At 69.9% G+C, this 57,083-nt stretch carries 48 protein-coding genes (2 of these 48 running past the window's edge); 23 read left to right on the forward strand and 25 right to left on the reverse strand.

Annotation, left to right across the window (positions count from 1 at the left end; all coding sequences use genetic code 11):
- Together A176_RS04315 and A176_RS04320 are read left to right on the forward strand one after the other, a co-directional pair.
- Positions 1–554, forward strand: partial view of a M20/M25/M40 family metallo-hydrolase gene (locus A176_RS04315; protein WP_044889793.1) — the final stretch only. Its footprint begins 847 nt before the window's first position; only the last 554 of its 1,401 coding nucleotides appear in the window; the start codon falls outside the window, past its left edge; it ends in the stop codon at positions 552–554.
- A 93-nt stretch (positions 555–647) separates the two neighbouring features.
- Entirely contained in the window at positions 648–1,478 is an 831-nt protein-coding gene (locus A176_RS04320) for a YhfC family intramembrane metalloprotease (protein ID WP_002635840.1), read from the forward strand.
- 86 nt (positions 1,479–1,564) lie between these two features.
- Here the strand turns inward: A176_RS04320 and pip are convergent, their stop codons facing one another.
- Positions 1,565–2,533: a prolyl aminopeptidase gene (pip, locus tag A176_RS04325; RefSeq protein WP_002635839.1), complete on the reverse strand. Its 969-nt coding sequence runs from the start codon at positions 2,531–2,533 to the stop codon at positions 1,565–1,567.
- Between the two features lie 231 nt (positions 2,534–2,764).
- On the opposite strand from pip, the gene A176_RS04330 reads away from it, so the two are divergent.
- A complete protein-coding gene (locus tag A176_RS04330) occupies positions 2,765–2,956 on the forward strand; it encodes a hypothetical protein (protein ID WP_002635838.1) in 192 nt (63 codons plus the stop codon).
- A 50-nt stretch (positions 2,957–3,006) separates the two neighbouring features.
- Here A176_RS04330 and A176_RS04335 read toward each other — a convergent pair whose 3' ends face one another.
- A complete protein-coding gene (locus tag A176_RS04335) occupies positions 3,007–4,224 on the reverse strand; it encodes a small ribosomal subunit Rsm22 family protein (protein WP_002635837.1) in 1,218 nt (405 codons plus the stop codon).
- A 124-nt stretch (positions 4,225–4,348) separates the two neighbouring features.
- Here A176_RS04335 and A176_RS04340 point away from each other — a divergent pair, with 124 nt between their 5' ends.
- From A176_RS04340 to A176_RS04350, 3 genes are read left to right on the forward strand one after another with little or no spacing between them, the layout of a single operon-like run.
- A complete protein-coding gene (locus A176_RS04340; protein WP_044889707.1) occupies positions 4,349–5,356 on the forward strand; it encodes an ABC transporter ATP-binding protein in 1,008 nt (335 codons plus the stop codon).
- Positions 5,353–6,156, forward strand: a complete 804-nt coding sequence (locus tag A176_RS04345) for an ABC transporter permease (RefSeq protein WP_002635835.1) — start codon at positions 5,353–5,355, stop codon at positions 6,154–6,156. The genes A176_RS04340 and A176_RS04345 overlap by 4 nt, the downstream gene beginning before the upstream one ends.
- A 4-nt stretch (positions 6,157–6,160) precedes the next feature.
- On the forward strand, positions 6,161–6,964 hold the full coding sequence (locus tag A176_RS04350; RefSeq protein ID WP_002635834.1) for an ABC transporter permease: 804 nt from the start codon (positions 6,161–6,163) through the stop codon (positions 6,962–6,964).
- A 79-nt stretch (positions 6,965–7,043) separates the two neighbouring features.
- Here the strand turns inward: A176_RS04350 and A176_RS04355 are convergent, their stop codons facing one another.
- On the reverse strand, positions 7,044–8,000 hold the full coding sequence (locus A176_RS04355; protein ID WP_002635833.1) for a siderophore ABC transporter substrate-binding protein: 957 nt from the start codon (positions 7,998–8,000) through the stop codon (positions 7,044–7,046).
- A 248-nt stretch (positions 8,001–8,248) separates the two neighbouring features.
- On the opposite strand from A176_RS04355, the gene A176_RS04360 reads away from it, so the two are divergent.
- Both A176_RS04360 and A176_RS04365 read left to right on the forward strand, forming a co-directional pair.
- Positions 8,249–10,429 carry a Kelch repeat-containing protein gene (locus tag A176_RS04360; RefSeq protein WP_002635832.1) on the forward strand — a complete coding sequence of 727 codons (2,181 nt, stop codon included), beginning with the start codon at positions 8,249–8,251 and terminating at the stop codon, positions 10,427–10,429.
- Between the two features lie 174 nt (positions 10,430–10,603).
- Positions 10,604–11,722, forward strand: coding sequence for an esterase/lipase family protein (locus A176_RS04365; protein WP_002635831.1), 1,119 nt, complete (start codon positions 10,604–10,606; stop codon positions 11,720–11,722).
- Positions 11,723–11,733: 11 nt separating this feature from the next.
- Here the strand turns inward: A176_RS04365 and A176_RS04370 are convergent, their stop codons facing one another.
- The 5 genes from A176_RS04370 to A176_RS04390 form a co-directional block, all read right to left on the reverse strand.
- A complete protein-coding gene (locus A176_RS04370; protein WP_002635830.1) occupies positions 11,734–12,636 on the reverse strand; it encodes a helix-hairpin-helix domain-containing protein in 903 nt (300 codons plus the stop codon).
- Between the two features lie 105 nt (positions 12,637–12,741).
- Positions 12,742–14,133 (reverse strand): sensor histidine kinase, encoded by a 1,392-nt coding sequence (locus tag A176_RS04375; RefSeq protein ID WP_002635829.1) that lies wholly within the window; start codon positions 14,131–14,133, stop codon positions 12,742–12,744.
- Complete coding sequence (locus tag A176_RS04380; protein WP_044889706.1) at positions 14,130–14,819, reverse strand: response regulator transcription factor; 690 nt, start codon at positions 14,817–14,819, stop codon at positions 14,130–14,132. The genes A176_RS04375 and A176_RS04380 overlap by 4 nt, the downstream gene beginning before the upstream one ends.
- Before the next feature lie 43 nt (positions 14,820–14,862).
- Positions 14,863–15,825 (reverse strand): hypothetical protein, encoded by a 963-nt coding sequence (locus A176_RS04385; protein ID WP_002635827.1) that lies wholly within the window; start codon positions 15,823–15,825, stop codon positions 14,863–14,865.
- Between the two features lie 74 nt (positions 15,826–15,899).
- Positions 15,900–16,295, reverse strand: coding sequence for a RidA family protein (locus A176_RS04390; protein ID WP_044889705.1), 396 nt, complete (start codon positions 16,293–16,295; stop codon positions 15,900–15,902).
- A gap of 113 nt (positions 16,296–16,408) precedes the next feature.
- Between A176_RS04390 and A176_RS04395 the strand changes: the two genes are divergently transcribed.
- From A176_RS04395 to A176_RS40850, 3 genes are all read left to right on the forward strand, one after another.
- Positions 16,409–18,034, forward strand: a complete 1,626-nt coding sequence (locus A176_RS04395) for a peptide chain release factor 3 (protein ID WP_002635824.1) — start codon at positions 16,409–16,411, stop codon at positions 18,032–18,034.
- Between the two features lie 106 nt (positions 18,035–18,140).
- The gene (locus A176_RS04400) at positions 18,141–18,587 is read left to right on the forward strand and encodes a hypothetical protein (protein WP_044889704.1); all 447 of its coding nucleotides are present in this window, start codon (positions 18,141–18,143) and stop codon (positions 18,585–18,587) included.
- Positions 18,584–19,879: a sensor histidine kinase gene (locus A176_RS40850; RefSeq protein WP_002635822.1), complete on the forward strand. Its 1,296-nt coding sequence runs from the start codon at positions 18,584–18,586 to the stop codon at positions 19,877–19,879. Before A176_RS04400 ends, A176_RS40850 begins: the two co-directional genes overlap by 4 nt.
- A gap of 9 nt (positions 19,880–19,888) precedes the next feature.
- Here A176_RS40850 and A176_RS04410 read toward each other — a convergent pair whose 3' ends face one another.
- Complete coding sequence (locus A176_RS04410) at positions 19,889–20,431, reverse strand: hypothetical protein (RefSeq protein WP_002635821.1); 543 nt, start codon at positions 20,429–20,431, stop codon at positions 19,889–19,891.
- A gap of 70 nt (positions 20,432–20,501) precedes the next feature.
- Between A176_RS04410 and A176_RS04415 the strand changes: the two genes are divergently transcribed.
- From A176_RS04415 to A176_RS04425, 3 genes are all read left to right on the forward strand, one after another.
- Positions 20,502–21,995, forward strand: a complete 1,494-nt coding sequence (locus tag A176_RS04415) for a carboxypeptidase M32 (RefSeq protein WP_002635820.1) — start codon at positions 20,502–20,504, stop codon at positions 21,993–21,995.
- A gap of 172 nt (positions 21,996–22,167) precedes the next feature.
- The gene (locus A176_RS04420; RefSeq protein WP_002635819.1) at positions 22,168–22,776 is read left to right on the forward strand and encodes a hypothetical protein; all 609 of its coding nucleotides are present in this window, start codon (positions 22,168–22,170) and stop codon (positions 22,774–22,776) included.
- Between the two features lie 223 nt (positions 22,777–22,999).
- Positions 23,000–23,356 carry a GatB/YqeY domain-containing protein gene (locus A176_RS04425; RefSeq protein WP_044889788.1) on the forward strand — a complete coding sequence of 119 codons (357 nt, stop codon included), beginning with the start codon at positions 23,000–23,002 and terminating at the stop codon, positions 23,354–23,356.
- A gap of 186 nt (positions 23,357–23,542) precedes the next feature.
- Here A176_RS04425 and A176_RS04430 read toward each other — a convergent pair whose 3' ends face one another.
- Positions 23,543–23,830, reverse strand: coding sequence for a hypothetical protein (locus tag A176_RS04430; RefSeq protein ID WP_002635817.1), 288 nt, complete (start codon positions 23,828–23,830; stop codon positions 23,543–23,545).
- 117 nt (positions 23,831–23,947) lie between these two features.
- Here A176_RS04430 and A176_RS04435 point away from each other — a divergent pair, with 117 nt between their 5' ends.
- The gene (locus A176_RS04435) at positions 23,948–25,150 is read left to right on the forward strand and encodes a single stranded DNA-binding domain-containing protein (RefSeq protein ID WP_226994193.1); all 1,203 of its coding nucleotides are present in this window, start codon (positions 23,948–23,950) and stop codon (positions 25,148–25,150) included.
- 13 nt (positions 25,151–25,163) lie between these two features.
- On the opposite strand, the gene A176_RS04440 is transcribed toward A176_RS04435, so the two are convergent.
- Positions 25,164–25,520, reverse strand: coding sequence for a four-helix bundle copper-binding protein (locus A176_RS04440; protein ID WP_021781119.1), 357 nt, complete (start codon positions 25,518–25,520; stop codon positions 25,164–25,166).
- A gap of 99 nt (positions 25,521–25,619) precedes the next feature.
- On the opposite strand from A176_RS04440, the gene A176_RS04445 reads away from it, so the two are divergent.
- The gene (locus A176_RS04445; RefSeq protein WP_002635814.1) at positions 25,620–26,261 is read left to right on the forward strand and encodes an O-methyltransferase; all 642 of its coding nucleotides are present in this window, start codon (positions 25,620–25,622) and stop codon (positions 26,259–26,261) included.
- 1 nt (position 26,262) lies between these two features.
- Here A176_RS04445 and A176_RS04450 read toward each other — a convergent pair whose 3' ends face one another.
- The 3 genes from A176_RS04450 to A176_RS04455 form a co-directional block, all read right to left on the reverse strand.
- Positions 26,263–28,863: a M1 family metallopeptidase gene (locus A176_RS04450; protein WP_226994194.1), complete on the reverse strand. Its 2,601-nt coding sequence runs from the start codon at positions 28,861–28,863 to the stop codon at positions 26,263–26,265.
- The gene (locus tag A176_RS39620; protein WP_226994195.1) at positions 28,818–29,132 is read right to left on the reverse strand and encodes a hypothetical protein; all 315 of its coding nucleotides are present in this window, start codon (positions 29,130–29,132) and stop codon (positions 28,818–28,820) included. Before A176_RS39620 ends, A176_RS04450 begins: the two co-directional genes overlap by 46 nt.
- Before the next feature lie 239 nt (positions 29,133–29,371).
- Positions 29,372–30,541 carry a ribonuclease D gene (locus A176_RS04455; protein WP_044889701.1) on the reverse strand — a complete coding sequence of 390 codons (1,170 nt, stop codon included), beginning with the start codon at positions 30,539–30,541 and terminating at the stop codon, positions 29,372–29,374.
- 65 nt (positions 30,542–30,606) lie between these two features.
- Between A176_RS04455 and ttcA the strand changes: the two genes are divergently transcribed.
- Genes ttcA through A176_RS04470 form a run of 3 tightly spaced genes read left to right on the forward strand, consistent with a single transcriptional unit; the run spans position 30,607 to position 33,100 of the window.
- Positions 30,607–31,461 (forward strand): tRNA 2-thiocytidine(32) synthetase TtcA, encoded by an 855-nt coding sequence (gene ttcA / locus A176_RS04460; protein ID WP_044889700.1) that lies wholly within the window; start codon positions 30,607–30,609, stop codon positions 31,459–31,461.
- Positions 31,440–32,264 carry a tellurite resistance TerB family protein gene (locus A176_RS04465; RefSeq protein ID WP_002635810.1) on the forward strand — a complete coding sequence of 275 codons (825 nt, stop codon included), beginning with the start codon at positions 31,440–31,442 and terminating at the stop codon, positions 32,262–32,264. The genes ttcA and A176_RS04465 overlap by 22 nt, the downstream gene beginning before the upstream one ends.
- An 11-nt stretch (positions 32,265–32,275) precedes the next feature.
- Positions 32,276–33,100 carry a phosphate/phosphite/phosphonate ABC transporter substrate-binding protein gene (locus A176_RS04470; protein ID WP_002635809.1) on the forward strand — a complete coding sequence of 275 codons (825 nt, stop codon included), beginning with the start codon at positions 32,276–32,278 and terminating at the stop codon, positions 33,098–33,100.
- Between the two features lie 3 nt (positions 33,101–33,103).
- Here the strand turns inward: A176_RS04470 and A176_RS04475 are convergent, their stop codons facing one another.
- The 4 genes from A176_RS04475 to A176_RS04490 are packed head-to-tail and all read right to left on the reverse strand — an operon-like array spanning position 33,104 to position 41,679.
- Entirely contained in the window at positions 33,104–36,157 is a 3,054-nt protein-coding gene (locus tag A176_RS04475) for a multidrug efflux RND transporter permease subunit (protein WP_002635808.1), read from the reverse strand.
- The gene (locus A176_RS04480; RefSeq protein WP_002635807.1) at positions 36,154–39,249 is read right to left on the reverse strand and encodes a multidrug efflux RND transporter permease subunit; all 3,096 of its coding nucleotides are present in this window, start codon (positions 39,247–39,249) and stop codon (positions 36,154–36,156) included. Before A176_RS04480 ends, A176_RS04475 begins: the two co-directional genes overlap by 4 nt.
- Entirely contained in the window at positions 39,246–40,367 is a 1,122-nt protein-coding gene (locus A176_RS04485; protein WP_002635806.1) for an efflux RND transporter periplasmic adaptor subunit, read from the reverse strand. Before A176_RS04485 ends, A176_RS04480 begins: the two co-directional genes overlap by 4 nt.
- 7 nt (positions 40,368–40,374) lie before the next feature.
- Complete coding sequence (locus A176_RS04490) at positions 40,375–41,679, reverse strand: TolC family protein (protein ID WP_002635805.1); 1,305 nt, start codon at positions 41,677–41,679, stop codon at positions 40,375–40,377.
- Positions 41,680–41,964: 285 nt separating this feature from the next.
- Here A176_RS04490 and A176_RS04495 point away from each other — a divergent pair, with 285 nt between their 5' ends.
- Positions 41,965–43,227: a DUF6600 domain-containing protein gene (locus A176_RS04495; protein WP_002635804.1), complete on the forward strand. Its 1,263-nt coding sequence runs from the start codon at positions 41,965–41,967 to the stop codon at positions 43,225–43,227.
- A gap of 106 nt (positions 43,228–43,333) precedes the next feature.
- The gene (locus A176_RS04500) at positions 43,334–43,696 is read left to right on the forward strand and encodes a GFA family protein (protein WP_002635803.1); all 363 of its coding nucleotides are present in this window, start codon (positions 43,334–43,336) and stop codon (positions 43,694–43,696) included.
- Positions 43,697–43,709: 13 nt separating this feature from the next.
- Here A176_RS04500 and A176_RS04505 read toward each other — a convergent pair whose 3' ends face one another.
- The 5 genes from A176_RS04505 to A176_RS04520 form a co-directional block, all read right to left on the reverse strand.
- Positions 43,710–44,954 carry a serine/threonine protein kinase gene (locus A176_RS04505; protein ID WP_044889699.1) on the reverse strand — a complete coding sequence of 415 codons (1,245 nt, stop codon included), beginning with the start codon at positions 44,952–44,954 and terminating at the stop codon, positions 43,710–43,712.
- Between the two features lie 81 nt (positions 44,955–45,035).
- Complete coding sequence (locus A176_RS04510; protein WP_044889698.1) at positions 45,036–48,032, reverse strand: choice-of-anchor D domain-containing protein; 2,997 nt, start codon at positions 48,030–48,032, stop codon at positions 45,036–45,038.
- 229 nt (positions 48,033–48,261) lie between these two features.
- Positions 48,262–49,116, reverse strand: coding sequence for an alpha/beta hydrolase (locus tag A176_RS04515; protein WP_002635799.1), 855 nt, complete (start codon positions 49,114–49,116; stop codon positions 48,262–48,264).
- Between the two features lie 76 nt (positions 49,117–49,192).
- A complete protein-coding gene (locus A176_RS37785) occupies positions 49,193–49,411 on the reverse strand; it encodes a hypothetical protein (protein ID WP_002635798.1) in 219 nt (72 codons plus the stop codon).
- A gap of 173 nt (positions 49,412–49,584) precedes the next feature.
- Positions 49,585–51,504: an AAA domain-containing protein gene (locus A176_RS04520; protein ID WP_002635797.1), complete on the reverse strand. Its 1,920-nt coding sequence runs from the start codon at positions 51,502–51,504 to the stop codon at positions 49,585–49,587.
- 92 nt (positions 51,505–51,596) lie between these two features.
- Here A176_RS04520 and A176_RS04525 point away from each other — a divergent pair, with 92 nt between their 5' ends.
- Positions 51,597–52,682, forward strand: a complete 1,086-nt coding sequence (locus A176_RS04525; RefSeq protein ID WP_002635796.1) for a DNA topoisomerase subunit B — start codon at positions 51,597–51,599, stop codon at positions 52,680–52,682.
- Positions 52,683–52,749: 67 nt separating this feature from the next.
- Here A176_RS04525 and A176_RS04530 read toward each other — a convergent pair whose 3' ends face one another.
- The gene (locus A176_RS04530; protein ID WP_021781117.1) at positions 52,750–55,062 is read right to left on the reverse strand and encodes a S8 family serine peptidase; all 2,313 of its coding nucleotides are present in this window, start codon (positions 55,060–55,062) and stop codon (positions 52,750–52,752) included.
- Positions 55,063–55,642: 580 nt separating this feature from the next.
- Between A176_RS04530 and A176_RS04535 the strand changes: the two genes are divergently transcribed.
- A complete protein-coding gene (locus tag A176_RS04535) occupies positions 55,643–56,410 on the forward strand; it encodes a tRNA(His) guanylyltransferase Thg1 family protein (RefSeq protein WP_002635793.1) in 768 nt (255 codons plus the stop codon).
- A gap of 12 nt (positions 56,411–56,422) precedes the next feature.
- On the opposite strand, the gene A176_RS04540 is transcribed toward A176_RS04535, so the two are convergent.
- On the reverse strand, positions 56,423–57,083 hold the 3' portion of the coding sequence (locus A176_RS04540) for a hypothetical protein (RefSeq protein WP_002635792.1). 200 nt of this gene lie beyond the right edge of the window; 661 of the gene's 861 nt are visible here — the last part of the coding sequence; its start codon lies beyond the right edge, outside the window — the gene reads right to left on this strand; the stop codon is at positions 56,423–56,425.

Below are 57,083 nucleotides of genomic sequence, written 5' to 3' on the forward strand. Positions count from 1 at the left end.
CGGGCGTGCAGGTGCTGGGCAATGGCACGCACCCGTGGGAGATGAACTGGCGTCAGCCGAGCATCGCCATCAACGCCATCCAGGCCAGCAGCAAGAAGGACGCGCGCAACATCATCTGTGATTCGGCGTGGGCGCGGGTGGGCATCCGCATCGTCCCGGACCTGGACGCGCGTGACGTGGAGCAGCGGCTGAAGGCGCACCTGCGCAAGGCGTGCCCCTGGGGCCTGGAGCTGCACTTCGAAACGGAGGGCGCGTCCGGCTGGTGGTACACGGACCCGTCGCACCCCGCGTTCCAGGCGGCCTTCCGCGCGCTGGAGAAGGGCTACGGGACGAAAGCGGTGGCCATGGGCTGCGGCGCGTCCATTCCCTTCGTGGAGCCCTTCGCCAAGGAGCTGGGCGGCGTGCCCGCGCTGCTCATCGGCGTGGAGGACCCGTACACGTATGCCCATTCGGAGAACGAGAGCCTCCACCTGGGTGACTGGGAGAAGTCCATTCGCAGCGCCATCCACCTGTACGCGGAGCTGGCCGAGGCCCTGAGCCCGAAGGCGCCGTGAGCCGCGGCCAGGGCACCACACTTTGCCCTGGCCTTGGAGGTCCCTTCGCTGATGTCCTCCGGGGCGCGCGCGGACAGCAACGGGAGGGGCCACGTGGAATCAAGCTTGGACTGGAAGCTGGTCGCCAGCTACGCGGTGACCATCGCCTTCGATGTGTTGATGCCGGTGGCGGTGGTGCTCTGGGTCCGCCGGCGGTTGGGGGCGTCGTGGAAGGTGGTGGGCTGGGGCGCGGCGGCCTTCGCGGTGTCGCAACTGCTCACCCGGGTGCCGCTGGTGCAGGTGGCGCAGTACTTCCTGCGTGACGCGCTCAAGGCGTCCCCGACGTTCATGTGGACGTGGGTGGTGGTGCTGTCCCTCACGGCGGGCCTCTTCGAGGAGACGGCGCGCCTGTGGGTCTTCCACAAGCCCTTGAAGGACTTCCGGCGCTGGCGCGACGCGGTGGGCTTCGGCGCGGGCCACGGCGGGCTGGAGTCCGCGCTGCTGGTGGGCGGGCTGGCGGCGCTGGGGCTCGTCAACGTCATCGTGCTGTCGGGGATGGACCCGTCCACCCTGCCACTGAAGCCGGAGCAGGTGGCGCAAGTCACCGAGGCCAAGGCCACCATCGCTCAAACGGCGTGGTGGATGCCGCTGCTGGGCGCCTACGAGCGGCTGGGCGCCATGGCGGTGCACATCGCGCTGTCGGTGGTGGTGCTCCAGCGGTTCATCCGCGGCCAGGTGCGCTGGTACTGGCTCGCGGTGGGCACCCACTGCGTCTTCAACGCGATGACGGTGGTGGTGGGCAAGCAGGTGGAAGGCGCGTTGGGGCAGCGGGCCGGCGCGCTGGCGGGGGAGGGCATGGTGACGCTGGGCGCGCTGCTGAGCCTGGGCATCATCCTGTACTTCCGCCGTGACGAGGCCCGGCGCGACGCGGCGGCGAGCCCCTGATGGGGGGGCGCGGTGGCCCCGGATGCGGTCGGCAGCCTCCGCCCGCGCGGAGGGGTGCCCGGCACGTTGGAATACCTGACGTGGACTCAGTGGCCGCGGAAGCGGTCCGTGGCCTCCACCAGCGCGGAGGTGTTGCCCGGCTCGTTGGCGGAGTGGCCCGCGTCGGGGACCAGGACGAACTGCGCCTCGGGCCAGGCCTTGTGCAGGGCCCAGGCGCTCTCGGGCGGGCACACCACGTCATAACGCCCCTGGACGATGACGGTGGGGATGTGCCGGATGCGGGGCACGTCGTCGAGCAGTTGCGTGTCGTTGCGCAGGAAGCCCCGGTTGACGAAGTAGTGGCATTCGATGCGGGCGAAGGCGAGCGCGAAGGCATCCCCGCTGTTGCGCGCCACCAGCTCCGCGCTGGGGTACAGGCAGCTCGTGCGGCCCTCCCACACGCTCCACGCGCGCGCGGCCTCCTGCTGCGCCCTCACGTCCGCGCCCATCAGCCGGCGGTGGTACGCGCCCAGCAGGTCGCCCCGTTCCTCGGGGGGAATCGGCTCCAGGTAGTACTCCCAGGCGTCCGGGAAGAGTGCGCTGGCGCCGCGCTGGTAGAACCAATCAATCTCCTGTTTGCGCAGGAGGAAGATGCCCCGCAGCACCAGCTCCGTGACGCGCTCGGGGTGCGCTTGTGAATACGCCAGCGCGAGCGTGCTGCCCCAGGAGCCGCCGAAGAGCTGCCACCGCGCGATGCCCAGGTGTTCGCGCAGCCGCTCCATGTCGGCCACCAAATCCCAGGTGGTGTTCTGCTCCAGGCCCGCATGGGGCGTGCTTCGCCCGCAGCCGCGCTGGTCGAAGAGGATGATGCGGTACGCCGTGGGGTCGAAGAAGCGGCGCTGGCGCGGGTCCGTCCCGCCGCCGGGACCGCCGTGGATGAAGAGCACCGGTTTGCCCCCCGGATTGCCACTCTCCTCGAAGTACAGCTCATGGCCCCCGGTGACGGGCAGTCGCCCCGCACGGTAGGGCTCCAGGGGTGGGTAGAGGGAACGCAGGGGCCGGTGGGGAACGGACACGGGGCAGGCCTTCCGTAACGAAGAGGGCTGTGGACCCTAGCAGGCCCGCCTGCCAGCGCCCGTTGCCCGCAGGTGGCAGTGGGGCTTGGAATGTGAGACGGCCTCCCTGCCCGCCGCACAGTCTGTCAGGCAGGACACGGACGATGTGACGGCGAGTTCACCGCGCCGCAACGCGGAGTTCTCCGGCACGGTGGACACTCAGGCTGTCTCCCACACCCCCAGGAGCACGCCATGAACATCGCTTCGCTCATCCGCCCCCAGTCCGCTCGTCCCCAGGCGCCCGCGCCGCGCCGGCTGCGTCTGATGCGTGTGCAGGCCACGGTCCTCGTCCAGGGCTCCGTGGGCGCGATGAAGGACAGCGTGAAGGCCTTCCGCCACATGTGTGACGTCCTGACGGGAAGCTACTCCCACCTGCGGAACTGACCCGCTGGTGGGGAGGCCGGCCCCGAGGCGTCAGGGGCCGGGTGCATCACTCAGGAGGGCGCGCCCGGGCTTGGGCCGGTTCCCGGGCCTGATGGCGCGTCCTCCTTCGGCGGCGGGGGCACGCCCTTGCCCGCGGCGGCCACCACCCGCACCTCGGTGCGCTCGTCGAGCGCGAGTCCGTCGCCCTTGGGCTCGGTCTCCGTCACCGAGATGACGTCGCCCCGGTTCAGCTTGAGGAAGCGCTCATTGCGCTCGTTGCGGTGGCGCTCCTGCATCGCCAGGCCCACGCGCCCCTCGGGGCCGCAGCCGATGTAGCGGTGCCGTCCCTTGCCCTCCAGGGGCTCGGAGACGATGCGGAACAGGCGCCCCGGCGTGAGGGCGGGCCAGTCCTCGCCCTGCGGTGCCAGCACCAGGTAGCTCATCTTGAGCGACTCCTTGTGCAGGCTCGCCGCGCGCGCCAGCTCCTCCACCACGCGCGGCATGGGCCAGGCGCGTTCGGCGTGGCACCAGTCCGTCTCCTTCACCAGGGCGGGGCAGGGGCCGCGGTACATGCACGGCGCGCGGACGGCGTAGCCCTTGGCCACCATGGCGTCGCGCACGTGGAGCAGGCCGCGGCTCGTCTCGCGCAGCGCCGGCTCCATCACGAGCAGGCTGCCGCCGCGCTTCACCTTCGCCAGAATCGTCTCCAGCAGCGCCGCGCGAGGCGCCGTGGCCTGCTCGCCGGTGCCGTACAGCTCGTTGACGACGTGGCCCATCGTAATCAGGTCGAACTGGCCCTCCGGCAGCGCGGCGCCCTTCTTCGTCGGGTCCCAGTCGCGGGTGGCCAGGGCCTCGCCGGCCTCGGCGGCCAGGCTGCGGGCCAGGGTGAGGGCGGGCTTGCTGCGGTCCGCGGCGGTGACCTCACCCCCGCCCGCGTCCAGCGCAGCGAAGGCCACCGGGCCCGGACCGCTGCCCAGATCCAGCACCTGCCGGGGGCGGCTCGGCAGCTCACCGAGCACCTGCCGGGCCTGCGCGTAGGACACCGGCCAGTAGAAGAGGAGGTAGGCGCCCAGGAGCTTCGGGTCGTCCATGTACCGCGCCCCGGCGAGCTGCCGTTCACGCGTGAGGCCCAGGGAGAGCTGGCGGACACCGGCGGCCACCTCCTTCACCTCCTGGGGCGTCAGGCGCGTCTCCGGGCCCGCGGCGCCGCCCCGGCCGCGTGACGCGCGCCAGACGGCGATGAGCCTCGGCATCCATCGCTCCAGGTCCTTGCTGTATGCGTTGCTCATCCGGCCTTGCCTTCACCTGTGGGGCCGCGACGCGTCGCGGCCATGTCCAACCCATTGTCGTCGCGCCAAGGCGTCAACGGCGATGTCGCCATGTAGGGGAGACCGCGTTAAACCCTTGTCGCACATGATTTCCGTTCGCGGCCTTCGCAAGCACTACAAAGTCCACAAGCGCCCGCCAGGGTTGAAGGCGGCCCTTCGCTCGCTCGTCCACCGTAGCTACACCACGGTGAAGGCCGTGGACGGGATTTCCTTCGACATCCGCCCCGGCGAACGGGTGGGCTTCCTGGGACCCAACGGGGCCGGGAAGACGACGACGCTCAAGGTCCTCTCCGGCCTGCTGCACCCCTCCGAGGGCGAGGTGTCGGTGGACGGCCACGTCCCCCAGAAGCGGGAGGAGGCCTTCCTCAAGAAAATCATGCTCGTCATGGGGCAGAAACAGCAGCTCCTGTGGGACCTGCCTCCGGCGGAGACGTTCGAGCTCAACCGCGCCATCTACGACGTGCCCCAGGCCCAGTACAAGAAGACGATGTCGGACCTGATTGAGCTCCTGGAAATCGGGGACCTCATCGGCAAGCCGACCCGCCAGCTTTCGCTGGGCGAGCGCATGAAGTGCGAGCTGGCCGCGGCGCTCATCCACCAGCCGCGGGTGCTCTTCCTGGACGAGCCCACCATCGGCCTGGACGTGGCCATGCAGGCCACCATGCGGACCTTCATCAAGGAGTACAACGAGAAGTACGGCGCCACGCTCATCCTCACCAGCCACTACATGGACGACGTGGCGGCGCTGTGCCCCCGCGTCATCGTCATCGACAAGGGGCTCTTGTCCTACGACGGCGGGCTGGACGCGCTGGTGCAGCGGGTGCGGCCGGAGAAGCGCGTGGTGCTGCGGCTGTCCGAGCAGGTGGACGCCGCGCGCCTGGACCCGCTGGGGCGCGTGGTGACGCACGAGCCCGGCCGCGCGGTGCTCCAGGTGCAGCAGGAGGCGGTCAACGCCACCATCACCCGCGCGCTGTCCACGCTGCCGGTGATGGACCTCACGGTGGAGAACGCGCCGCTGGAAGAGGTGATGAGCGAGCTGTTCGCGGAGTCCAAGGCGCGCCGCGCGGAAGCGTCGGAGCCGGTGTCCGCATGAGCGCCCGGACGACCCTGCGCGCCTTGCCCACGCTCTTGCGCGTGGGGTTCGCGGAGGCGGTGGCCTACCGCGCGGAGATGCTCATCTGGGTGCTGTCCACCACCATGCCGCTGGTCAACATGGTGTTGTGGATGGCGGTGGCGCGCGAGGCGCCAGTGGGCCGCTTCAGCGAGGCGGACTTCGTCGGCTACTTCCTGGCCACCTTCGCCATCCGGCAGCTCGCCACCTCGTGGGCGGCGTGGCTCATCAACTGGGAGGTGAAGCAGGGCACGCTGGCCATGCGCCTGCTCCGCCCCATCTCGCCGCTGTGGGCCTACGGCCTGGACAGCGTCGCCAACTTCCCGCTGCGGCTGGTGGTCGCGGTGCCGGTGATTCTGCTGAGCGTGGCGCTGGTGGGCGCGAAGGCGGTGCCCCAGCACGCGTGGCAGTGGGGCTTCTTCGTGCTGTCCCTGGTGGGCGGGTGGGCCATCGCCTTCCTGGCCAACGTGGCCATTGGCGCGCTGTGCTTCTTCCTGGAGAGCAGCGAGCGCGTCCTGGAGGTGTGGCTGGTGCTCTTCTTCGTGTGCTCCGGCTACATGTACCCGGTGGAGCTGTTGCCGCCCACGCTGCGCACGCTCATCGACTGGCTGCCCTTCCGTTACCAGATTGGCCTGCCGGTGGAGATGCTGACGGGCGCGCATGGCTGGGATGCGGCGGTGCGGCTGCTGATGGCGCAGTGGGCCTGGGTGGCGGGGCTGGCGGTGGTGGCGGGCGTGGCGTGGAAGCAGGGCGTGAAACGCTTCGCGGCGTTCGGGGGCTGAGCGGATGTTGAAGCGCTATTTGAAGCTGCTGGGCATTCAACTCAAGGCGTCGGGGCTGCTGTCGCTCCAGTACCGGGCGGACTTCTTCACCGAAGGGGTGACGTCGCTCTTCTGGACCTTCACGGCCCTGGCCCCGCTGTTCGTCGTCTACGGCGAGCGCCCCAACCTGGAGGGCTGGAGCTTCCATGAGGCGCTGCTGGTGGTGGGCTGGTTCACGCTGCTCCAGGGCATCCTGGAGGGCGCCATCAACCCGAGCCTGACGGGCGTGGTGGAGCACATCCGCAAGGGCACGCTGGACTTCGTGCTGCTCAAGCCCGCGGACGCGCAGTTCCTGGTGTCCACGCAGCGCTTCCAGCCCTGGCGCGCCTTCAACGTGCTGACGGGCGTGGGCCTGTTCATCTACGCCTTCTCGTCGATGGGGCGGTGGCCGTCGGTGCCGGGGCTGCTGGCGTCCGTGCTGCTGCTGGGGACGAGCACGCTGCTGCTCTACTCACTGTGGATTCTGACGGTGAGCGCGGCGTTCTTCGTCGTGCGGGTGGACAATCTGACGTACCTGTTCTCGTCCATTTTCGACTTCGCGCGGTGGCCGTCCAACGTGTTCCAGGGCGTGGGGCGCGGCGTGCTCATGCTGGTGTTCACGTATGTCATTCCGCTGTCGCTGATGACGACGTTCCCCGCCGAGGCCATGCTGGGCCGGCTGCCGCCCCAGGCCCTGGTGGGCGCGGTGGTGGGCGCGGGCCTCTTCGCCTGGGGCTCGCGTCAGGTGTGGCTGCGCTCCATCAGCCGCTACACGTCCGCGAGTAGCTGACGCGGCCCCACGCCGCACCCGGAACGGTGCTCCCCAGGGCCGGGACTCACGGCCGGCTGGGGAGCGGCGCCCTGGGGCCCTACTTCTTCACGGTGCGCGCCAAGTCCTGGACGATTCGCGTCACGTTCGCGATGCCGCCGCCCACCACGTACCAGCTCGGCGCGTCCACCACGGCCACGCGGCCTTCCTTGACGGCCCGCGTTTGGCTGAGCAGCGGGTGCTGGGCCAGCGTCTCCAGGGCCTTGTTCTCACCCCCGCCCGTCGCCGCGCCCCGGTCCAGCACCACCCACCAGTCCGGGTCGGCGGCCACCGCCTTCTGAAGCAGCGCGGCGGCGGCCTCCTGCCGCGCCTTCGCCTCGGGCGTGCCGGGCTTGGGGCGCGGGCCGTCCTCGCCGCCCTCCGAAGGTGGCACCACCGCCTTGAAGCCCGCGAGCTCGTGGAGATATCCGAAGCGGTCTCCGGGTGCGTGGACCATGACGTTGCCATTCATGGCGAACAGCATCACCGCCGTCTTGCCCTGTGTAAGTGATTTCAGATTCTTCGTTTCTTTCTCGAAATTCTTAATCAGCTTCTCGGCGGCCTGCTGCTTGCCGAAGGCCGTGCCCAGCGCCCGTGTCTGGGTTTTCACGTCTTCCACGAAGTGGTCGGCGCGGACGCTCAGGTTCACCGTCGGCGCGATGGCGCTCAAGGCGTCCACCTGGTTGCGCGAACGGCCACCCACGACAATCAAGTCCGGCTTCACCTCCGCCAGGACCTTGGCATCGGGCTCGAACAGGCTGCCCGCCTGCGTCACGCCATTGCTGTTGTAGGCCGCCAGCGTGGCGGGGAAGGTGGACTTCGGCACGGCCACGGCGCGGAGACCGAGCGCGTTCAGCGTGTCCAGCGCGCCCAGGTCATAGACGGCGAGGCGGGTCGGGGTGGCGGGGACGCTCAGGGTTCCGCCCGCGTGCGGCAGCTCGAAAGCGGTGGCGGGAAGGGCTGTCGCCAGACTGGATGCGAACAGCGCGGCGACCAGTGGGCGGTGGATGCGGTGCATTACGAAGTTCTCCAAAACGTGACCACGAATACCGGGGACCGTGACGCGGATATGCCACGTCGACGCATCGCGAAACAGGTCTCGCGGCACCCTCTGGGTTTCAGCCCGCACAGGTGGGTGCCCACCGCCCCATGTATTTTATGTGTTCACTTTTGAGTGGTGAGATGGTCCGCGTGGGCATGGCTGGGATAAAGGCGCCGGGCGCGCCCTGGTCGCGCATCCCCCCGTAACAAAAAGGACCCCCACGCATGTTTGAACTTCGCGGGCTCGGCCGAAAGGCCGCGCTCTGGATGACGCTCGTGTTCGTAGGATGCTCACACGAGGATTTTGCAGACGCGCTGAATGAAGCACCGGCCCATGCGCACGGGCTCGCCTCCACCGGTTGGGTGAGCACGCCCAACATGTCCACGCAGCGACTGGACCATACGGCCACGGTGCTCCCCAACGGCCGGGTGCTGGTCGCCGGTGGCCAGTCGTCCACGAGCGCCGAGCAGTACGACGTGGCCACCTCGCGGTGGCTGGGCGCGGGGCAGATGTCCGTCATGCGCCGCCGTCACACCGCGACGTTGCTGCCCAACGGAAAGGTGTTGGTGGTGGGCGGTGATTTCGCCGCCGCGACCACGGGTACCGCCGAGCTGTATGACGTCGCCACGGGGACCTGGTCCGCGACGGGGAGCCTGGACTCGTTGCGCTCGGGGCACACGGCCACGTTGCTCCTCAATGGCCAGGTGCTGGTGTTGGGCGGCGAGGATGGGACGGGCTCCGCGCTGCGCACGGCGCGTCTGTACAACGCGGAGACGGGCAGTTGGACGCCTGCTCACAGCATGGTCACCCAGCGCATGGGACACGCGGCGGCGCTGCTGCCCAACGGCAAGGTCCTGGTGACGGGAGGTCGCTCCAGCGCCTGGGGCTCCGTGCTGCGGACGGCGGAGGTGTATGACCCCGCCACCGGCCTGTGGACGCCCGCCGCGCCCATGGCCGCGCCGCGCGCGGGACACTCCGCGACGACGCTGCTGACCGGCAAGGTGCTGGTGGCGGGCGGCCTGGTGGATGACATCTCCGCGACGCGAAGCTCGGAGCTGTATGACGCGGCGTCGGGCGTCTGGGTCTCTGCTGGAAACCTGATGCCCGCCGACCGCGCGCATCACTCCGCGACGCTGCTTCATTCGGGCGAGGTGCTCATCACCGGTGGGACGGATGGCGGTGAGCCCTACCTCCGGAGCGCGGCGCTGTACGACCCCGTCAACGCGCTGTGGTCCAACACCTTCACGATGGGCACCAGCCGGCTGGGCCATATCGCCGCGCTGTTGGGCTCGGGCGAGGTGTTGGTCGCGGGGGGCAGTCCGGACGGTGTCCTGCGCACCGCCACGTCGGAGCGCTACGTGCCGCCTTCGCTGCCGTGGCGCGCGACGGCGTCCATGGCGTCCTCGCGTTATCAGCATTCGTTGACGGTGCTGCCCGCCGGAGAGGTGCTGGCCGCGGGAGGCTCCGCCAATGGCAGCACGGCCCTCGCGGCCTCGGAGCTCTACTCGGAGGCCACGGGCACCTGGCGGCCGACGGGCGCGATGCAGAACGAGCGGTATCTCCACACGGCGACGGTGCTGCCCAACGGCAAGGTGCTGGCGGCGGGAGGACAGAGTCACTCGTCCGGCTACCTCACCACGGCGGAGCTGTACGACGCGGCCACGGGGAGCTGGAGCACGACGGGGCCGATGGCGGGCCCGCGTGCGCGCCACACGGCGACGCTGATGCCCAACGGCCAGGTGCTGGTGGCGGGGGGCCGGATGAGCTCCAGCTTCTCCGGCATGCTCGCCACGGCGGAGCTGTATGACGCGGCCACGGGGACGTGGACGACGGCGAACCCCATGAGCCGCCGCCGCCAGTACCACACGGCCACATCGCTTCCGTCGGGCAAGGTGCTGGTCGTGGGCGGCAACACGCCGGAGGGGGACACGGCCACGGCGGAGGTCTACAGCCTGTCCACGGGACAGTGGACGTCCACGGGCTCGCTGTCCGGGACGCGCTACGGGCACTCCGCGGTGGCGCTGCCGTCGGGCAAGGTGCTGGTGTCCGGAGGCTGGGGGGCGCGGGGCGCGCTCGCGACCGCTGAAATCTATGACCCGGCGACGGGGACCTGGACCTCCGTGGCCTCCATGCAGCACGCGCGTTACGGGCCGCTGTCCACGTTGCTGCCCTCCGGCCGGGTGTTGGTGCTGGGCGGTGACGGCGGTGGCAACGTGGGGCTGCTGGCCTCCGCCGAGGTGTTCGATGTCGCGAGCGGCCAGTGGTTCAGCGCTGGCACGTTGCCCGCGGCGCTCACGAGCGCGGGGGTGGTGACGTTGAACGGCTCGGGCCGGGTGCTCGTGTCGGGAGGTTTGGGCACCAGCGGCACGTTGTCTGCCTCTGGGTTGTATTCGCCCGCGCCTTGAGCGTGCGTCCCGCCCCGGGGGCTTCTGTCACCGGGGCGGGGTTTCGGATGCGCTGTGTGAAACAGCGTGAAGGTCCGGTTGTCGTCTACGTGATGGCGGTCCGCTTTCTGATGACGGCCCACGAGCGCCCGCTGCTCGAATTCGCCACCTGGGTTGCTTGGGGGGACGCATCACATGAAGTGGATTCAATCAGGGGTCGTGGCGGGGCTGTTCGCGGGCGTGCTGGGATTGCTCCCGGCGGGGGCCTGGGCGGGGGCGGCGAAGACGCAACACCCCGTGGTGTTCGCGCATGGCATGGGCGGGTTCGATGACCTGCTCGGCTATGACTATTGGGGAAATGACTTCGGCATGTTCGTGGGCAAGGCCTGCGCGACGCGCTTCGAGGTGAACTGCAACAGCGACCTCGACCCGGGGCAGCGCGCCTTCGTCGCGCAGGTGGCGGCCTTCCAGTCCTCGGAGGTGCGCGGGCTGGACCTGGCGGACGACATCGAGGGGTTCATGGCGACGGCGGGTGTGTCGAAGGTGAGCATCATTGGCCATTCGCAGGGCGGCATCGACGCGCGGAAGGCGGCGCGGGTGCTGCGCGAGCGGCGAGGTGTCACCTCCGTGGTGGTGCTGGCGAGTATCGCGTCGCCGCACCGGGGCTCGCCGGTGGCCAAATACATCCTGGACCAGAAGCCCGGCGTCACCAGCGTCATCGCGGCGCTGGCGCGCTACTACGGAAACTCCGTCTATGAACCGGGGAATGACGCCTACGCGGCGGCGAAGCAGCTCGTCTACAACGACTACTCCGCCACGGATGGCGTCGTCACGGGGATGAAGGTCTTCAACGAGAAGTACCCCGTGAGCAGTAACTACGCGGAGCGGTATGTGTCCCTCATCACCGCGCAGCACGGGGTGAACGTGAATCCCGCGCTGTATCTGTTGAAGGAGTTTCTCTTCGACATCGACGGCAATGGCTACTGCGTGGGAGACGGCGACAACGACGGCGCGGCGGGCTGCGGCGACGGCGTCCGCAACGAGGCGGATGACGACGGCGTGGTGGGCATCAACTCGCAGCAGATGGGCCGCCGGTTGCGCTACCACGACGCCCTCTTCGGCTTTGATTCAGTGCTGGAGGACACGTCCATTCCGGCGCTCACCGACCTCAACGCGCCTTCACGCCTCCAGAGCACGTCCATGTCCAGCGTGGTGCCGCAGGACCACCTGGACGTGGTGGGCGTGGGCCCGGACCTCTTCGACGAGCCCGAGTTCTACGCCGCGCTCATCCATTACATCTCCGTGCACGACTGACGCGGTGGTGTTCAGGCGCCTGGCTGCGGGGCTTCGACCTCTTCGGACTCCACGCCGTAGTACGCCAGGCACTCCACCTCGCGGCCCCGCACCACGCGCCGCCCGTCGAGCGGTCCGCCGTGCGCGGTGACGACGGTGCACTGACCCTCGTCGTCTTCCTGGTCGTAGTAGAGGACCACCCAGTCATGGGTGGCGCCCTGCTGGTGGGCCAGTGCCGTGTTGGAGAAGAGGGCGCGGAAGTTCCAGTCCTCCAGCTTGCGGCGGAGCACGGGCAGCCACGCCTCGCCAGAGGGGTTGAAGCGGCGAGGGGCAATCCGTCGCAGCTCGCCCGCGGCCGCGCGCCGGCGGTACTCCTCGTCCACTTGGAGCACCACGCCCACGTCGGGCCGAGGGCCTTCATCCCGGCCCTCGTCGCGTCGCGCCGCGCCTCGTCGCTCCCTGCCGAGGCGCGCGCCGAGCAGCTCGCGCACCTGCTCGCCTCGGCGCGGGCCAAAGCCCTCCACGCGCTCCAGCCGCCCGTCGTGCGCCGCCTGCTCCAGCTCCTCCAGGGAGCGGATGCCCAGCTCGTCATGGATGCGCCGGGCCAGCTCGGCGCCAATGCCTGGCACGCTGGCCAGGAGCTGCTCGGGGGAGTGCTCCGACTCCAGCCGCTGGAGCAGGGACAGTTGCCCGGTGCGAATCAGCTCCGCCATCGCCGCCGCGATGCTCTTGCCCACGCCGGGGAGCTTCTTCAGCCCGGCTTCGCCTTCCTCGGCGAGCAGCTCGGCCACGGATTGGGGCCACTGCGCGACGGTGTCCGCGGCCTTCCGGTAGGCGCCGACCCGGAAGGGCATCGCGTCCTGCTCTTCCAGCAGGTCCGCGACACGCTCCAGCGCGTCGGCGATGTCGATGTTGTCCTTCCAGGCAACGCCCATGGCTGCCTTGAAGGTGGGACGGGCGCGGAGGGGCGGCCACCCCGCGCGGCCATGCGCTCGGTGGGCAGCCGACGGGGCGTTCGCCTGCCCTCCAGGCAGCGGCGCTCAGCGGGGCGCGTCCTCGGAGGCGCGAGGTCCTTCGATGACGACCCTCAAGCCGCGCGGCGAGTTGGGCGCGAAGGCGAGCGAGAAGCCGACGCGGTGGCACAGCTCACGGACGATGGAGAGGCCCAGTCCGCTGCCCCGGGTCGCCCGCCGCCGCGTGGCCTGTGTGCGGAACCCGCGTTCGCCCATGCGTCCGAGCTCCTCCGCCGTGAGTCCTGGGCCGTCATCGAGCACGGTGAGCCGGAAGCGCCCGGGTTCTGCGTCCTCGAGCACGGCGACGACGTGGCCACCTTCCTCGCCGTGGGTGACCGCGTTGTGGAGCAGGTTGCCCAGGGCCTGCTCCAGCATCGTGGGATTGCAGCGCACCCAGAGCGCCTCGTCGGGTCGAGAGCACTCCACGGTCAGCCCCAGCAGTCGCGCGAGCCGTTGGAGCCTGCGCACCACGCGCTCCATCGTCTGCCCCAACTCCACGCGTGGGTCTCCCGCCGTCGGGTCGACGCCCTCTCCGAGCTGGCAAGCGAGGTGGAGGTTGTCCACCAGCGACGTGAGGTAGACGGTGTCCTCGAGGCCCTGGCGGAGGAGCGCGGCGGCCGGCTCGGTGGGCGTCGTCGAGGCCAGCTCCAGCGACAACTGGAGCGAAGCGATGGGCGTCTTCAAGTCATGTGCGACGTCCGCGAGGTGTCGCTCCAGCGCGGACTTCTGGGCCTCGATGTGGGTCGCGTCCTCCTGGACACGGGCATGGGTGGTGTCGAGCACCCGTGACAGCTCGCCCAGCTCATCGTCCTGGCCATCCGCCGCGGAGCGGTACCGTGTCGCCCCGAGCATCCCCGCCGCCCGATGAAGCCGGCGGAGGCGTTGGAGGAGGGGATGGACGACGACGAAGGTGGACAGCGTCGCCGCGAGCATCGTGAAGAGGACGGCGGACACGAGGACCCAGACGCCCACCGTGGCGCGCTCGTGCATGGGCGGCCAGCGGAACTCCAGGAGACTGCAGGGGCCGGCCTCCGCGAGCTTCAGCAGCGAGGCCCCCGCCCATGCGGAGTCCGGATGGAAGAGCGGGAGGTAGAAACGGGAGGGCTCACGTTCGCCTCGCGCGAGCCGTGCCATCAGCTCGGGGTCGGGCCCTGTATCAGGCGTGCCCGGCCCCACCTGGGCAAGGTCGAAGGCCCGCACCTCCACCCCGTCCGGACTCCGGAAGTGCCATCCCGGCGTCGTCCGGCACTCCGAGGGCTGGGGCGCGAGCACCAGGGCTGCGGACATCCGGATGCCATGCGTCAGCGCGGCATCCACGCCCAGGACAATCGCGAGGACGGAGGCCCCCAGCGTCCCCAACAGGCCCAGGAGCGCGGAGGCCACGAGGATGCGTTGGGCCAGACGGTTGCGCAGCCTCACCGGGGCTCCTCGTCGGGGACGAACCGGTAGCCAATCCCCCAGGACGTCTGGATGCGCGTGCCCGCCGGCCCCAGCTTCTTTCGGATGCGTGCGATGTGCGAGTCCACGGTCCGGTCATCGCGCTCCTCGCTGGGCGGCAGCGCGTGCTGGGCAATCTGCGCGCGTGTCAGGGCCCGCCCCGGGCGCTCCGCGAGATAGGCGAGCACGTCGAACTCGTGGCGCGTGAAGGGCAGGGCGCCGGCGCCTTCGCGGCTCGCCTCGCGGGCATCGAGGTCCAGGCTCACATCATCCCAGCGCAGCACGCGCCGCGGGCGCTCTTCCTGGAGGAGGAGCCGGGCGCGGATGCGAGCGACCAGCTCCTCCATCCAGAAGGGCTTGGGGAGGTAGTCCACCGCCCCCAGTCCAAAGGAGCGCAGCCGGGCCTCCAGTTCCTGTCTCGCGGTGAGGACGATGACGGGGACGCGGAGCCGGAAGCGCCAGGCCTCCAGTAACTCGAAGCCGTCCTGCCCGGGCAGGTTGAGGTCCAGCACGACGAGGTCAGGGCGCTCGCGCTCGGCCATTTCGAGCGCGAGCACTCCGTCCGTGGCGAGCGAGACCTGGAAGCCCGCGAGCTTCAATCCACGCACGATGCCGGCGGCGATGGGGGCATCGTCCTCCACGACCAGGATGCGCGAAGGTGGGTTCATGGACACGGGCCCCAGGTGGGTCTCGTCGCGTCAGCGCTGTCGCTCAGTACACCCAGGTGTAGCCGCAACTGACGGTGGCGCTCACGCCGTCTTTGGAGAAGTTACTGAGCTCCGCGCCAAGGCACACGACGAGGCCCGCGAGGTCGAGCCTGCCAGTCGTGGCGAAGGCCGTCCATTCCTTCTCGGTGACGGGCATCTTGAAGATGACCTGGGTGCCACCGCAGAACTTGCCGGCGCCCGCCCCAAGGCTGACCGCGAGCACGGGGCCGGCGAGCTTGGAGGGCATGTCGGCCCACGCGCCAAACTGGAAGTTCATCGAGACACCCTGGGTGATGCCCGCGACGCCTCCGATGCCGAAGAAGCCCCGGAGCTGCGTCTGCGCCGGGTGGTCGAAGGCGACGCCGACGCTGCCCTCGACGCCTGCGCCGAAGGTCCCGCTGCCGCCGCTGCCAATGGAGAGGGTTCCGAGCCCCCTGCTCCGGGCATTGTTGCCGGTGCGCTGGACCGACTCGTCCTGAGACAGCGAGCTGACTGTCTTCCGCGTGTCCTCGTCCTTCTTCTTTTGGGAGGACTGGCCCACGAGGAAGTCCACCTCCTGGTGGCGGGTGGGGTTCGTCAGCAGCGCGTAGCCCGTCTCCGCCATGTCCTCGATGAGGGGCAGGTACTTGCGGTAGACGTCCTCGGCCAGCGCCTCGGCGACGTCGCTCAGCGCGTCCGTGAGGAAGCGGGTGGACAGCTCCACCACCTCGTTCCACGCGGCCTCCCCAGCAGCCAGGGACTCCGCATAGGCCTGCTCCGCCAGCTTCGCGGTGTCGCGGGTGATCGCGTCGACCTCCCGGGCGAGCTGCTCGGCCTCGCGGCTCACCTGGTTGCTCACGGTGCCCGCCGTACCGGTGACGGCGCCGGCCGCCTGGTTGGCGGTGTTCGCCACCGTGTTGCCCGCCTGCTTCGCCGTCTTCTTGACCTTCTTCACTGCCTTCTTGAACGACTTGCTGAGGCTCGACATGTGTGGGGACCCCCTCGGCTGCGTTGAGGGACCCACCTTGCGGGAGAAGTATGGAGGCTCTGTGGAGCGCGCCGTCAGCCGCCTTCCGGGACGATGGCGTCCGCTTCGATTTCCACCAGGATTTCGGGGGCAATGAGGCGGCTGACCTCCACCATGGAGGTGGCGGGGCGGATGTGGGCGAACACCTCGCCGTGCGCGCGGCCCACCGCCTCCCACTGTTGGATGTCCACGACGTACATGCGCGTGCGCACCACGTCCTCCAGGCGGGCGCCCAGGGCCTCGAGCGCGGCCTGGATGTTCTGGAGGGCTCGCCGCGCCTGGATGTACGCGTCTCCGACTCCAACGATGTTTCCGTGGGCGTCGGTGGCCGTCGTCCCGGACACGGAGACGAAAGGGCCCACACGGACGGCGCGCGAGTACCCCACACGGGGCTCCCAAGGGGTTCCAGTGGAATGCTGGGTGCGCTTCATCGGGGCTCCCGGGGTAGGTGGGGGTCGGCAGCCTTGCACGGGGCCCGGTCCGGGCGGCAAGCGCCGCTTGCAAGCTGCAAGGAAACACCGCCCGTGATAGTTGGCCCCGGGTCATGACGAACGAGCTCCACAGGGAGGTCGCCCGGCGGCGCACCTTCGCGATCATCTCCCACCCCGACGCGGGCAAGACGACCCTCACCGAGAAGCTGCTGCTCTACGGCGGCGCCATCCACCTGGCCGGAAGCGTGAAGGCCAAGAAAGCGCGGCGGCACGCCACGTCCGACTGGATGGAGCTGGAGAAGGAGCGCGGTATCTCCGTCACCTCGTCCGTCCTCCAGTTCAGCTACCGCGACCACGCGGTGAACCTGCTGGACACCCCGGGTCACCAGGACTTCTCCGAGGACACCTACCGCACCCTGGCCGCGGCGGACGCGGCGGTGATGCTCATCGACGCCGCCAAAGGCGTGGAGCCGCAGACCAAGAAGCTCTTCAAGGTCTGCCGCCTGCGGGGCATCCCCATCTTCACCTTCGTCAACAAGCTGGACCGCTACGGCCGCGAGCCGTTGGAGTTGATGAACGAGCTGGAGCAGGTGCTCGGCATCCGCTCCTACCCGATGAACTGGCCCATTGGCATGGGGCCCGAGTTCCGCGGCGTCTACGACCGGCAGGCCCGCGTCGTTCACGTCTTCGCCGCCGAGGGCTCGCACGGCGAGTCGGAAGTGGCAGAGCGCTCCGTCTCCATCGACTCGGATGAAATCAAGACGGTCCTCACCGACACGGAGCTGGCGAAGCTGCACGAGGACATCGAACTGCTCGACATCGGCGGTGACGAGTTCACCCGCGAGAAGAGCGACGCGGGGCAGCTCACGCCCATGTTCTTCGGCAGCGCGATGACGAACTTCGGCGTGCGCCCCTTCCTGGACGCCTTCCTGGACCTGGCCCCCGCGCCCACGTCGCGCCAGACGACGCAGGGCGAGCGCGAGCCCACGAACCCGAAGTTCGCCGGCTTCGTCTTCAAGATTCAGGCGAACATGGACCCCGCGCACCGCGACCGCATCGCGTTCATGCGCGTGGTCAGCGGCCGTTACGTGAAGGGCATGAGCGCCTTCCACTCGCGCCTGGGCAAGGAAGTCCGTCTGGCCAAGCCGAGCCAGTTCATGGCCGCCGAGCGCACCTCCATCGAGGACGCGTGGCCGGGGGACGTCATCGGCCTGTTCGACCCGGGGCAGTACCGCATCGGCGACACGCTGGCGGAGGGCACGGGCGTGGAGTTCGAGGGCGTGCCCCGCTTCAGCCCGGAGTTCTTCGCCGTGGTCCGCAGCCGCGACCCGCTCCGCCGCAAGCAGATGGAGAAGGGCCTGGAGCAGCTCTCCGAGGAGGGCACGGTCCAGATCTTCCAGCAGCTCCAGATGGGCATGAAGGACCCCATCGTCGGCGTGGTCGGCGCGCTCCAGTTCGAAGTGCTCCAGTACCGGTTGGAGCACGAGTACGGGGCGAAGATCGCCCTGGACCGGCTCCCCTTCAGCCACGCGCGCTGGGTGGTGGGGCCCAACTTCGACCCCAAGTCGTTTGACTGGGAAGGAAATCGCCAGACGGTGCAGGACCGGGACGGCCTGCCGCTGGTGCTCTTCCGGGACGACTGGGCGCTCCAGCACGCCGAGGACAAACACCCGGACCTGAAGTTCCTCTCGGAGGCCCCGCAGCTCCGGCAGGTCGCCGAGATGGTCCTGGGCTCCTGAGTCCGGAAGGGCAGGGAAGACGGTTCCCCCACGATTGGACTTTCGTGGGGGGCTCCGTTAATCGAAGGGGGCTTCGTTCGCGGCATCCGGCAGCCCGGCCCACTGCATGTCAGAGCAGAACCTCTCACCTCACGAGGCTGTGCGCGCCTGGCGCGAGGGATGGCCCGTTCCGGCATCCCCCCAGGCATCGTTGGACCTGACGGCGCGGGCCTTTCATGCCCTGTGGGGCCGTGGCCATTCGACGCTGGGTGGGGTCACCCTGGTGGCCGTCTCGGAGCGCGTGCTCCAGGAGACGGCCAAGGTGCATCCTCACCTGTCGGCGGTCGTCGTCGGCCCGGAGGGGATGCGTTTCGGGGCGCTGGACCCGGTCGCGGTGGGAGTCGACCCGGGGCGGCTGGAGGAATCGCTGGTGTTCCTGGTCGAGCAATGGCTGTGCATTCTGGGGGCGCTCACCGGAGAGGTGTTGTCCTCCGCGTTGGGTGAGTCACTGCTGGGTGAACGGGACCCCGCCGCGGCGTCGCGGACGGAGGCCGAGCCGGAGCGGTCGCGATGAAGGACCCCCTGAGTTCGGACGAGACCGCGCCCCTCTCTCGCGGCAGGCACCGCCAGGGCGGGCGCCAGCGAGAGCCCGCGCGCCGCTACCTGGCGCATGTCCACGAGGTCAGCCACTTCCTCAGTGTCACCGACAGCGTCGCGCGGAGCTTCTCCGTGTTGATGGAGCGCGTGTCCGGCTGGCTCCCCGTGCGCGCCGCGCTCCTGCTGGAGGGCGTGGATGCCCATGGGGCCTTCGTTCTGGATCGGCCGGTGGTCACGGCCTGGCAGCCCTCGGCGTCCGTCATGGCGCACGCCGCCGCCGCGTATGCCTGGCTCGCGGGGCAGGAGCGGGTGTCGCTTCAGGGCCAGGAGGTTCCTCCGGGGCCCCACGTCGCGGCGCTCGCGCGGGTGCCAGGGGCCGTCACCCTTCCCCTGGTGTCGAAGGAGGGTGTCTTCGGCGCGCTCCACGTGGAGGCGGTGGGGCTGGAGGATGAGGGATTGGCCCTCCTGGACGCGGTGGCGAACCTGCTCGCGGTGGCCCTGGCGAAGGAGCACGTCCTGCGCCGGGAGGTCCGGCTGCGCGAGCGGGCGGAGGCGCTCTTCCTCCAAGCACAGGATGCCGTGCGGTGGCGCGATGAGCTGCTCACCGTCGTCTCCCACGACATCAAGACGCCGCTCCTCGCGGTGCGGATGAACGCGGAGATGATTCTGAATACCGGCACCGCTCCGGAGAAGGAGCACCGGCGGCGCCGCTACCTGGAAAACATCGTCCTGGCCGAGCAGCAGATGAGCAGCCTCATCGGCAACCTGTTGGACCGGGCGCGGCTGCGCGGAATGCCGATTCCGCTCGCGCTCCAACCTCAGCCGGTGGAGGCGTTGCTCCGCCAGTCCCTGGAGGTGCTCCGGCCGCTGGCGCTGGAGAAGGGGCAGACGCTGACGGTGGAGGTGCCGCCCGAGACGCCGTCGGTGCTGGCGGACCGCGAGCGCCTGGGCCAGGTGCTCGCGAACCTGGTGAGCAACGCCATCAAGTTCACCCCCCCGGGCGGCGTCATCACGGTGACGGCGCGGCTGGAGGCGGCGGGGCGGGTGCGCATCAGCGTGCGGGACTCCGGACCGGGGATTCCCGCCGGGGACACGCCGCACCTCTTCGAGCGCTTCTGGCGGGCCAGCCATTCACCGGGGCGCGGCACGGGGCTGGGGCTCAGCATCGCATGGAGCCTGGTGGCCGCGCACGGCGGGACGCTCCTCGTGGAGAGCGAGGAGGGGCAGGGGAGCACCTTCCACTTCACCCTGCCCGTGGCCGCATTCTGAGACGCGGTCCTACTTGTGCACGCCGACGGTGCCGCCGCGGAAGGCGGAGTCGCGCAGCACGAGCCCCTCCTTGCACAGGCGCGCCGTCTTGGCGCCCACGAAGAAGCCCTTGGGGTCGCTCCGGCGGTGCGACTTCTTGATGTACTCCTCGATTTCGAGGAACAGGCGCCGGAACTTGTCGGGGGCCGCGTTCTTCCGGCCCGTCTGGGCGGTGATGTCCAGCTCGGCCCACATCTTCCCGCTGAGCAGCTCCCCCTCCTCGTTGAGGCGGCTGCGCTCCATGAAGATGACGGGCGAGCGCACCTCGTCGATGCGCCAGAAGCCCTTGTCCTTGCCGCGCTTCACCTTGTCGACGATGGCCGCGCCCAGCTCCGAGGCCACCATGTAGAGGTCCTCGGGGGGCAGCCGCTCCATGTTCTCCATGTTCGCGCGGAAGGTCTCCCAGTCCGGGGGGACGCGCGAGGGGTACACCTCCAGGACGAAGCGCTCCAGGAAGCGGAAGAAGGCGAGTTCGTCGTCGGGGGACATGAAGAACTGAATGACGTTGGCCATCGCGCAGCCCTCATACTCCCGAGTGCGTCTTCCGCGATAGTGCGCCGCGAAGCGGGCTATGACTCCGGGCATGGATACCTGGCTGCTTTCCCGGATGCAGGAGCTTCGCGACCTTCAGGGCCTCATTGGCCTGGCCACGTGGGACATGGAGACGTACCTGCCCTCCAAGGCGGGTCCGGCGCGCTCCCACCAGCTCTCCACCCTGCAGGGGCTGCACCACGAGCGCCTGGTGGACCCCCGGCTGGGGGACGCCCTGGCCCAGGCGGCCACCCAGAAAGGCTTGTCCGACGACGCGCGGGCCATGGTGGCGGTGCTGACGCGGGAGCGGGAGCGGGAGGTGCGGGTCCCCGCGCCCCTGGTGAAGGCGCTCGCCGGGGCGGTCAGCGACGCCATCCCCGCCTGGCGGGAAGCCCGGCAGGCGAGGCGCTTCGCCGTGTTCCAGCCCGCGCTCCAGCGCCTGATGTCGCTGCGCCGCGAGCAGGCGGACGCCTACGGCCATGACGGAGAGCGGTACGACGCGCTGCTGGAGGGGCATGAGCCCGGCATGCGCGTGGCGCGGCTCACCCCGGTGCTGTCCGCGCTGCGCGAGCACCTCATCCCCATGGTGGGCAAGCTCAGCGCGGTGAGCCGGCCGGTGGCGCCCTTCCTGATGGGGCGGCACTACGACAAGGACGCCCAGTGGGCCTTCACCCTGCGCTTGTTGAAGGACTTCGGGTTCGATCTGGAGGCGGGCCGGCAGGACTTGAGCATCCACCCCTTCACCGGGGGGACGCATCCCTTGGACGTGCGGCTGACCACGCACGTGGACACGGCCACGCCGTTCCCCGCCATCTTCAGCACCATCCACGAGGTGGGCCACGGCCTGTATGAACAGGGCTTCTCCCCCGAGCACCACCGCACCCCGCTGGCCGCCGCGCCCTCCATGGGCCTGCACGAGTCCCAGTCCCGGCTGTGGGAGAACATGGTGGGCCGCAGCCTGCCGTTCTGGCGGCACTACTTCCCCATGCTGCGCGCGGCCTTCCCGGAGGCGCTGTCCGGCACGGACGTGGAGGGCTTCCACGCCGCGGTGAACGCCGTGGGCCCGTCGCTCATCCGCATCGAGTCGGACGAGGTGACGTACAACCTGCACATCGCGCTGCGCTACGAGCTGGAGCTGCTGTTGGTGCGCGATGAGTTGCCGGTGGAGGACCTGCCCGCCGCGTGGAACGCGCGCATGGAGAAGTACCTGGGCGTCACCCCGCCAGATGACACGCAGGGCGTGCTCCAGGACATCCACTGGGCCTGGGGCGAGCTGGGCTACTTCCCCACGTACTCCCTGGGCAACCTCTACGCGGCGTCGCTCTACCGCGCGGCGAAGCGGGACCTGCCGGACTTGGAGGCGCAGTTCGGCCGTGGCGAGCTGCTTCCCCTGCGGGACTGGCTGCGCACGCACGTGCACCAGCACGGCTTCCGTCTCTCCGCGGAGGAGCGCGTGAAGCAAGTGACGGGACAGGGCCTCACGGACACCGACTTCCTGGCGTACCTGCGCGAGAAGTACGGCGCGCTCTATGGCGTCTCGCTTTGAGCGAGATGCCGAACGCTGGCTTTCGTCCGGCCCCAGGCGCGCTTAGGTGAGGGCGGCGGCGCGCGATGTTTCATCGCGTGCCCCCGTCGTACGCTGCGTGGTAGCTGGTGTCGCAGTTATCAGTGGGGGCGGCCACGTCTGGCCTCCCGGCGCTGGACGTGGAGACCTCTGAATGGCGTCGCAGGCCATCCCAAAGAAAGTGCTGTGGGTGTTGCTGTTCTGGCTCGCAGTCCCCCTCGTCGTGGTGGCGTACCTCTTCGTGGGCCCACGCCTGTGGCCGCCCGCGGAGCCAGGGAACATCCCGAGTCCGACGCTGGCGCGGCTGCTCAACGAGAGCATCGAGAAGGCAATCTCCCAGATGAATCCCAACTGGTCTCCGGGGCTCATCCCGGAAGCCGCGGCCAATACCCGGACGTTCCTGGGCGAGGTCTCCGAGGTGGTCGCCCGTTGCAGCATGGGCCCTCGTGAGCCTGGTCAGAAGTGGAACAAGCTGGAGTACCACCTGACCCGCGTCGATGGCGTTCGTTACAAGCCCATCTACACGGGCATCCGGTGCGGTCGCTCGTCGCTCATCTACCGCGCCGTCTTCAAGGACGGGCAGGTCGCCGAGGCCTATACGGACGGGAGCGAGCGGCAGCGCCCGGTGGAGGACGTTCGCGGCATCGTGCGCGAGTTCGGCAAGAGCGTGACCTGGTCGGACAGGGACTACCACCCGCAGCGCTATTACCCGCCTCCGCCGACGTCCCCATCGCGGGCGGACATCGAGAAGCAGTGGGAGTAGCCGCTCACCCCACGGGCTTCAGGAGCCAGTGCGTGTCCACGCTCCAGCCAAGGAACCTCCGGCTGGGCAGTTGAAGGCTGGCTCAATGGGCGTCTCACGACAGGGAGGTGCGCGGGACGGCGCGACCGCCAAATTGGGCGTGCCACGACGGGCATTCCGCGAAGCCCTGACCTCGTAGCAGCGCCTTGTCGGGCCCGTGGTGCGCCTCTACTGTGCACGCATCATGAGGACCGTGGATGAATGGAAGGCGACGCTGCGCGCGGCGTTGAAGGAGGCAATGCGGGCTCGGAATCCTCCCGCCGCGGCGGTGCTTCGGGAGACGCTCGCCGCCATCGACAATGCCGAGGCGCCCGCGCTGAGCACGGCGCCAAGCGCCACCGATGGCACGTTCGCTGGAAGTGTCGGAGGACTCGGGAGCGGGGAAGTGCCCCGGTTGGTCTTGTCGCCGGAGTCGGTGCAGGCGCTCGTCCAGCGCGAAATCCAGGAGCGGCAGGAGGCGGTGGACCTCTATGTCAAACTGGGGAAGCACGACGAGGCCCGCGGCCTGAAGGCGCAGTTGGACGTCCTCCTGGCGCTGTGAGCGGGCCATCGCCCCGGTTCGGCTTTGATGCGTGAGGTCTCCCCCTCGCGCTCCCATCCCGGCGGGCGGCGCCCTTCCTGGTAGGAATTGCCACACGCTCCGATTGCGCCCTGTGTGGCTTGAGCGTCGGCCTGTCTTGAAGGGGCGCGGAAGGGGACTCTTCGCCCTCCGCGCCCAGGTGTGGATTTAGGGCTCCGGGCCGATGTCCCCGGTGTCGATGCACATCCAGGGGCACTCCGCGAGGCAGGCTTCAAAAGCCATTGCGTGCGTATTCATGCCGCCGGCACAGGCCGCGGGCCACGCGTAGGGATACTGGTAGCCGCGATAGCCACACTCGAAATAGGCATACACACAGGACTGCTCCAACTCCTGGGTTGCCTCGGCCGGGGCCCGTTCTTCTTGCGGCTGGCCGCCACAGCCCACCCACGACACGAGCCCTGCCACCAAACCCACTGCGATGCGTCCCATCTTCATCCGTGCCTCCTTGGCAGAGGCCCCAGGATGTCTGAAGTGACGGCTTCCGGTCTATTCTGGATTGGCAGTGATGGCCGGTAGGATGGTGACGCAGTTTTCGCGATGAGGACCTGCACCATGAACGCACCACGATGGAGGCCGTGCGCCCTCCTGGTTGTTTCCCTGGGACTGGCGTGTGCCGAGTCTTCCAACCAGGACCTTTCCGAGGAGGAGCTCCCGGAGGTGTCCGACTCGGGCGTCCTCCCTCCGGAAGGAGGGCCCACGGACCCGGATGCAAGGGAGGAGGACGCGGGGGCGCCCGACACGGATGCGCCCCTCACGCGCGCCCGGGTCTTCTTCTCTGGCCACAGCCTGCTCGACAACCCCATGCCGGACCACTTCGCCAGCATCGCGACAGGCCGGGGCAAGGACTTCAATTGGAACCAGCAGAACGTGATTGGTTCGCCCATGCGGGTCCGGACCTGGGGCAACGGCGCATGGGCCGGGTACCGCCAGGGCAAGAACCGCGTGGGCACCAACATGAACGTGGTTCAGGAACTCCTGTCGCCACAGACGTTGGGCCCTGGCGAGAAGTACGACACGCTCCTCATCACCGAGCGGCACGATTTGCTGGGCACCATCGAGTGGGAGAACACCGTCGGCTACCTGCGGCACTTCCACGACCGGCTCGTCGCGGGGAATCCGCAATCCGTGACGTATTTCTATCACACGTGGTTGGACATCAATAAGAACAGCCCCGCCCAGTGGATTGCCTACGAGAAGAACGCTCGCGTGGCCTGGGAGTGTGTGTCTTCCAAGGTCAACCTCACGTTGCAGGCCGATGGCCGAACGGACCGCGTGGTCGCGCTCCCCGGGAGCACGGCGCTGGTTGACCTGGTGGAGCGCGTCATCGCGAACGAGGTGCCGGGCATCACCGGCACGACGTCGCAGAAGCTGAACGTGCTCTTCAGCGACAACGTCCACCTGACGCCGCTGGGCTCCTACTTCATGGCCGCGGTCCACCACGCATCCGTGTTCCGGGAGTCCCCGGAGGGCGCGCCAGGGCCCTCGGGCGCGAACGCGGCGACCGTCCAGTCGCTCCAGCGCATCGCGTGGAACTTCGTCAGCGCGTACTACGCGCAGCCCGGCGCCGGTGAGCGGACGATGGCGGACTGCCGCACGCGCATTCCTCGGGATGTCTGCCCTGGCTTCTGGGAGCTGTTGGGGCGGCCCGGCAACACCTCGGGTTGCCAGCGCTACTTCGGCAACGCGACGCCGGGCTCCGGGGGAAATCCCTTCGTCTGGCCCGACCCGAACTGGCAGCCGCTGCCCCCTCCGTAGTCAGGGGACGGCGTCAGTACGAGAACAGCAGCGGCCTGCACGCTCGCGCCAGTTGGAGCGCATCCCGCGCGAGCGTGTAGGAGTCCCGGTCCTCGGCGTCCAGCCACGCGGCCCGGGCCACGAGGTTGGCCATCTCGAAGCACAGGCTGGCCGTGCGCCGGGCCAGCCGGCTCTCCTTCTGGAGCGCGCGGGCGTTCAGCTCACACAGTTCGGCACACTGGCGGAGCAGGCGTACCACCTCGCCGGACACGGGCTCCCCGCGTTCCACACGGCGGGCCATGCCGGTTTCGCAAGACACCTGACACTGGAGGCTGGCGGCGATGCACCGGGACACATCCGCGTGCGCACCACCGATTCGTGCAGCCAGCATCGAGGCCTCCTCCATCCAGAGTAATAGCAAAGTTATGCATGAGGCGTCTGACGGCAACTCGAAGTGGGGGGCCCTCCGGTACGTGCTAATCGATGGGGCATGCCCAAGCTCACCCTCGTTCCCCCTGAAATCGAGGCGTACGTGGACGCGCACACCACGGCACCCGCGCCTCTCTTCGATGAATTGCGTGATGTCACGTATTCACGGATGTCCTCGCCGCAGATGCAGGTGGGGGCCGTGGAAGGCACCTTCCTGCGGATGCTGGTCGCGTTGACTGGCGCGCGGCGCGTGTTGGAAATCGGCACCTTCACGGGGTACTCGGCGCTGATGATGGCCGAGGCGCTCCCGGAGGGCGGCCTCCTCATCACCTGCGACGTCGACCCCGAGGCCACGGATGTGGCCCGCGGCTTCTTCGCGCGCAGCCCCCACGGGCGCAAAATCGACCTGCGCATGGGGCCCGCCCTGGACACGCTGAAGACGCTCCAGGCCCCGTTCGACCTGGCGTTCATCGACGCGGACAAGCCGAACTATGCCGCGTATTGGGACGCGGTGCTGCCGCTGCTGCGGCCCGGCGGGCTCATCGTCGCGGACAACGTGCTGTGGTCGGGCCGGGTGCTCAAGCCGGAGGCGCCCAGTGACCACGCCATCGTGGACTTCAACGCGAAGGTGACCGCGGACCCTCGCGTGGAGCACGTGTTGTTGACGGTGCGCGACGGGATGATGCTCGCGCGCAAGCGCTGACTCAGTAGCGGCTCAGGAAGCGCTCCAGCCCGGGGCGCAGCGCCTCGCGCTGGGCGATGCACAGGTCCACGCGCTCCAGCGACTGCGCCAGGGCGCGCTCGCCGCCCTCGACGGCGGAGGCGTGGGGCGCGAAGAACGTGGCGAGCCGTTCCCGGCTTTCGGTGTCGCAGAAGAAGCCGCCCGTGCTGAGCAGCCACGGCGCGATGTCCCGGGGCAGCCGGTCCCGAAGCGCTTCGAAGTTCGAGGTCAGGAAGTCCAGGGCCCCCGCGCGGGTGGGCAACTCCTCGAACTGTCGGAAGAGGAGGGGCAGCGCCTCCCGCGTATCCACGTCCGGCGCCAACAGCAGCTCCAGACTGGCCCGCGCGAGCGGGGCGTCGTGGAAGCCGCCCAGGGCGGAGAAGAGCAGCTCCCGTTCGCGGACCTCGGTCGTCGCGCGCAGGGCCTCGAGCAGGTGCTGGTGCAACGCCGCGTCGCCTCCAGCCGTCGCCGCGCTGAGCACCGCATTCGCCGAGTCCATGGGCAGGGAGCGCCGGTCCTTCAGCCAGCGCAGCGCGAGCTCCCGCGCCTCCGCGCGCAACTGCGCGTCCTCTCCGGCCTTCGTCACCATCCACACCAGCCAGGGGCGCAACATGCGGAGGTCCTCGCCCTCGCCCGTGCGAGGCATCAAGCCCAGCCGGCGTGCCTGTCCTCCGAAGAGGCTCTGGACGAAGCGCGCGCGGTTGGGCAGCGAGGCCTGGGGAACGAAGTCATCCCGCACGCTCGCGACCAGCTCCGCGGCGCCCATGACGAGGTCCGCGTCCTCCGGACGCAGCAGCCGCGAGGCCAGCGTGAGGGCCTGCGACACATCGAGGTCGCCGCTGGCCACCAGGGCCTGCGCGTCATCCATCAGCACGCGCCGCTCGGCCACCGTGAGCCCCTTGCCGGACTGGCGCATCAGCCGCTCCAGGGCGTCGCCGCGGAGCATCGCGTGGTAGTAGCCGCGCCCCTCCGCGTTGGGGTGGACCCAGTCCGGACAGGCCTTGGCGTCGTCCAGGTGCAAGGTGCCCGTGGGCTCCGAAAGCACCGTGCAGGCCCGGCCCTCGCGTCCCTTCGCGGCGTAGCGGACGCAGATGGGCACCTGCCAGGACGCTGTCTCTTCGCCCGCGCCAGGAGAGCCCAGCGGCAGGTAGCGCCGCTGCTCCAACTCCAGCCGGGGGGCACCCTCCGCCGGGCACTCCAGCGTCATCGCGACGCGAGGCACGCCGGGCTGGTCCAGGAAGGAGGAGAAGGAGGGCGCCACGTCCTTGCCCGAGGCGGCGGCGAGCGCGGTGAAGAAGTCGTGGGTGGTGGCGGTGCCCTTCGCGTGCGCGGCCAGGAAGCGCCGCACGCCGTCCTGGAACGTGTCGGAGCCCACCCAGGATTCGAACATGGCCAGCACCGCGGCGCCCTTGTTGTAGGTGATGCCGTCGAAGGCGGCGTGGATGTCCCCGGGGGCGTGGATGGGCTGACGGATGCTGCGCGCGCTGATGAGCCGGTCCTCGACCAGGGCGGCGCCTCGGGCCTCGATGCGGCGCATGTCGCCGCGCCAATCGGGCTTCCACTGCGTGATGACCTTGTACGAGAGCCAGTCCGCGAAGGACTCGTTGAGCCACAGGTCGTCCCACCACGCGGGCGTGACGAGGTTGCCGAACCACTGGTGGGCCAGCTCATGCGCCTGCGTCTGGGCGAAGTAGCGCTGGCGCCACAGGGAGTCTCCCTCCGCGGGCCCCAGCATGAGCGACGCGCCGAAGGTGATGAGGCCCGGGTGCTCCATGGCGCCGCCCTGCCTGCCCGGGAGCGCGATCACATCCAGCTTGGCGTAGGGGTAGGGTGTGCCGAACCACGTCTCCAGCCGCTCCAGCAAGCGCGGCGTGGACTCGGCGGCCCAGGTGGCCTCGGCGGTGCGGCCATGGGGCACCAGCATCCGCACCGGCACATCGTGCTGTCCCGCGACGCCCGCGTCCACGGCCTGGAAGGGGCCCACCGCGAAGGCGACCAAATACGACGGCAGCGGGGGCGTCGTCTGGAAGCGCACCGTCTTCCAGCCGTCCGGCCCGTGCGTCTCCGCCTCCACGGGGGCGTTGGCGTAGGTGCCGTCCTCCTCGCGGGCGCGCAGGGTGAGCCGCCAGGGAATCTTGAAGCCGGGCTCGTCGAAGCAGGGGAAGGCGCGGCGCGCGGCCAGCGGCTGGAACTGCGTCATCATGTACCAGCGGCCCGCTTCCTCCTCGCGGTAGATGCCCGAGCTCTCGCGGGCCTGTGCGCGGCCCGTGTACGCCACGCGCAGGGTGACGGTGCCGGGGCCCACCGGTTCTCGCGGGAGGAAGACGAGCATGTCGCCCACGGGCAGCGCGGACGTGCGCACGCGGTTGCCGCCGACGAGGAAGGCGGAGTCCTTCACGGAGAGCGCGTCGCCGTGGAGCCACACCTCGCGGGTCGCCTCGGCCAGGGTGATTTCGATGTCCGTCGTTCCGCTGAAGGCTTCCCGGCGCGGGTCCAGCTCCAGCGTCACCGTCTGCCGCACCGGGCGCACGCTCGGGTTCAGCCGGAGGCCCGGCGGGGTGAGGACGGGTGCGGCTTCCTCCACGGGCTCGGGGGCGGCGGCGGCCGTGGGGCGGCGGCCGTGGGGGCATCCACGGGCTGCGGACGCGTGGCCACACAGGCCGCGGCGCCGAGCGCGAGCAGGGGAAGGAGCAGATGTCCGAGCCGCAACAGGGAGGCCTCCAGCCGCGGCACGACGTGGCGCGCGGGTCTGCCATTCTCCACCACCTGCGCCATGGGCGCGAGCGGCTTGCCCCACCGCGCCTCGATGTGTCTGTCTTGAGCGACACCACACTGGCACGGCGCCAGCCACACCGAGGTGCCCGTCTCCCAAGGCGAACAGGCACATGGAGGGGACGACTCGATGTGCCGCCCACGGCGCCCGGGCACGGCCTGAGCCTCGCCTCGATGCGCCGGCGCCCGGGCACGGCCTGGGCCTCACCTCGATGCGCCGGCGCACGGCCCGGGCCTCGCCTCGATGCGCTTGCGCTCGGGCACCGCCTGGGCCGCGCCTCGATGCGCCGGCGCCCGGGCAGGACCCGGGCGACCGTGACTCAGGCGCTGAGGACGGGAAACTGCGCCAGCAGGTCCACCAGCGCGGTGCCGTACAGGCGCACCCGCTTCTCCCCGAGATAGGGCACCTGCGCCAGCGCCTCCACGTCCTGCGGAGGCTTCGCGGCCAGCGCCTCCATCAGCGGATTGGTGAGCACCACGCTGGGCGTCACCTTGCGCTCGGTGGCCTTCTCCACGCGGAACGTCTTGAGGGCCTCCTCGCGCTTGCGCTTGTTGGTGTCGCGCGGGCCCTTGGCCTCGCGCTCCGGCGCCAGCTCGCCCCGGCGGGACTTCTCCAACTGCTCCCGGACCAACGCGAGCAGCTCGTCCCCGTGGGTGCGCACGAAGGAGCCCCGCACGCCGGCCATGCGCGCCAGCTCCTTCTGCGTGGTGGGCAGCTTCGCCGCGATGTCCCCCAGCGCCATGTTGGAGAGCATCCGCCCCATGGGGACGTTCTCCTTCTCCGCCCACTCCAGCCGCTTGCGGTGCAGCACCTGGGCAATGGCGTGGGCCAGCGTGAGCTGCGTGGGGTTCAGCCCGCTGCGAGGCAGCTTGGGCTTGTAGTCCGCGCCCACGTCGGGACGGGCCGCCGCCTCGTCACACATGCGCACGCAGTCCAAGAGGACCTCCTCCAGGATGTCGGCCTCGCGGCAGGCGTCGCGCACCTGGCGGCCCAGCTCGCACAGGTAGCGTACATCATTGGCGATGTACTCCCGCATGCCCGGGGGCAGGGGGCGGATGGAGAAATCAGACTGCTGGTGCTCCTTCGGCAGCTCCACGCCCAGGCGTTCCCGGGCGAGGTCGGCCAGGCCCACCTTGGGCCAGCCGAGCAGGGTGGCGGCCCGGTGGGTGTCGAAGAGGCCCTGGACCCGGACTCCCACCTCGGCCAGGAACTGCAAATCCCCCTGGGCGGCGTGGAAGAACTTCGTGCGCGCCGGGTCGGCCATCAGCGGGGCGAGCATGTCCGGCACCACGCCCGGCTGGAGCGTGTCCAGCAGGAAGACTTCGGCGTCGGTGGCGAGCTGGAGGAAGCACAGCCGGGCGCGGAAGGCATGCATGGAGTCCGCCTCCAGGTCCACGGCGATTTCACGCGCCTGCTCCAACTGGCGGGTGGCGCGCTCTTCGCCCTCGGCATCCACTACGTCAACGGCACCTTCTGGGTAGGTCGGCATCGCGGCGGGCAGGGTAGCGGACCGGGCCTTGGGATTGAGGTGTTTTTTCCCGGGCCGCCGCTAGGATGGCCGCGCCGATGAACGACGTCCAGCGCTTGGAAAAGACCCTGCTTGGCCACATGGGCCGGGCCATCGCGGATCACCGCCTCATCGAGGACGGGGACCGCATCATGGTGGGCGTGTCCGGAGGCAAGGACTCCTACACGATGCTGCACCTCCTGCGGGAGCTGCAGCGACGCGCGCCTGTGAAGTTCGAGTTGCTGGCGGTGAACCTGGACCAGGGCCACCCCGGCTTCCCCGCGGACAAGCTGGAGGCGTACTTCCAGCGTGAGGGCTACGCGTACAAGCTGTTGAAAGAGGACACCTACAGCATCGTCCTGGAGAAGACGCCCCCGGGAAAGACGCAGTGCTCGGTGTGCTCGCGCATGCGGCGCGGCATCCTCTACACGGCGGCGGTGGAGCTGGGCTGCACGAAGATCGCCCTGGGACACCACCGGGACGACCTCATCCACACGCTCCTGTTGAACCTCTTCTTCGCCGGCTCCATCAAGGCGATGCCGCCGCTCTTGCGCAGCGACGACGGGCGCAACGTGGTCATCCGCCCGCTGTGCTACGCGGCGGAGAAGGACATCGCGAAGTTCGCGGAGCTGATGCAGTTCCCCATCATCCCCTGTGACTTGTGTGGCACGCAGGAGAACCTCCAGCGCAAGCGGATGCAGCGCCTGATGGAGGAGCTGGGCAAGGAGATTCCCAACGTCCGCCAGAGCGTGCTCAACGCCATGGCGAACGTGCGGCCGACGCACCTGCTGGACAAGACGCTCAACCCCAACCCGCTGGAAGCCAGCGAGGATGGGGCCACGACGACCGAACCGAAGGACACTCAAGGGAGCGCCAGCCCATGGCTCGAGAGCAGGCAATGAAGGCGCGCAACGACCGCAACGGCGCGCTGGTGGAGGCGATGTTGCTGGCCGCGATGGCGGACGGGCGCGTGTCGCAGCGGGAGATGCAGACGTTGCTCAGCCGCGTGCTGGAGCGCCCGGAGTTCGAAGGCACGCGCCCGGACGAGCTCAACGCGCTGGTGGAGTCCAGCGCCGCGCGGCTGTCGGAGGCCAAGAACCTGGAGGACGTGCTCGCGTCGCTGCGGCGCCGCCTGCCGGACCACAAGAACCGGATGCTGGCCTTCGGGCTGGCGGCGGCGGTGGCGCTGGCGGACCAGCGGGCCACGCGCGACGAGCTGGGCCTGCTCAAGACGTTCCAGGCCGCGCTGGGCATCTCCGAGGACGAGGTGGCGCAGATCATCGACGTCATCGAGAACGGCGGCAGCCTGGCGGAGGCGCTGGGCGAGCCGCTGGAGCGGCTGTTCGCGGAGGTCATGGTGCTGGTGAGCGCCGCGGACGGGAAGCTCCAGGAGGCGGAGGCCCGGGCGCTGGTGGAGAGCTTCGCGGCGGACCCCCTCTTCGAGAACGTCAGCCCGGAGCGGGCCCAGAGCTTCGTGAGTGAGTCCGTGGCGGCGCTCGCCGCCGAGGGCCTGCCGCAGCGACTCCAGGTCCTGGCTCACGGCCTGACGACGCACGCCCAGCGAACGAAGGCGTTCCGGCTGGCCACCAAGATTGCCCATGCGGGCGGCTCGCCGAGCCATCCAGAGCAGCGAATCCTGGATATGCTTCAAGCCACCTTCGGTCTCGCCGACGATGAAGTGGCGCGCCTGGGCAGGGAGGGGTAGTTAGGGGGGCGATGACCCTGCAAGCCCCCTCGACGCCCCGGCATTCCTTCCGGTTCGGGCTGCCCCCTTCACTGGGCAGCGAGACGGCGCGAGAGCGCGCGGACAGGCTCGCCTCATTCCTCCAGCGCGCGCTGGGCAAGCTGGTGGAGGTGAGCGTCGCGTCCAGCTACGAGACGCTCGCCAAGGACCTGTTGTCGGGCCGCGCCGATGCCGCCTGGGCCCCGCCGTTCGTCTGCGCGCGGATGGAGGCCATGGGCGTGCGGGTGGTGGTGCGCGGTGTCCGCCGCGGCATGTCGTCCTACCGGGCCGCCCTGGTGTGCCGGGCGGGCGCGGGCCTCACGGTGGAGCGGCTCAAGGGCACCTCCGCTGTCTGGGTGGACCGGGATTCGGTGGCGGGCTACCTGCTGCCCACCGCCTACCTCAAGACGCAGGGGCTGGAGCCCTCGCGGGCCTTCTTCGCGCAGCACTTCGCGGGCTCGTATCAGGGCGCGCTGGAGTCGGTGCTGGACGGCAAGGCGGATGTCACGAGCGTGTTCTGCCCTCCGGCGTCCACGGGGCTGTCCTTCGCCACGGGCGTGGAGGACGTGCTGGGCGCGGGCGCGGGGCGGCGCTTCGAGCTCATCGCCTACACCGACGAGGCGCCCAACGACGGCGTCCCGGTGGCCATGGGCCTTCCGCCGCAGTTGGTGAGCTCGCTGGAGTCGACGCTGCTGAGCCTCCAGTCGTCTCCGGATGGGCAGGCGCTCTTGAAGGACATCTTCAACGCGGAGCGCTTCGAAACGGCCCCTCGCATGGGCTACCGGGCGCTCTACCGGGTGGCGCTGGCGAGCCTGTAGCCGTCACGGGCCCTTCCTCCGGGTGGCGGCGCGGCGCTTCGCCAGCCGGTCCAGCTCCAGGTACACGACGGGCGTCGTGAACAGGGTCAGGAGTTGGGAGAGCACCAGCCCCCCGACGATGGCGATGCCCAGCGGGCGGCGGAACTCCGAGCCCGCGCCCTGGCCCAACGCCAGCGGGAGGCCGCCCAGGATGGCCGCCAGCGTGGTCATCAGGATGGGGCGCAAGCGCACCCGGCAGGCGCCGCGGATGGCCTCGCGCGCGGAGAGCCCCTGGCCGCGCTCGGCCTCCAGCGCGAAGTCCACCAGCAGGATGCCGTTCTTCTTCACGATGCCGATGAGCAGGATGATGCCGATGAGCGCGATGAGCGTCAGCTCCATCCGAAACAGGAGCAGGGCCAGCAGCGCGCCGACCCCCGCCGAGGGCAGCGTGGAGAGGATGGTGAGCGGGTGGACGTAGCTCTCGTAGAGGATGCCCAGCACGATGTAGACGGCGACCAGCGCGGCGAGCACCAGGTACGGCTCATTGCGCAGTGACTCCGTGAAGAGCTGCGCCGTTCCCTGGAAGCTGGCGGTGATGCTCGCCGGAAGGCCCAGTTCCGCCTGCGCCCGGTGGATGGCGTTCACCGCCTGGCCCAACGCCACGCCCGGCGCCAGGTTGAAGGACAGGGTCACCGCGGGGAACTGGCCCTGGTGATTCACGGACAACAGCATCGGCTCGGGCTGGAAGCGCACCAGCGTGGAGAGCGGCACCACGGCGCCCGAAGGTGCTTTCACGAACAGGTCCTGGAGCGCCTCGGGATACGCGGCCTGCGCCGGGTCCACCTCCAGCACGACGCGGTACTGCGTGGTGGGCGTGAAGAGGGTGGCGACCTGCCGCTGGCCGAAGGCGTCGTACAGCGCCTGGTCGATGGCCGCGGGGGTGATGCCCAGGCGTGACGCGGTGTCCCGGTCGATGGTCCCCATGAGCTGGAGCCCGTTCACCTGCTGGTCGCTGGCCACGTCGCGCAGCTCGGGGAGTTTCCGGAGCGTGTCCAGCATGCGGGGCGCCCACGTCTGGAGGGTGCCCAGGTCCTGGTCCTGGAGGGAGTACTGGTACTGCGTGCGGGACAGCCGCCCGCCGATGCGCACGTCCTGGACGGACTGGAGGAAGACCTGGATGCCGGGCACCCGCGAGAGCTGGGCGCGCAGCTCGGCGATGACCTGGTCGGCGCTCTGCGTCCGCTCGCCTCGGGGCTTGAGCTCGATGAAGGCGTTGCCGGAGTTGAGGGTGGAGGTGCCGCCGATGAACGACGTGGCGTTGTGGACGGCCGGGTGCCGCCGGATGACCGCGTTGGCGGCCTCCTGCCGCGCCTTCATCGCCGGGAAGGAGATGTCCTGGGGGCCGTCCGAGATGCCGGTGAGGTTGCCCGTGTCCTGCTGGGGAAAGAGTCCCTTGGGGATGGCGACGTAGAGGTAGAGGTTGAGGACGATGGTGGCCGCCAGCACCAGCAGCGTGAGCGTGGGGTGGTCCAGGACCGCGCCGAGCGCCCGGTCATAGGTCCGTTGCACGCGCTCGAAGAGCGTGGCGCGCCGGCGGTGCTCCGGGCGGAGCAGCCGCGAGGCCATCATCGGCGTCAGCGTGAGGGACACCACGGCGGAGACCGCGATGGCCACGCTGAGGGTGACGGCGAACTCCCGGAAGATGCGCCCGACGATGCCGCCCATCAGCAGCAGGGGGATGAAGACGGCCAGCAGGGACGCGGTGATGGAGAGGATGGTGAAGCCAATCTGCCGCGAGCCCCGGAGCGCGGCCTGCAGCGGCGTGTCGCCCTCCTCGATGTAGCGGGCGACGTTCTCCGTGACGACGATGGCGTCATCAATCACGAAGCCGGTGGAGATGGTGAGCGCCATCAGCGACAGGTTGTCGAGGCTGTAGCCGCACAGGAACATGACGCCGAAGGTCCCAATCAACGCCAGCGGCACGGCGACGCTGGGGATGAGCGTGGCGCGCACGCTGTGCAGGAAGGCGAACACCACCAACACCACCAACACCACGCTGAGCACCAGGGTGCGCTTCACGTCGGCAACCGAGGCGCGGATGGAGCTGCTCCGGTCCAGCGCCACCCGGACGTCGATGGCGGGGGAGATGGCCTGGGTGATGGAGGGGAGCAGCGCCTTCACGCGCTCGATGACCTCGATGATGTTGGCGCCAGGCTGGCGGCGGATGATGAGGGAGATGGTGCGCTCGCCGTTGGTCCACGCGGCCACGCGCACGTTCTCCACGCTGTCGAAGGCGCGGCCCACGTCCCTCAAGCGCAGCGGGGCGCCCGCGTTCGTGGCGAGGACGATGTCCTCGTAGGCGCGGGCCTCCAGGAGTTGGTCGTTCGCGCCGAACACCAGGGACTGCTCGGGGCCGTTGAGCAGGCCCTTGGGCCGGTCGACGCTGGCCTGCTCCAGCGCGGTGCGCACGTCCTCCAGGCCCAGCCCCACGCCCGCCAGGGCCTGGGGGTTCACCTGGACGCGGATGGCGGGCTGCTGGCCACCGCCCACGAAGACCTGCCCCACGCCCTGGACCTGGGCCACCTTCTGCGCGAGCACGTTGTTGGCCGCGTCGTAGACCTGGGCCAGGGGGAGCGTCTTCGACGTCAGCGACAGGATGAGGATGGGGGCGTCCGCGGGGTTCACCTTCCGGTAGGTGGGGCGGCTGGGCAGGTTGGTGGGCAGGTCGCCTCCGGCCGCGTTGATGGCCGCTTGCACGTCCCTTCCCGCGGAGTCCACGTCGCGGCTCAGGTCGAACTGGAGCGTGATGGACGTGTTGCCCGTCGTGCTGGTGGAGGTGATTTCGTTGATGCCCGCGATGCGTCCGAAGCGCCGCTCCAGGGGCGTGGCGACCGCGGACGCCATGATTTCGGGGCTGGCGCCAGGGAGCGCGGCCGTGACGTTGATGGTGGGGAAGTCGACGTCGGGCAGGGGCGCCACGGGGAGCTGGGTGTAGGCCGTCGCGCCGCCCAGGAGGATGGCCACGGCGAGCAGCGACGTGGCGATGGGGCGGCGGATGAAGGGCCCGGAGAGGTTCATGCCGGCTCCGGCGGCGGGCGCGGACGCCGGCGGACCCGGCGCGCCAGGCGGCCCATGAACAGGTAGACGACTGGCGTGGTGAACAACGTCAGGACCTGGGAGACGAGCAGCCCGCCCACGATGCTGATGCCCAGGGGCTTGCGCAGCTCGGAGCCGGTGCCCTGGCCCAGCGCGAGCGGGATGCCGCCGAGCAGCGCCGCCAGGGTCGTCATCATGATGGGCCGAAAGCGCAGCAGGGCCGCCTGCCGGATGGCGGCGTGGGGCGTCAGCCGCTGATGGCGCTCCGCCTCCAGCGCGAAGTCGATCATCATGATGGCGTTCTTCTTCACGATGCCGATGAGCAGCACGACGCCGATGAGCGCGATGATGCTGAACTCGACGCGGACGAGCATCAGCGCCAGCAGGGCGCCCACGCCCGCCGAGGGCAGCGTGGAGAGGATGGTGACGGGGTGGATGTAGCTCTCGTAGAGCACGCCCAGGACGATGTAGACGGTGATGAGCGCGGCGAGGATGAGCAGCGGCTCGCTGGCCAGCGCCTGCTGGAACGACTGCGCGGTGCCCTGGAAGTCCGCGCGGATGCTGGGCGGCAGGCCCTGCTGTTGCTCGACCTCACGGATGGCCTTCACCGCCTGACCCAGCGAGACGCCCGGCGCGGTGTCGAATGACAGCGTCACCGCGGGGAACTGGTCCTGGTGGTTGACGGTCAGCGCGGCGGGCTGGATGTCGGACCGGACGACGGCGGACAGGGGCACCGCGCCTCCGGCTTGCGGCCGCACGTAGAGCAGCTCCAGGGTGCTCGGCTCGCGCTGGAGCTCGGGCTTCACCTCCAGGATGACGCGGTACTGGTTGAGCTGGGTGAAGAGGGTGGAGACCTGCCGCTGGCCGAAGGCGTCATAGAGCACGTCGTCCACGGCCTGGGGCTGCACGCCGACGCTCGCGGCGGCGTCCCGGTCGATGGTGAGCCGGAGCTGGAGGCCCCCGGGTTGCTGGTCGCTGACGACGTCCGTGAGCTCGGGGCGGGCCCTCATGGCCGCCAGCATGCGAGGGGCCCAGGCGGCGAGCTCGGCCGGACTGGCATCCTCCAGCGTGTACTGGAAGGGCGCCTGCGTCTGACGGGTCTCCACGGTCAGGTCCTGCACGGGCTGGAGCGACGCCTGGATGCCGGTGACGGCGTCCAGCTTCGGCTTGAGCCGGGCGATGATGCCGGTGGCGTTCACCTTGCGCTGGCCATGCGGCTTGAGGGTGATGGAGAGTCGGCCGTTGTGGGTGGTGGGGTTCGTCCCGTCCGCGCCGATGAAGGACGCCACCGAGGCCACGTCGGCGTCCTGGAGCACCACCTCGGTCAGCGCCTGCTGCAACTGCATCATCCGGGAGAAGGAGACGTCGGGCGCCGCCTCGGTGATGCCCTGAATCAACCCCGTGTCCTGGGTGGGGAAGAAGCCCTTGGGGATGAAGTAGGCGAGCAGCGCGGTGAGCACGACGGTGGCCACCGTCACCCCGAGCGTCAGCGCCTGGTGGCGCAAGACGGTGTCGAGCCCCCGGCGATAGAGGTCGAGCAGTCCGTCGAAGAAGCGCTCCGAGGCGCGGTAGAAGCGCCCCGGGGCCTTGGACTTCCTGGCTTCGAGCAGGTGCGCGCACATCATCGCGGTGAGGGTGAGGGAGAGCACCGCGGAGACGGTGATGGCGATGGCCAGCGTCACCGCGAACTCGCGGAACAGCCGCCCGATGAGGCCCCCCATGAAGAGCAGGGGGATGAGCACCGCGATGAGCGAGACGGTCAGCGAGATGATGGTGAAACCAATCTGCCGAGAGCCCTCGAGCGCCGCGTCGAACGGGGACGCGCCCTCCTCGATGTGACGGGAGATGTTTTCAATCATCACGATGGCGTCATCGACCACGAACCCGGTGGCGATGGTGAGCGCCATCAGGGACAGGTTGTTGAGGCTGTAGCCGGCCAGGTACATGACGCCGAAGGTGCCCACCAACGAGAGCGGCACGGCGATGCCGGGGATGAGCGTGGCGCGCACCGAGCGCAGGAAGACGATGTTCACCGCGACGACCAGGAAGATGGTGAGGCCCAGCGTGAACTGGACGTCCGCCACCGACGCGCGCACCGTCTCCGTGCGGTCACTGAGGATGTGGACGCTCAGTCCCGGCGCGAGCGTGGGCGCCAGCCGCGGGAGCAGCGCCTTCACCCGGTCCGCCACCTGGATGACGTTGGCGCCCGGCTGTCGTTGGACGTTGAGGATGATGGCGCGCTGGGTGCCCGCCCAGCCCGCGAGCTGCGCGTTCTCCACGCCGTCAATGACGTCGCCCACCTCACTCAACCGGAGGGGCGCGCCGTCGCGGTAGGCCAGCACCAGCGGCCGGTACGCGGCGGCGTCGAGGAGCTGGTCATCGGTCTGTAGGGCGTAGTCGAGCCGGGGCCCGTCGAGGTTTCCCTTGGGTTGGTTGACGTTGGCGGCGACCAGGGCGGCGCGCACGTCCTCCAGCGTCAAGCCCACGCCCGCGAGCGCCGCCGGGTCCACCTGGACGCGGACGGCCGGCTTCTGCGCGCCGCTGATGGCGACGAGCCCCACGCCGGGGACCTGGGACAGCCGCTGCGCGAGGATGGAGTCCGCCTGGTCGCTGACCTGATCCAACGGGAGCGAGTCGGACGTCACGGCCAGCACCAGCACGGGCGTGTCGGCGGGGTTCGTCTTGCTGTACGTCGGCGGGGCGGGCAGCAGCGGAGGCAGCAGGCTGGACGTGGCGTTGATGGCGGCCTGCACGTCCTGTTCGGCCGAGTCGATGCTCCGGTCCAGCTCGAACTGGAGCGTGATTTGGGACGTGCCCAGGCTGGACACCGACGTCATCTGTGACAGCGACGGAATCTGTCCGAACTGGCGCTCCAGCGGGGTGGTGACGGTGGACGCCATCGTCTCCGCGCTCGCGCCGGGCAGCAGGGTGGAGACGACGATGGTGGGGTAGTCCACCTGGGGCAGCGCCGAGACGGGGAGCTGCGCATAGCCCACGAGCCCCGCCAGCAGCAGGCCCACCGTCAGCAACGTGGTGGCGACCGGGCGCCGGATGAAGGGCTCGGAGACGCTCATGGCCCGTGCCCCTTCCGGGGGGCGACCTTGCTGCCGGGGTGGAGCTGGTTCTGCCCTTCCGTGATGACCTGCTCACCGGCGTTGAGCCCCTTGTCGATGAGCGCCAGGGGGCCCTGGAGCAGGCCCACCGTCACCGGCCGGGGCTGCACCGTGTGGTCCTGGCCCATGACGTAGACGAAGGTGCCGTCGGGACCGCGTTGCAACGCCTGCGCGGGCACCGTCAGCGCGCCCTGGCGCGTCTCCAGGAGGAGGCGGGCCTTGACGAAGGCGTTGGGCCAGAGGCCGTGGTCGGGGTTGGCCAGGACGGCCTTGAGCCGGAGCGTGGACGTGGCGGGGTTGATGATGTTGTCGATGACGGTGAGCGTTCCGCGCCCCAGCTCGGTGCCGCCGTCGCGGCTGAGGACGATGACCTCCAGCGGATGCTGGCGCTGCTGCCGGGCGATGTCGGCGAGCCGCTCCTGGGGGACGGAGATGAAGACGGCGATGGGGTCGAGCTGCGTCACCACGACGATGCCCGTGGTGTCGGACGTCGAGACGAGGTTGCCCGGGTCGACCATCCGGATGCCGGTCACCCCGTCGAGCGGTGAGACGATGCGCGCATACTCCAGGTTGAGCCGGGCCGCGGCGATGGCCGCCTCGTCCGCGCGGACCAGCGCCGCGCCCTGGTCCGCCAGGCCCTGCTGGTCGTCCGCCTGCTGCTGGGGGATGAGCCTGCGCTCGGCGAGGTACTGGTAGCGCTTCAGGTCCTTGGTGTTGGTGGCGAGCTGGGCCTTGTCCCGGGCCAGCGCGGCCTCGGCCTGCCGCAACTGGATGAGGAAGGGCCGGGGGTCTATCTGCGCGAGCGCCTCCCCTCGGCGCACCGGCTGGCCCTCGCGGAAGAAGACCTCCTGCATGCGTCCGTTGACCTGGGTGCGCACCGTCACCGTCTTGAAGGCCACCACGGTGCCCAGTCCGTCCAGATAGATGGGCACGTCGCGCTGCTGGGCCGGGGCCACGTCCACGGGGATGGTGCGTTCTCCCGGCGGCGGGTGCCGCGCGCCAGCGGCCTCGTGCGGCTTCGAGCACGTCGCGGTGGCGGCGAGGAGGAGCAGCGCGCAGAGGCCCGAGCGGATGCGCATGGTCGCCTCACCCGTGTCCGAGCGCGAAGAGGAGCTGGGCGCGGGCGATGAAGAGCTGCCCCTGGGCCTGGACCCATTGGGCCTCGGCGTTGCTGAGCGCCACCTGCGCATCCCCCAGCTCGATGCCGCTGCCCACGCCCATCGAATAGCGGCCCTGGGCCAGGCGCAGCCGCTCCCGGGCATTGAGGACCGCGTCCTGCTGCGCGCGCAGGGTCGCCTTGGCGGCCAGAATCGCCAGCCGCGCCTGTTCGAGCTCGAAGCGGACCTGGAGGTGCTCCTGGTCGAACTGGGCCTCGAGCTGCGAGGCCGTCGCCGAGGCACCCTGGACCTGGGCGCGCGTCAGCCCCCCTTGGAAGACCTGCCAGCTCAGTGACACGCCCGCGGCCACGTTCCAGCCCAGGTCCTTCACCGTGATGCCTCCGGTGGTGGCGCTCACGCTGCCGGCGAGCGTCGGCGCGTAGGCCCCTTGAATGGCGCGCACCGTGAGGTGCTGGGCGTCCACCTGCCGTCGCAGCGCGGCGAGCTCGGGGCGGCGGGCCAACGCCTCCGCCTCGAGTGTTTCGACGGGCGCGTCCTCACCTTCGACGGCGTCGAAGACCGGCGGCGTCACGTCGTAGTCGAGCCCGCGTTTCCAGCCGACGGCCAGACTGAGCTGCGCCTTGGCCGTGAGGTACGCGTTCTCGGCGGCGATGAGCTGGGCCTTCGCGGTGGCGACGTTGGCCCTCGCCTGGGCCAGGTCGATTTCCGGCGCGGTCCCCGCCTGGACGAAGCCCTCCGTCTGCAGGAGGTGGCGTTGGAAGTTCCGCAGCGTCTCCTGAGCCACGCCCACCAGCGACTTGTCCGTCCACGCGGCGAAGTAGGCGCTGCGGACGGACAGCGCCACCTGGCTCGCGACGGTGCGTTCGCTCTCTTTCTGGGCATCGGTCCGGACCTTCGCCGCACGCCAGCGGTCCGCCGTCTGGTCGAAGTCCCAGATGAGTTGGTTCACCGTGGCGCCTCCGTTGAAGAAGTTGAAGGTCTTCCAGCTCGCCGTGGCGGAGGGCGAGGGGCGCGTCACGCTGGGCGGCAGCATGCCAGGGCGCTGGAAGAAGTTGGCCGTCGTGCGCTCGTAGCTGGCGCTCAGCGAGGCCTGGGGAAGCAAGGGGGCTCGCGCCTCCGCGGCGGCGGCCCGCGCCACCTCGGTGGCGGACCGTGCCTGGCGGAGCTGGGGTTGCCGCTCTCTCGCGGTGCGCAGCGCCTCTTCCAGCGTGACGGACGGGGAGGTCTGCTGACCGCTCGCGAGCGGTGCCAGGAGAAGGGCCGACAACAGCACTGGCCCCAATCCCACCCGTAGCGCCATGCGCTGGGTGGCAGGCCAGCGCGCGCGTGCTGCCCTGTGCGTTGGCATGGCATCCCCCTGCATGGCCGGAAGGGCGTTGCTAGGAAGAAACGCGGCAGCCCGCAATGTCCCGGCGTCGAGGGGCTTCGTCGCGTGCCGTTCGTTCCGGCGCCTGCCAGGCCCACGCGCCGGCACGGGTGTCTCGTCCGAGACTTTCCATCACGCGAAGGGATTCAAAGGATTCATTCGGGAGCCACGCGTGCTCCCGGGTGAGGCGTCATGAGAGGCCGGTTCTTCGTCGTGGTGGTGATGTCGCTGTTCGCTGCGCGGGCGGGGGCCCAGTCGTTGGCTCCGCCGGAGTACTCGCAGCCGCCGCCCGTGGAGTACTCGGTGCAGGAGCCGGTGACTTCACCCACGCTGAGCGACTTCCAGCAGGCGCTCGACCCCTATGGCGAGTGGGTGCAGACGCCTGACTATGGCCTCGTCTGGGTGCCCAGCGACACGCCGCAGGGGTGGCGGCCGTATACGGACGGGCGCTGGGCCTATACCGACCAGGGATGGACGTTTGTCTCCAACGCCAGTTGGGGATGGGCGCCGTTCCACTACGGCCGCTGGGCGGTGGTCCAGCCCTATGGCTGGACATGGATTCCAGGCTACGACTGGGCGCCCGCCTGGGTGACGTGGCGGTATGGCGGGGACTACATCGCCTGGGCGCCGCTGGGGCCCCTGTCGGTGGGCATCGACTACTACTCGGAGCCCACGATGTGGAACGCGGTGCTGGCGCCGGACTTCCTCGACCCGCTGGCGCCCTCGGTGTTCATCCCCTCCGTTCAACTGAACCTCGTGCTGAACCGGACGTACTTCGCGGGCGTGCCTCGGCGAGGCGTCTACTTCTCGCCGCCTCCTCAGCGTGTGGCGCAACTGACGGGGCGGCCCGTCACGCGAGTGCCCGTCGCGAGCGTCGTCCCCCGGAACCCCTGGTCGGGTGGACACCTGGGACAACCCGCGAGACCGCCGCCCGCCGCGACGCCTCGGCCCTACGGTGGGAGTGGCACGCCCCGTCCGGGACATCCCAACGAGGTCGTCCCCGCTCCCGCGCATCCCGCCGCGCGACCGCCTGGGTCCACGCCCGCGCGTCCCGCGGCACCGGCTCCCATGGCGCCGCGTGAAGCGCGTCCCGCGACACCAGCCCCCGTGGTGCCACGTGAATCACAGCCCGCGCGTCCCGCGGCACCGGCTCCCGTGGTGCCACGTGAAGCACCTCCAGAGCGCACGGTGATACCCCCGCCCATGGCGCCGCGCGAAGCACCGCCAGAGCGCTCCGTGGCACCGCCTCCCAGGGAGCCGCTCGAGCCCGCGCCAATGCCCGAGACGTCACGCCCGGAGCGCTCCGTGGCACCGCCTCCCAGGGAGCCGCTCGAGCCCGCGCCAATGCCCGAGACGTCACGCCCGGCCCGCCCGAGCGAGCCTCCGCCCGCGCCGCATCCTGAGCCCATGCACCCCGAGCACATGCCGGCACCCTCACCGCATCCGCACCGGTGAGTCCGTGACGGCGGGTGAGTGCGTTACCGGAACGGCGCGAGTCGCGGGCGGTGCCACGCGCCCGAATTGTTCCCGTCCACGATGGGGCCCGGGGCAGGATGCGCCCATGTCCGAGACCAAGCGTTACGAGGGTGGTTGCCACTGTGGTCAGGTTCGTTACGACGTGAGCCTGGACCTGTCGCAGCCCCTGGTGTCCTGTAACTGTTCCATCTGCATCAAGACGGGGATGTTGCTGGGCTTCGTGCCGGAGGCGTTGTTCAACCTCCGCTCGGGCGCGGAGCGCATCACCGACTACCAGTTCGGCAAGAAGTCGATCCACCACCTGTTCTGCGCCACGTGCGGCGTGCGCTCGTTCGGCAAGGGGACGACGCCGGACGGCAAGGAGATGCGCGCCATCAACGTCCGCTGCCTGGATGGCATCGAGCTGGACGGGCTGCCGGTGATGAAGGTGGACGGCAAGAGCTTCTAGTCTCGCCGTGGGCCTACTTGCCTCCGTCCCCCTGGCCTCCTGGGCCGCGGGGCGGAGGCCGCTTCACGGGCGCGGCTTCCTGCGACGTCGCCGTGCGCGCGGGCTTCGCGGGCGCGGGCTTCACGCCCGGCGCGGCGGCCGGTGGACGGGCCGCGGCGGGCGGACGCGCCTGCGCGGAGGGAACGGGCGACGCCGCGGGGGAAGAGCCCCCCGGGGTGCGTGCGGGCTTCGCGGCATGGGCGCGGGCCGCCTGCCTCAGGTCGAAGTTGATGACCGTGGGCTCGGTGGCGAAGCGGTCTTCCTCCAGCTCCTCCGCGTACATGTCCCGCATGAAGGCCGCCAGGTGGGCCGGGGTCGCGGGCAGCTTCTCCGAGAGGAGGAACTCCTCCAGCGCGAGCTGCAGCTCGCCCGCCGTGGAGAAGCGCTCGTCACGCTTGCGCGCCAGCGCCTTGAAGACGATGGCGTCCAGCGCCTTGGGAATCTCCGGCACCACCTCCGACGGCGGGACAATCTTGGTCCCCACCACCGCCTTGAGCGTGGCCAGCTCCGTCTCGCGCTTGAACAGGCGCTGCTGCGTCAGCAGCTCGTAGAACACCGTGCCCAGGCCGAACACGTCCGAGCGCGAATCCAGCGGCTCGCCCCGGGCCTGCTCCGGGGACATGTACGCGTGCTTGCCCTTGATGGTGCCGACAATCGTCTGGGAGAGCTTCCCGGACGCCTTGGCCACGCCGAAGTCGATGAGCTTCACGCCGCCGTTGAAGCCCACCAGCACGTTCTGCGGAGACACGTCCCGGTGGATCAGCGCCAGCTTCCGGCCAGACGGGCTGCGCGCGTTGTGGGCCGCGTCCAGGCCCGCGGCGGCGTCCGCGATGATGCGGCACTTGAGCCCCAGGGGAATGGTGATGCCCCGCTGTTGGGCCCGGGCGCCCAGCGGGCCCACGGCCTCGCCATGCACGTACTCCATGGCGATGAAGTACTGCCCGTCCACGTCCCCCAGGTCGTAGATCTGCGCGATGTTGGGGTGGTTGAGGTGCGCGGCGATGCGCCCCTCGTCCAGGAACATGTCGATGAACTCGTCGTCCTCGGACAGGTGGGGCAACAGCCGCTTCACCACCAGCAGCTTCTGGAAGCCCACCGGCCCCTTCTGCCGGGCGAGATAGACGGCGCCCATGCCACCAATGGCGAGTTTCCGAAGCAGCTCGTAGCGGCCGAATGTTTCCACGACACCCGGCACGATACCCGCGCGAGGCGGGGGCACGGAAGTCCGGGGCGCATCATTTCCCCTGACACCTGGACTTCCATGCCTTCCCCGGGGTGGCCCGGACCTCCCGCCCGTGGGTTACGGGGCCGCGCAGACGCTGCGGTAACGGACCTCCACCGCCTGACCCGGCGAGGGGATGGCCCCCGGCTGGAAGACGATGGCGTTCTGCGCCGCGTCGTAGACCCACTGCGTCGCGGGCACCGGCTGGCCCTGGACGCGCACGCCCATCTCCCCCAGGCCCGTGGGGGCCGCGGTGAGGGGGAAGTCCGCCTGGGGCTCACCGGCGCGCTGGATGACCTGCTCCAGCAGCGGCTGGTAGTTCTGGCCGCAGATGTTGGCGACCTGGCCGCCCGTGCCCTGGGCCACGGCGGTGAAGCGCGCGGAGCCGCTGCCAGCGGTGGCGCAGGCGGAGTCGGTGGGCACCAGGCCGTAGAGCTGGCTGCGGTGCGACATGCCCGTGCCCTTCAGCGTCTGGAGGAACTGGATGTAGCTCTCCGGACCAAAGCCGGAGTTGTCGTCCTCGTCGGCCAGCACCACCACCGCCATGCGCGCCGCCGCGCGGACGAAGCCCGCGTTGCCGTCGTTGGGCTGCGGGGTGCGCAGGTCATCCATCTGCTCGGACAGCGGCGCGGACAGCGCCTGGCGCATTGTCTCCAGGCCCTGCACCAGGTTGTGGCACATGCCCACGCCCAGGTTGGCCTGGAGGTCCGCGACGGCGGTGGGGCTGGTGCTGGACACCACGCGGGGCCGGCTGCCGTCCACTGGGAAGAGGCGCCCGGCCTCGCCGCCGTTGGCGCCGCCGCCGCACTGCGGACCCCGGGCGACCAGGCCCGTGCTGGTGACACCCACGCGCACGTCCACGCCATTCGTCTGGGCCGTCTGCAGCCACTGCGGAATCGCCGCCTGCAGGCGCTGCTGGTACTGCTGCATGGTGGTGGTGTTGGACACCACGAAGAGGACGTCCAACTGGCTGTCGGTGCCCTGCGTGTAGCGGTCCACCTGGATGCCCTCGTGGTTCGTCTCCGCGATGAGGGGGACGAGGAAGGGCACCGGCTCATTGGGCGTGCGCAGGTACAGCGGGCTGAAGTGCTGGCCGTGGACGTTGCGCGCGTAGCCGACCTCCAGCTCGAAGCCCTCGCCCGGCGCCAGGGTGACGGGCGCCGTCATGGGCGTCACCAGGGAGAACTGGTTGCTGGTGCCGTTGCCAATGTCCGCGCCCGTCACGGTGATGGGGCTGCTGCACCGGTTGGCCACGTACGTCTTCCGGGGCGTCGCGGCGCAGTCGTAGCGGATGGGGCCGAAGTCCACGAAGGACGGCGTCGCCACCAGGCAGCTCGCGCGGGACACGCCTCGGAGGGGCAGCCGCACCGTGGGCGCGGCCGGGTTGCTCACCGTGAGCTCCAGCTCGCCGGTGAAGTCACCCGCCGCCTGGGGCCGGAAGGCCACCATGGCGCTGAAGCCCGTGTCGTACTCCACGACGCCGCCGGTGAGCCGGCCGCCAGGCATGAAGAAGACGCCGCCCCCGTCGTTGCTGATGTGGATGTTCTTCACCGCGCACTCGGCGCTGCCCGGGTTGCGGAACTGGAAGCCCAGCACGGCGCCCCGGCCGGGCGCGACGTTGCCGAAGTCCATCATCGGCTGCGGCACCAGCTCGTAGACGCAGGGCGCGGTGGCGCGCGAGCGGCCGGTGAGGATGATTTCGCGCTCCGGGTTGAACAAGTCATCCGAGCGCACGCGCAGCGACGCCGTCCAGTTCCCCGCCGCGGTCGGCTCGAAGTACACCTTCAACTCCACCGCGTCCGGGTTCGGGGCAATGGGCACACCCGGCGTCACCTCCAGCACGGGCCACGTTCCGCCCGTCCAGGGAATGGCCTGGGTGCCGCGCGTGGGGATGTCCACGCTGAACTGGGGACTGTCACCGCCCGCGGCGACGCCCACGAACTGCAGGTTGCCGTTGGTGCCCGCGTTGGTGATGCGGATGACGCGCTCCACCTTGCCGCCCACCGGCACCTCGCCGAAGTCGAGCGATACCGGCGTCACGGCCATCGTGGGCCGGCCGCCGCGCGCGTCCAGAATCACCTGCGAGTTGCGCGCCTTGTCGGACGTGTAGTGCACCGTGAGGTCGCCCACGTTGGGGCCGGAGAAGCGCGCCGCGAACTCCATCGGCATCTCCACGACCTGGCCGGGCTGCACGGTGGTGCCCTCCGGGCGGGAGAGGGGCGCGAAGGCGTGGTCGCTCGTGACGAGCCGCTCCACGGTGACGGGCCGCCAGGTGATGTTGCGCGCGCGGGTGAACGACTGCGTGCGCTCGTGCACCGGAATCAGGTCGAACGGCACGGGGGCCGGGTCGAACACGAAGGCGGAGGCCACCGAGTTGCCCTTCAGCTCCACGGTGGAGGGCGTGCAGCCCTCACACGAGAGAATCTCCAGGCGCGCGCCCATGGCCCCCAGCGCGCGCGGCAGGTACTTGGTGCTCACCCGGACCGAGGCCATGGGCGGGATGGTGACGGTGTCCGCGGTGAAGGGCTCCGCGTGCGTGCCGCCCACCGACAGCGTCAGCGGCAGGTCCACCGGGTTGGTGACGGTGACTTCCAGGGTCCGCTCGCTCTCCACCTCCAGCGTCTCGTAGTCCAGCAGCGGCGGGTCGATGCCGACTTGCGTGGGCGTGCCCATGCCCATCACCTGCACCTGGGCCTCCGCGCCCTGGTTGGCGTCGGTGGCCACGTGCACCGTCTCCGTGGACAGGCCCTCGGTGAGCGGGTGGAAGCGCACGAGCACCACGTGGGACTCGCCCGGCATCACCCGGTTGCCGCCTTCCCCCAGCTCCACTTCGTAGGAGGGGTTGTTGGCCAGGCCCAACGCCTCGATGGCGGAGAAGGGCACGTAGCCGACATTGCGGATGCGCACCTGCCGCTCCCGCCACTCGCCCACCGGCACGTCGCCGAAGTCGAGGAGGTCCGTGTCCACCACCGCGGTGGCTTGCACGGCACGGGTCTCCGCCCCCTCGTGACATGCCGTCCCGAGGGCAATGAGCAACGCCAGTGTGAGTCCACGCCCTGTCAGCCCCATCCGCATCTCCCGCTCCCCGCCCTTCCCCCACACCCACCGGCCTGGTCCCGATGCGTGATCCACCGGGCGCTCCCTAATCAATTCGCGTACCAACGCAGGGGGCGAGAGGGGGTGCCCCTGATTTCAAGGGGTTGGCGAAAAAGAAGTGTCCACCGGGGGGCAGTGGGGAAGGGCGATACCCTGGAGGGTGAAAGACTTTCCTGTCCTTCGGTCGGAGATGACAGGTAGGTGGTTGTCAGTGGATGGCGCGAATCAGCGCCTCTGCGACCACTGCGGGCTTCTCCATGTGAACGTGATGTCCCCCGGGGATGTGCAGCGGCGGATGGGCGAGGGTCCGGAGTCCCTGCTCGCGGCTGCGCATCAGCGCGTCGTCATGGCGCAGGCCGTGGGTGGCCAGGATGAGGTGCACGGGGCAGGTGATGTGGGCCTGGAGCGCCATCCATTGGGCTTCGTCGTAGCCCATGCCAAAGCGGCGGCGGTGGCGCGGATCGAAGGTGAAGGCCAGCCCGCCGTCGACGGGTTCGGTGCCGTGGCGGGCGAGGTACAGCGCGGCGCCCTGCGTCAGCGTGGGGCTGTTCTCGAGCAGCCGCGCCGCGGCGGCCTCCACGGAGGGGTAGCGCTTGCGGTTGGGCGGGCGGCGGGCGTCGTTCAGCGCGCTGCGCAGGCGGCCCAGGGCGCCCTCGGGGGGGCCACCGGCGGGCCCCAGGCTTTCGATGAGCGTCACGCTCTTCACCCGCTCGGGGCGGGCGGCGGCGTACGCCTGCGCGACGATGCCGCCCAGCGAGTGCCCCACCACGTGCACCGCGTCCAGGCCGAGCCCGTCGAGCGTGGCCTCCACGTCCAACGCGTAGTCGCTGAAGTGATAGGTCGCGCCCGGGCCCACGTGGGCGCTGCGCCCCATGCCCCGGAAGTCCAACAGCACCAGCCGCCAGGTCTCCGGCAGGTGCGCGACGACGGCATCGAAGCTGTGGGAGTGGTCCAACCAGCCGTGCAGGAACAGGACGGCCGGCGCGGATGCCGCGGCGCGCTGGCGCACGTGCAGGGCCAGGCCTTCGGCATCGACGGTGAGGGATTCAAGCGCTGTGGGCACGGGCGCCTCCTGCCCGTGCCTTACCCGGTTCGCGCGTCCGGGAGAATCGTCATCCGCACCCGGGTGGGGCGCGAGGTCAGCGAGGATTCGAGGGTTGCCGCGGCGGGCCACCCGTGTCGGGCCGGGAGAGAATCATCGCGAGCTGCCGCGCCTGGTTCTCCGTGGCGCAGCGGTACTCCTGCTGCTTGCCGTTGTCCTTCTCGATACGGAGAACCCAGACATCGTTTCCTTCGTAACATTGGCCTGCTGGGACATGTGGCGGTTCCTCCTCACGCGCCGGAACAGCATGTTTCATGCCGCACAGGGAAGGCGCCTCAAAGGCTCGATTTTCCGGCGTTGCGCTGCTCGCGCCCCCGCATGGGGTGACAAAAATTGTGCACAGTTGCGACAAATTTGGCCGGAAAGCCTCGCACTTATTGCGTAGTGCCCCAGGGCGGGTCTGCCATCACCCTGTTACAACCCGAGGTGTCAGGCTTCCTGGGCGTCGGGCCACTCCCACGCGGAGCGGTAGCCGCCGTGCTCCTGCGTGCCTTCGACGAAGCGAGCGTAGAAGGCGTGTCCGCTGAGCGTGGCGGAGTCGCCCACGACGAAGAGGTGACGGCGGGCGCGGGTGAGGGCCACGTTCATGCGGCGCAAATCGTTGAGGAAGCCGAGCTGCCCCTCGCCGTTGGAGCGCGTGAGGGAGACGATGATGGCGTCCTTCTCCCGGCCCTGGAATGCGTCGACGGTGTCGACCTCCACGTCGGGGCTGAGCGCCTCGATGCGCTCGCGCAGCCGGTGGGCCTGGGCGCTGTAGGGCGTAATCACCGCCAGCTCCCGGGGCGACAGGCCCGCGGCGAGCAGCGCGCGCACGCGGGCCTCCACCAGCCCGGCCTCGCCAGGGTTGAAGAGGCTTCGCGTGGTGGGCTCGACTTCCTCCTCGAAGCCCTTGCCCGCGGTGTCGAGGAAGAGCACGGGGGGCGCGTCCACGTCCGCGCCAGGCGTGAGGACCTCCGCCAGCGCCCGGTCCGCCACGGAGGGGTGGGCGCGCAGCTCGCCGGCGTACATCTCCCGCGAGGGGAACGCCATGATGCGCGCGTTCATCCGGTACTGCTCGCGCAGCATGCGTTTGACGCCCTCTCCGTGGTCCTTGAGCAGGCGCTCGAAGAGGCTCACGCCCAGGCCCGCCTTCGCGGCCTCCTGTGACAGCACGGTGGGCGGGAGCTGCTGCGGGTCTCCGGCGAGGATGACGCGAGGGGCGCGCAGGAAGCCGAGCAGCGCCAGGGGTTCGGTGGCCTGGGTGGCCTCGTCGAGCAGCGCCAGGTCGAACTTCTCGCCGGAGAGCACGCCGGAGTCGAGGCTGGAGAGCGTGACGCAGATGACGTCCGCGTTGGCCAGCACGGCCTTCACGGCCTTGCGCTCCAGGGCGCGGGCCTCGTCGAGCATGCCCTTGGCCTCGCTGGTGGAGGCGCGGGCGTTGGCGAAGCGCTCGCGGCTGCGGCCCTGGTTGCGCTGGCGTCGCGCGTAGCCCAGCAGGGAGTAGGCCTCGTCGAAGAGCTCTCTCGAGACGACGCGGTCGGGGTGGGACTCCACGACGATGTCCAGGGTGTGCTCCTGGAGGCGCGCGGCCACGCGTGCGGGGTGGCCCACGCGGACGGCGCGCAGGCCCTTGTCCAGGCACAGGTCCAGCAGGTGGTCCACGGCGGCGTTGCTGGCGGCGGTGCACAGCAGGCGTTGGCCGTCCGCCACGGCCTGTGCGGCGATTTCAGCCAGCACCGTGGACTTGCCGGTGCCCGGGGGGCCGTGGACCAGGAAGAAGTCCTCTGAGGCCAGGGCGCGGGCGGTGGCGTCCTGCTGCTCGGGGTTGAGGGGGCGGGTGGGCTCGAACTCACGGGGCTTGTCGAAGCGGGGCGGCTCGTTGCCCAGGAGGACTTCGCGCTTGTGCCGCTCGGCGCCCTTGTCCAGGGCCTTGATGCGCTGGAGCCCGGCGCGCAGGCGGTCATAGGTGACGTCGTTGGGGACGACGTCCAGGCGCAGGAGGCCCTCGTGGACGTAGGGCGGCGGGGAGCGGTCGAAGGCGAGCTGGATGCGCGTGGCGGTGGCGCGGGAGATGAGCGCGCGGGCCGGCTCCTTCACCTCGGCGCGGCGGGGCAGTACCGCCACCAGGTCGCCGTTGTGCAGGCGGGTGGGGAGGGGGCGCCGGTCCACGCGGCCCAGCGTGACGAGGAAGCGGCCGCCCAGGCCGACCTCTTCTTCGATGGACTCGAGGTCCAGGACGGACAGGCCTTGTTCCTCGCGCTCGTGCAGGGTGAGGCTCTGGGCGAGCGCGGCCAGGCGGGCCTTCTCGGCCTCGCGTTCCTGGGCGAGGAGGGAGCCGAGCTGGTCGAAGAACGAGACGTCACGTGCCATGGGCACGTCATGCCACCGCGTCGGAGCCAGGGCCAGTGTGTCCGTGTCCCGTTGTCGTGGGGCGGAAACGGGGCCAGGGATAGAGTTCCGGGATGGAAAAGCTGAAGGACCATGTCGAGTCCATGCGCAAACGTCCCGGGATGTACTGCGGAGATGTTGGCGAGTATGGGCTGCACCACCTCGTCTACTTCCTGTTGGAGGTCGTCTACGAAGAAGGCCGACGCGGCGACTGCCGCGACGCGGTGGTGGAATTGGGCGGGGATGGTTCCGTCGCGCTTTTCTCCACCGGTAGCATCGTCCCCGCGGAGCGCCTGGTCGATGTGGCGCTGGGCGCGGACTTCTTGAACGAGCCGCCGATTGATGCCTGGAGATGGGGCAGCATGCTGCCCGTGTCCCTGGGCTTGTCTTCACGCTACCAGGTGGACGTCTGGGCGCAGGGGCGTCAGTGGCGCTTGCTGGGAGCGCATGGGCGCCCCGTGGGCGCGGTGTCGGAGGTGACGCCACTGGAGCCCATGCCGGTCTCCGCGGCCCAGGGCATCCGCGTCCACTTCGTTCCAGACGCCACCATCTTCGAGGTGCTCGCCTTCGACAGCGCCCGTCTTTCCCGGCGCTGTAACGAGCTGGCTGCGCTCGCGCCTGGGCTGCGCGTGACTTACGTGGACCTTCAGCAGGGCTCGCGCACGCCGTGGCACCTGCCGGGGGGCGTGGCGCAGTGGGCCCACGTCCTCACGGAGGCGCGTGGGCGCCTCCACCCGGAGCCGATTGCCTTCGACTTCGCGTGGGAGGGGCTGCGCATCCAGTGTGCATTGCAGTGGAGCGAGGACGCGGACCTCACGTTGCTGTCGTTCGCCAACACCGTGCGCACCGTGCGGCATGGCGCACACGTGGATGGCCTCATCCTGGCGCTGAGAGGGGCGCTGGCGAAGCTCGCGGGGACGCTCCGGCGAGAGTTCCCCTGGTCGGGCGTGTCTCAGGGGTTGACGGCCATCATCGCGGTGAGCGGCCCCCCGGGGGAAATGAAGTTCGCGGGCCCCACGAAGGAACTGCTGGCCATCGTTGGGTTGGAGGAGTCCGTTCGCAGGCAGCTCAAGCTCCGTCTCGTCGAACAGCTTCGGGGCCACCCCGTGACGCCGAAGCTCCTGGCGCGCCGTCAGGCGGCCTCGCGGTCGCGGCCCTGAAAAGCACCGGGCCGGCGTCCCCGCGAAGGGTGCACCGGCCCGGCACTTCAATCCGTTCAGCGCACGGCTACGGGACGATGCGGCCGCCGCTCACCACCAGGGCGTAGTTGGCGTCCGTCACGCGCGTCGTCAGCACGGTGTCCTGGACGATCTGGTCACCAATCACCTCCACCGTCCACGTGCCGGCGGCGGGGTTGGCGAGGAACACGTTCTCCACCGTGTCCACCGTGTTCGACACGCCACCCGGCGTGGAGACGTTGCTCGCCGTCAGGCCGTTGTTGCCCCAGTAGACGACGCCGGTGGGCGAGGTCACTCGCAGGGACAGGTCGTTGATGCGGGCCTGGGCCGCGCCCACCGTGCCCGCGGGGTCCGTGTACACCATGGTGACGTTCAGCTCCGTCTCACCCCGGGCCACGTTGACGGTGTACGTGTTCGTGGAGAGCGGCAGCAGGACGTCCGTCTCGTTGATGACGCTCGTCACGGCGGCGCGCTCATAGAGCCGCTTGACGTCCGCGGTGCCCCAGCCCTGCCGCGCGCGCGTCAGGTCGCCGTTGGTGCCGCCCGCCGTCCAGTTGTAGCGGTGCGCCATGTTGATCATCAGTGCCTTCGCGGTGGCCATCTTGGGACGGCTGGCGAAGACGTCCGCGCCACCGCCGAAGCCCGCCCAGACGCCCTCGTGCCACATCTGGAACAGCAGGCCGAAGTGCCCCGCCGTCATCGGCGTGGCCGCGCTGGTGCCGCTGAAGTTGGTGTAGGCCGTGTTGGACGAGTTCGACGTGGAGCGGATGGCGTCGTAGTAATACGACAGGTCCGGCTTGAGGCGGCCATCCGCCGCGGGGCCCACGCTGGCGCCGCCGTTCCACCGGTCATCCCCGCGGTTGGCGTTGTTGTAGTGGTACATGCCGCCCACCGACACGATGTTCTTCGCCCAGGCCTGGGGCCGTGAGTTCTGGCTGCCCGCGTTGCTCTGCGACTGGGTGCTGAGGATGGGGTGCTTGAAGAGGTAGTCGTCCACCTCGGCGGAGATGGTGGTGTACGTGGTCCCCAGCGTGCTGCCCACGCTGGAGGTCTGGAACACGGCGCGGTACGGCCCCGCCGGGTCGGTGAGCTCGCGGTTGATGTCGTAGCGCGACTTGGTGCCGCCGAACTGGGTGGACTCGTTGTAGCGGTAGAAGATGCCCTGGCCGGAGGGAATCAGGCCGCGCGAGTCCGCGTCCACGCCGCGGGCGAAGTTGATGCTGTAGCACGCGCTGCCGTGGAAGCTGCCCGTGGCGCTCGTGCTGTGGATGATGGGCGGCGTCGCCCACTCCTGGTGCGTGGTGCGCAGCTCGGTGTCGAAAATCTCGCCGCGGACGCCCTGGCCGGAGAAGCCCTCCACGGTCTCCAGGAACGTGGCGCCGCCCACCTCGCGGACGTTGTTGTTGTCGGTTTCACCCGGCCCACCCCACCGGTCGACGAACTGCACGGCATTGGAGCGCAGCACCCGCTCCAACTGGGCTTGCGTGAGCGTGGCCTCCACGCGCAGTCCACCCTGCTCGATGAGCTCCACCGTGCCCCCGAGCGCGCGGACCAGCGCCGCGACCTCGCCCTGGCGCGCCGGGCCGCGCTCGCCCACCATGATGGAGTAGCGCTGCGACTCCAGCCGGAGCGAGCGCCCCTGGAGCGCCTCGCGCAGCACGCTCTCCGTGCGGTACTCCGGATGGTAGGCGCCCACCCAGCGGACGTAGGGAAGCCCCGCGACGCGCTTGTGCGTGTCGGGCTTCATCTCCACGAGGAAGGTGTGGTCGGTGAGGAAGCGCAGCACCTTGCCGCCCGCGGCCTCGATGGCTTCACGGAACTCCGGCAGCGGCGTGGCGCGGAACTGCACCAGGTGCAGGGTGTTGTCCGCATCCGCGGCGAGCAGGCCCGCGACCAGCGGCTGCGCCCCATTGAGCGGGTCGAAGCGCGCGTGCTCCAGCCGGACCAGGTACTCGGTCGGCTGCACGCGCCCCAGCAGCGCCGAGCCACCCTGGCTGTAGGCGAAATACTCCTGGCGCCTGCCGTCGGCCGTCTCCTCCTGCCACGTGTGGAGCTGGACCGCCGCGCGCGGCACGTCGAGCGTCCGCAGGGCATGGATGGGCTGCTGCGTCCGATGGAAGATGTGTCCGGAGCCGGTGGCGAGCGCGAAGGCACCGCTCGCGGCGCGGTCGATGCCCGTGGCGAGGCGCGCCTTCTTCACCTCCACGTCGGTGAGAACCTTTGCGGGGCCGAGCGCCTCGGTTCCCCGGACGACGCCGGGCCGCGCGTCCGGTGTGTTCACTGCGAGCGCCGTGACCGGCGTGGACAAGCCCCAACCGAGGGCGAGGAGGGACAGCGGGGACAACGAGGACGGCATACGCATGACGGTGTCTCCTGGAAAGGGCACTCCGTGCTGCACGACGCTTGAATCCTCGAAAAGCGAGATTGGTTTGCTAGTCTGTTTAAGCTCGATGTGTCAATGCGGGTGCCAAGTCTGGAGATTTGTTGAGATGTCAGGCGTTGATGGCGCCTGTTCAACATCTCACGCGCGATGGGTGTTTTGGTTTGTGCTGTCATTTTCGAGTGACAGTGTTGCGCGCACGTCAGGCGCGTGCGCGCGGCGGCGTCTGGGGCGGCACCGTCATGGAACTGGTTCTCTTCGTGGGATTGCAGGGCTGTGGTGGACAACACCAATCCCTCACGAGAGGTGCGCGCGCCACCCATTGCGTTGGGTCGCGAGTATCAGTCCCACATCGTGGGGTATTACTTCGCGTCGAAGCTGGAGGACTGCCTGGCTCGCAATGCCTCACGGGTAGGGCGCGCCCGGGTGCCGGAGGTGGCCCTGCGCGCCACCGTGAAGCAGCTTCAGCGGCCACGTATCGGCGAAGGATTCGACGCGCTGTTTCATGTGACGCTCTCGGTAGACGGCGGCTTTCGCGTCGAACCCTGGAGGGAGGAAGACGATGGACCCCGAGGAGCTGGCGGTACGTGCCCGGCAGGGTGAGGCGTTCCACAACCAGCGCATGCTGCCGGGCGCCTGGGGCGTGCTGCGCGTGGATGGGCGAGGCTTCTCGCGCTTCACCGAGGCGCGCTACGAGAAGCCCTTCGACCCGGCGTTCCACCAGTTCATGGTGCGCACCGCCACCGCGCTGCTGGAGGAACTCCAGGGCGTCTACGCCTACACGCAGAGCGACGAAATCTCCGTGCTCTTCCGGCCGGACTGGTCCCTGTTCGACCGCTCCGTGGAGAAGGTCGTCTCGCTGGGGGCGGGGCTCGCCAGCGCCACCTTCACGCACGCGGCGGGCGTTCCCGCCGTCTTCGACGGCCGGGTGTGGCTGGGTGCCTCGGAGCGCGCGGTGCTGGACTACTTCCTCTGGCGTCAGGCGGATGGCAGCCGGTGCGCGCTGCATGGCTGGTGCTACTGGACGCTGCGCAAGGAGGGGCGGAGCGCGGCCCAGGCCACCCGCGAGCTGGATGGCAAGCCCGTGAGCGACAAGAACGAGCTGCTCTTCCAGCGTGGCATCAACTTCAACGAGGTGCCCCTCTGGCAGCGGCGTGGCAGCGCGATGTGGTGGGAGCCGTACGTGAAGGAAGGCGTGGACCCTCGCGACGGCCGGCCCACGCGGGCGCAGCGGTGGCGGCTCGAGGTCGACTCCGAACTGCCGATGAAGGAGGCGTACGAAAACCTGCTGCGGGGGCTGCTCACCGCGTCGGGGCCCGCCTCCACCTGACGCGGCGGAGGTTCAGCCCGCCGTGTCCGCCGCCCCCGCGAGCGGCAGCACCTTCCACAGCCGGGGCTTGTCGTACTGGGGCGGAATCATGCCCAGTGGCCAGCCCTCGGCGGTGACCTCCGCGTACTGGTAGCTGCGCCCGCCATGGCGCAGCGCCGTGCCCTTGCCCGGCAGCCCCACGCCCACCGCCGCGTGCGCCAGCGGGTCCGAGTACAGCACCACCGCGTCGATGCCCACCTGTCGCAGCAGCATCACCGCCAGCACCGCCTTGGAGTCACAGTCACCGCGGTTCTCCGCGGGGACCAGGGCCGGGGGGACGATGCCGAACGCCTCGTCCTCTGGCAGCTCGTAGCGGATGCGCTGCACGAAGCCGATGATGAGCTGCGTGGCCTGCGCGGCGTCCAGGCGGCGCTCCTGGATGGAGGCGACGAACCGGTCGCCCAGCGCGCGCACGGGCTCGGCGTTGGTGCGCATCAGCTCTTCGTAGATGCACCGCATGTCCGCGCTGCACCCGGTGGGCGGCGTGAAGGTGAAGCGGTCCTTGCCCAGGGAGCGGTAACGCAGCCGGCGGCCGAAGTCCGCGTGCTCCTCCGTCAGCTCACGCGCCAGTCGGGTCCCCAGCCCATACGAGACGCGGTGTTCGGGGGGACGGATGCTCTCCGCGCGCCACGCG

The organism is Myxococcus hansupus (genome assembly GCF_000280925.3).
GTDB classification, from domain to species: Bacteria; Myxococcota; Myxococcia; order Myxococcales; family Myxococcaceae; genus Myxococcus; species Myxococcus hansupus.

Coding starts and splice junctions, on each gene's coding strand:
- A176_RS04445 (WP_002635814.1), top strand. CDS start 25,620: ATGCCCAAGCTCACCCTCGTTCCCCCTGAAATCGAGGCGTACGTGGAC.
- A176_RS04360 (WP_002635832.1), top strand. CDS start 8,249: ATGTTTGAACTTCGCGGGCTCGGCCGAAAGGCCGCGCTCTGGATGACG.
- A176_RS04400 (WP_044889704.1), top strand. CDS start 18,141: ATGTCAGAGCAGAACCTCTCACCTCACGAGGCTGTGCGCGCCTGGCGC.
- A176_RS04435 (WP_226994193.1), top strand. CDS start 23,948: ATGAACGCACCACGATGGAGGCCGTGCGCCCTCCTGGTTGTTTCCCTG.
- A176_RS04410 (WP_002635821.1), bottom strand. CDS start 20,431: ATGGCCAACGTCATTCAGTTCTTCATGTCCCCCGACGACGAACTCGCC.
- A176_RS04440 (WP_021781119.1), bottom strand. CDS start 25,520: ATGCTGGCTGCACGAATCGGTGGTGCGCACGCGGATGTGTCCCGGTGC.
- A176_RS04385 (WP_002635827.1), bottom strand. CDS start 15,825: ATGTCGAGCCTCAGCAAGTCGTTCAAGAAGGCAGTGAAGAAGGTCAAG.
- A176_RS04455 (WP_044889701.1), bottom strand. CDS start 30,541: ATGCCGACCTACCCAGAAGGTGCCGTTGACGTAGTGGATGCCGAGGGC.
- A176_RS04535 (WP_002635793.1), top strand. CDS start 55,643: ATGGACCCCGAGGAGCTGGCGGTACGTGCCCGGCAGGGTGAGGCGTTC.
- A176_RS37785 (WP_002635798.1), bottom strand. CDS start 49,411: ATGAAACATGCTGTTCCGGCGCGTGAGGAGGAACCGCCACATGTCCCA.
- A176_RS04365 (WP_002635831.1), top strand. CDS start 10,604: ATGAAGTGGATTCAATCAGGGGTCGTGGCGGGGCTGTTCGCGGGCGTG.
- A176_RS40850 (WP_002635822.1), top strand. CDS start 18,584: ATGAAGGACCCCCTGAGTTCGGACGAGACCGCGCCCCTCTCTCGCGGC.
- A176_RS04480 (WP_002635807.1), bottom strand. CDS start 39,249: ATGAGCGTCTCCGAGCCCTTCATCCGGCGCCCGGTCGCCACCACGTTG.
- A176_RS04430 (WP_002635817.1), bottom strand. CDS start 23,830: ATGAAGATGGGACGCATCGCAGTGGGTTTGGTGGCAGGGCTCGTGTCG.
- A176_RS04390 (WP_044889705.1), bottom strand. CDS start 16,295: ATGAAGCGCACCCAGCATTCCACTGGAACCCCTTGGGAGCCCCGTGTG.
- A176_RS04345 (WP_002635835.1), top strand. CDS start 5,353: ATGAGCGCCCGGACGACCCTGCGCGCCTTGCCCACGCTCTTGCGCGTG.
- A176_RS04425 (WP_044889788.1), top strand. CDS start 23,000: ATGAGGACCGTGGATGAATGGAAGGCGACGCTGCGCGCGGCGTTGAAG.
- A176_RS04415 (WP_002635820.1), top strand. CDS start 20,502: ATGGATACCTGGCTGCTTTCCCGGATGCAGGAGCTTCGCGACCTTCAG.
- A176_RS04330 (WP_002635838.1), top strand. CDS start 2,765: ATGAACATCGCTTCGCTCATCCGCCCCCAGTCCGCTCGTCCCCAGGCG.
- A176_RS04530 (WP_021781117.1), bottom strand. CDS start 55,062: ATGCGTATGCCGTCCTCGTTGTCCCCGCTGTCCCTCCTCGCCCTCGGT.
- A176_RS04470 (WP_002635809.1), top strand. CDS start 32,276: ATGACCCTGCAAGCCCCCTCGACGCCCCGGCATTCCTTCCGGTTCGGG.
- A176_RS04335 (WP_002635837.1), bottom strand. CDS start 4,224: ATGAGCAACGCATACAGCAAGGACCTGGAGCGATGGATGCCGAGGCTC.
- A176_RS04355 (WP_002635833.1), bottom strand. CDS start 8,000: ATGCACCGCATCCACCGCCCACTGGTCGCCGCGCTGTTCGCATCCAGT.
- ttcA (WP_044889700.1), top strand. CDS start 30,607: ATGGCCGCGCCGATGAACGACGTCCAGCGCTTGGAAAAGACCCTGCTT.
- A176_RS04525 (WP_002635796.1), top strand. CDS start 51,597: ATGGAAAAGCTGAAGGACCATGTCGAGTCCATGCGCAAACGTCCCGGG.
- A176_RS04495 (WP_002635804.1), top strand. CDS start 41,965: ATGAGAGGCCGGTTCTTCGTCGTGGTGGTGATGTCGCTGTTCGCTGCG.
- A176_RS04485 (WP_002635806.1), bottom strand. CDS start 40,367: ATGCGCATCCGCTCGGGCCTCTGCGCGCTGCTCCTCCTCGCCGCCACC.
- A176_RS04380 (WP_044889706.1), bottom strand. CDS start 14,819: ATGAACCCACCTTCGCGCATCCTGGTCGTGGAGGACGATGCCCCCATC.
- A176_RS04475 (WP_002635808.1), bottom strand. CDS start 36,157: ATGAACCTCTCCGGGCCCTTCATCCGCCGCCCCATCGCCACGTCGCTG.
- A176_RS04395 (WP_002635824.1), top strand. CDS start 16,409: ATGACGAACGAGCTCCACAGGGAGGTCGCCCGGCGGCGCACCTTCGCG.
- A176_RS04510 (WP_044889698.1), bottom strand. CDS start 48,032: ATGCGGATGGGGCTGACAGGGCGTGGACTCACACTGGCGTTGCTCATT.
- A176_RS04500 (WP_002635803.1), top strand. CDS start 43,334: ATGTCCGAGACCAAGCGTTACGAGGGTGGTTGCCACTGTGGTCAGGTT.
- A176_RS04340 (WP_044889707.1), top strand. CDS start 4,349: ATGATTTCCGTTCGCGGCCTTCGCAAGCACTACAAAGTCCACAAGCGC.
- A176_RS04520 (WP_002635797.1), bottom strand. CDS start 51,504: ATGGCACGTGACGTCTCGTTCTTCGACCAGCTCGGCTCCCTCCTCGCC.
- A176_RS04465 (WP_002635810.1), top strand. CDS start 31,440: ATGGCTCGAGAGCAGGCAATGAAGGCGCGCAACGACCGCAACGGCGCG.
- A176_RS04420 (WP_002635819.1), top strand. CDS start 22,168: ATGGCGTCGCAGGCCATCCCAAAGAAAGTGCTGTGGGTGTTGCTGTTC.
- A176_RS04370 (WP_002635830.1), bottom strand. CDS start 12,636: ATGGGCGTTGCCTGGAAGGACAACATCGACATCGCCGACGCGCTGGAG.
- A176_RS04350 (WP_002635834.1), top strand. CDS start 6,161: ATGTTGAAGCGCTATTTGAAGCTGCTGGGCATTCAACTCAAGGCGTCG.